Annotated in this window: 39 protein-coding genes (1 of these 39 running past the window's edge); 31 read left to right on the top strand and 8 right to left on the bottom strand. The window is 51.9% G+C overall.

Translation table 11 applies throughout. The features are described 5' to 3' along the window. From cyoB to BTA51_RS26660, 8 genes are all read left to right on the top strand, one after another. Window positions 1-568 carry the 3' end of a cytochrome o ubiquinol oxidase subunit I gene (gene cyoB, locus BTA51_RS26695; protein ID WP_094712137.1) on the top strand. It extends 1418 nt beyond the left edge of the window, so the window shows 568 of its 1986 coding nt (coding positions 1419-1986); its start codon lies beyond the left edge, outside the window; the stop codon is at window positions 566-568. Further along, window positions 565-1206: a cytochrome o ubiquinol oxidase subunit III gene (gene cyoC, locus BTA51_RS26690; RefSeq protein ID WP_094712136.1), complete on the top strand. Its 642-nt coding sequence runs from the start codon at window positions 565-567 to the stop codon at window positions 1204-1206. Before cyoB ends, cyoC begins: the two co-directional genes overlap by 4 nt. Further along, a complete protein-coding gene (gene cyoD, locus BTA51_RS26685; RefSeq protein WP_094712135.1) occupies window positions 1203-1553 on the top strand; it encodes a cytochrome o ubiquinol oxidase subunit IV in 351 nt (116 codons plus the stop codon). Before cyoC ends, cyoD begins: the two co-directional genes overlap by 4 nt. Window positions 1554-1564: 11 nt before the next feature. Beyond that, entirely contained in the window at window positions 1565-2452 is an 888-nt protein-coding gene (cyoE, locus tag BTA51_RS26680; RefSeq protein WP_094712155.1) for a heme o synthase, read from the top strand. Window positions 2453-3032: 580 nt separating this feature from the next. Then, window positions 3033-4811 (top strand): thiamine pyrophosphate-binding protein, encoded by a 1779-nt coding sequence (locus BTA51_RS26675; RefSeq protein ID WP_094712134.1) that lies wholly within the window; start codon window positions 3033-3035, stop codon window positions 4809-4811. Continuing rightward, window positions 4789-5619 (top strand): citryl-CoA lyase, encoded by an 831-nt coding sequence (locus BTA51_RS26670; RefSeq protein WP_094712133.1) that lies wholly within the window; start codon window positions 4789-4791, stop codon window positions 5617-5619. Before BTA51_RS26675 ends, BTA51_RS26670 begins: the two co-directional genes overlap by 23 nt. After that, complete coding sequence (locus BTA51_RS26665) at window positions 5616-6407, top strand: citrate/2-methylcitrate synthase (protein WP_094712132.1); 792 nt, start codon at window positions 5616-5618, stop codon at window positions 6405-6407. The genes BTA51_RS26670 and BTA51_RS26665 overlap by 4 nt, the downstream gene beginning before the upstream one ends. A 31-nt stretch (window positions 6408-6438) precedes the next feature. Next, window positions 6439-7236 (top strand): SDR family oxidoreductase, encoded by a 798-nt coding sequence (locus BTA51_RS26660; RefSeq protein ID WP_094712131.1) that lies wholly within the window; start codon window positions 6439-6441, stop codon window positions 7234-7236. Window positions 7237-7325: 89 nt separating this feature from the next. Here BTA51_RS26660 and BTA51_RS26655 read toward each other — a convergent pair whose 3' ends face one another. The 4 genes from BTA51_RS26655 to BTA51_RS26640 all read right to left on the bottom strand — a co-directional run bounded on the left by BTA51_RS26655 (window position 7326) and on the right by BTA51_RS26640 (window position 13620). Further along, window positions 7326-9470 carry a TonB-dependent siderophore receptor gene (locus BTA51_RS26655; RefSeq protein WP_246841207.1) on the bottom strand — a complete coding sequence of 715 codons (2145 nt, stop codon included), beginning with the start codon at window positions 9468-9470 and terminating at the stop codon, window positions 7326-7328. A gap of 91 nt (window positions 9471-9561) precedes the next feature. Further along, window positions 9562-11280 carry a GGDEF domain-containing response regulator gene (locus BTA51_RS26650; protein WP_094712129.1) on the bottom strand — a complete coding sequence of 573 codons (1719 nt, stop codon included), beginning with the start codon at window positions 11278-11280 and terminating at the stop codon, window positions 9562-9564. Window positions 11281-11631: 351 nt separating this feature from the next. Then, window positions 11632-13065, bottom strand: a complete 1434-nt coding sequence (locus BTA51_RS26645) for an ATP-binding protein (protein ID WP_094712128.1) — start codon at window positions 13063-13065, stop codon at window positions 11632-11634. Between the two features lie 15 nt (window positions 13066-13080). After that, a complete protein-coding gene (locus BTA51_RS26640; protein ID WP_246841206.1) occupies window positions 13081-13620 on the bottom strand; it encodes a YfiR family protein in 540 nt (179 codons plus the stop codon). A gap of 714 nt (window positions 13621-14334) precedes the next feature. Here BTA51_RS26640 and BTA51_RS26635 point away from each other — a divergent pair. Next, window positions 14335-15636 carry a hypothetical protein gene (locus tag BTA51_RS26635; protein ID WP_141215687.1) on the top strand — a complete coding sequence of 434 codons (1302 nt, stop codon included), beginning with the start codon at window positions 14335-14337 and terminating at the stop codon, window positions 15634-15636. A 96-nt stretch (window positions 15637-15732) separates the two neighbouring features. On the opposite strand, the gene BTA51_RS26630 is transcribed toward BTA51_RS26635, so the two are convergent. Together BTA51_RS26630 and BTA51_RS26625 are read right to left on the bottom strand one after the other, a co-directional pair. Continuing rightward, complete coding sequence (locus BTA51_RS26630) at window positions 15733-16443, bottom strand: CARDB domain-containing protein (protein WP_094712125.1); 711 nt, start codon at window positions 16441-16443, stop codon at window positions 15733-15735. Between the two features lie 284 nt (window positions 16444-16727). Continuing rightward, window positions 16728-17438, bottom strand: a complete 711-nt coding sequence (locus tag BTA51_RS26625; protein WP_094712124.1) for an ABC transporter substrate-binding protein — start codon at window positions 17436-17438, stop codon at window positions 16728-16730. A 622-nt stretch (window positions 17439-18060) separates the two neighbouring features. On the opposite strand from BTA51_RS26625, the gene BTA51_RS26620 reads away from it, so the two are divergent. The 22 genes from BTA51_RS26620 to BTA51_RS26520 all read left to right on the top strand — a co-directional run bounded on the left by BTA51_RS26620 (window position 18061) and on the right by BTA51_RS26520 (window position 54871). Further along, the gene (locus BTA51_RS26620; RefSeq protein WP_094712123.1) at window positions 18061-18651 is read left to right on the top strand and encodes a DUF4255 domain-containing protein; all 591 of its coding nucleotides are present in this window, start codon (window positions 18061-18063) and stop codon (window positions 18649-18651) included. Next, complete coding sequence (locus BTA51_RS26615; RefSeq protein WP_094712122.1) at window positions 18648-19427, top strand: hypothetical protein; 780 nt, start codon at window positions 18648-18650, stop codon at window positions 19425-19427. The genes BTA51_RS26620 and BTA51_RS26615 overlap by 4 nt, the downstream gene beginning before the upstream one ends. Window positions 19428-19448: 21 nt before the next feature. After that, on the top strand, window positions 19449-21608 hold the full coding sequence (locus BTA51_RS26610) for a phage tail sheath subtilisin-like domain-containing protein (RefSeq protein ID WP_094712121.1): 2160 nt from the start codon (window positions 19449-19451) through the stop codon (window positions 21606-21608). A 15-nt stretch (window positions 21609-21623) separates the two neighbouring features. Next, window positions 21624-22082 (top strand): phage tail protein, encoded by a 459-nt coding sequence (locus BTA51_RS26605; protein ID WP_094712120.1) that lies wholly within the window; start codon window positions 21624-21626, stop codon window positions 22080-22082. A gap of 84 nt (window positions 22083-22166) precedes the next feature. Further along, window positions 22167-23666, top strand: a complete 1500-nt coding sequence (locus BTA51_RS26600) for a hypothetical protein (RefSeq protein ID WP_094712119.1) — start codon at window positions 22167-22169, stop codon at window positions 23664-23666. Beyond that, window positions 23659-24198, top strand: a complete 540-nt coding sequence (locus tag BTA51_RS26595) for a phage tail protein (protein ID WP_094712154.1) — start codon at window positions 23659-23661, stop codon at window positions 24196-24198. Before BTA51_RS26600 ends, BTA51_RS26595 begins: the two co-directional genes overlap by 8 nt. Further along, entirely contained in the window at window positions 24195-25478 is a 1284-nt protein-coding gene (locus tag BTA51_RS26590) for a hypothetical protein (RefSeq protein WP_210404933.1), read from the top strand. Before BTA51_RS26595 ends, BTA51_RS26590 begins: the two co-directional genes overlap by 4 nt. Before the next feature lie 17 nt (window positions 25479-25495). After that, window positions 25496-25663: a hypothetical protein gene (locus BTA51_RS30305; protein ID WP_168188308.1), complete on the top strand. Its 168-nt coding sequence runs from the start codon at window positions 25496-25498 to the stop codon at window positions 25661-25663. A gap of 65 nt (window positions 25664-25728) precedes the next feature. Continuing rightward, window positions 25729-26781 carry a phage late control D family protein gene (locus tag BTA51_RS26585; RefSeq protein WP_094712118.1) on the top strand — a complete coding sequence of 351 codons (1053 nt, stop codon included), beginning with the start codon at window positions 25729-25731 and terminating at the stop codon, window positions 26779-26781. Further along, on the top strand, window positions 26778-27419 hold the full coding sequence (locus tag BTA51_RS26580; RefSeq protein WP_094712117.1) for a phage baseplate assembly protein V: 642 nt from the start codon (window positions 26778-26780) through the stop codon (window positions 27417-27419). Before BTA51_RS26585 ends, BTA51_RS26580 begins: the two co-directional genes overlap by 4 nt. Before the next feature lie 137 nt (window positions 27420-27556). Next, window positions 27557-29206, top strand: coding sequence for a hypothetical protein (locus tag BTA51_RS26575; RefSeq protein WP_094712116.1), 1650 nt, complete (start codon window positions 27557-27559; stop codon window positions 29204-29206). 7 nt (window positions 29207-29213) lie between these two features. Next, entirely contained in the window at window positions 29214-29609 is a 396-nt protein-coding gene (locus tag BTA51_RS26570; protein ID WP_094712115.1) for a GPW/gp25 family protein, read from the top strand. Between the two features lie 17 nt (window positions 29610-29626). Continuing rightward, the gene (locus BTA51_RS26565) at window positions 29627-31798 is read left to right on the top strand and encodes a baseplate J/gp47 family protein (protein ID WP_094712114.1); all 2172 of its coding nucleotides are present in this window, start codon (window positions 29627-29629) and stop codon (window positions 31796-31798) included. Beyond that, entirely contained in the window at window positions 31798-34152 is a 2355-nt protein-coding gene (locus BTA51_RS26560) for a phage tail protein (RefSeq protein WP_094712113.1), read from the top strand. The genes BTA51_RS26565 and BTA51_RS26560 overlap by 1 nt, the downstream gene beginning before the upstream one ends. Window positions 34153-34164: 12 nt before the next feature. Next, window positions 34165-35073, top strand: a complete 909-nt coding sequence (locus BTA51_RS26555) for a hypothetical protein (protein ID WP_094712112.1) — start codon at window positions 34165-34167, stop codon at window positions 35071-35073. Window positions 35074-35088: 15 nt separating this feature from the next. Continuing rightward, the gene (locus tag BTA51_RS26550; protein ID WP_094712111.1) at window positions 35089-36852 is read left to right on the top strand and encodes a hypothetical protein; all 1764 of its coding nucleotides are present in this window, start codon (window positions 35089-35091) and stop codon (window positions 36850-36852) included. Between the two features lie 70 nt (window positions 36853-36922). Then, window positions 36923-40708, top strand: a complete 3786-nt coding sequence (locus tag BTA51_RS26545) for a hypothetical protein (RefSeq protein ID WP_094712110.1) — start codon at window positions 36923-36925, stop codon at window positions 40706-40708. 5 nt (window positions 40709-40713) lie between these two features. Then, entirely contained in the window at window positions 40714-42339 is a 1626-nt protein-coding gene (locus BTA51_RS26540) for a hypothetical protein (protein WP_094712109.1), read from the top strand. Then, on the top strand, window positions 42339-44351 hold the full coding sequence (locus BTA51_RS26535; protein WP_168188307.1) for an ATP-binding protein: 2013 nt from the start codon (window positions 42339-42341) through the stop codon (window positions 44349-44351). The genes BTA51_RS26540 and BTA51_RS26535 overlap by 1 nt, the downstream gene beginning before the upstream one ends. 2 nt (window positions 44352-44353) lie before the next feature. Then, entirely contained in the window at window positions 44354-45304 is a 951-nt protein-coding gene (locus tag BTA51_RS26530; protein ID WP_094712107.1) for a hypothetical protein, read from the top strand. Between the two features lie 16 nt (window positions 45305-45320). After that, on the top strand, window positions 45321-54227 hold the full coding sequence (locus BTA51_RS26525) for a hypothetical protein (RefSeq protein WP_141215686.1): 8907 nt from the start codon (window positions 45321-45323) through the stop codon (window positions 54225-54227). 5 nt (window positions 54228-54232) lie between these two features. Beyond that, window positions 54233-54871 carry a hypothetical protein gene (locus tag BTA51_RS26520; protein WP_141215685.1) on the top strand — a complete coding sequence of 213 codons (639 nt, stop codon included), beginning with the start codon at window positions 54233-54235 and terminating at the stop codon, window positions 54869-54871. A gap of 447 nt (window positions 54872-55318) precedes the next feature. On the opposite strand, the gene BTA51_RS26515 is transcribed toward BTA51_RS26520, so the two are convergent. After that, complete coding sequence (locus tag BTA51_RS26515; protein WP_094712104.1) at window positions 55319-56257, bottom strand: carbon-nitrogen hydrolase family protein; 939 nt, start codon at window positions 56255-56257, stop codon at window positions 55319-55321. A 12-nt stretch (window positions 56258-56269) separates the two neighbouring features. Then, window positions 56270-56707 (bottom strand): GFA family protein, encoded by a 438-nt coding sequence (locus tag BTA51_RS26510; protein ID WP_094712103.1) that lies wholly within the window; start codon window positions 56705-56707, stop codon window positions 56270-56272. Between the last annotated feature and the right edge of the window lie 964 nt (window positions 56708-57671).

Below are 57671 nucleotides of genomic sequence, written 5' to 3'. Positions count from 1 at the left end.
ATATGTCTTGGGCTTCCTGGGCATGACCCGCCGCCTCAATCATACCAATAACCCTGACTGGAATATCTGGCTGTATATTGCCTGCATCGGCGCTTTTATCATCATGATCGGCATCGTGTTGCAGTTCATTCAGCTGTATCTGGCTTTCCGTGACCGGGAACAAAACCGTGATCTTACTGGTGATCCCTGGAACGGACATACCTTGGAATGGTCTACAGCGTCTCCCCCTCAGTTCTACAACTTTGCCGAGTTGCCGGACGTGCATGATATCGATGCATTTACCGATATGAAGGAAAAGGGAATCGCCTACAGCAGGCCCCATCGCTACGAGCCGATTCACATGCCCAGGAATACCGCTGCCGGTGTGTTGATCGCCGCTGCGATCACTGCATTCGGCTTTGCTGCCGTTTGGCACATTGGGTGGTTGGCTTTGGCAGGGCTTGTAGGGTCTGTTGCTTTTCTGATCCAGCGCGCCTACGACAACGATGTGGACTACTACGTTCAGCCTGATGAAATTGCACAGGTTGAATCCCAGCACATAAACAAGGTTGAGGAGGCCACCGCATGAGTACCTTGACTAGAGCCGAGTTTTTGGCCGACGAAGCCCACCGCCAGGTGGAAGGCCAGGAGCACGAACATCACCATGATACCGGTGAGAACACCATTTTCGGCTTCTGGATCTACCTGATGACCGACTGCTTGTTGTTCGCTTCGGTTTTTGCCACCTACGCAGTGCTCTATATGAACACCGCAGGAGGTGTTTCCGGTAAAGATATTTTCGACCTGAAATACGTCGGAGTGGAAACCGCTGCACTGCTGTTCAGTAGTATCACTTATGGCTTTGCAATGATATCCGCCTATCGGCAAAATCGCCCGGCTACCATGTCCTGGTTGCTGGTGACCTTTGCCCTTGGAGCCATCTTCATCGGTATGGAAATCAACGAATTCCATCATTTGATTTTGGAAGGTAACGGTCCCAACCGCAGCGCCTTCCTGTCTTCATTCTTTGCCCTGGTGGGCATGCACGGTCTTCACGTAACCGCAGGTTTGATCTGGATGGTTGTCATGATGCTGGAGGTCCTGAAACGAGGCTTAGGGCAGCAAACGGTCACTCGTCTGAATTGCCTGAGCCTGTTCTGGCACTTCCTGGATATTGTCTGGGTCTGTGTATTTACCGTTGTATATCTGATGGGGGTGGCCTCATGAATGCGCATTCCTCACCTTCTCCACATTCGTCTCATTCACATGAAGTGGATCATGGCAGTGTAAAATCCTATCTTGTGGGATTTGCTCTTTCTGTTGCTCTTACCATTATCCCCTTCTGGGCCGTCATGAGCGGGCATCTGGCAAAATCCACCACGATTCCGTTAATCGTGTTGATGGCGATCGTCCAGGTGGTGGTGCATCTCAAGTATTTTCTGCACCTTAACTTTTCGAAGTCAGGAAGGGCTAACACCTTTGCCTTTCTGTTCACTGCATTGATCATTGTTATGGTCGTGGGACTGTCAGTGTGGATTATCTACAGTGCCAACAACATGATGATGTCCATGTGAGCTTGATCCTCATGATCAGACGTTATCTCAAGGTTACTAAGCCAGGCATCATTGCCGGCAACTTAATCTCCGTTGCGGGGGGCTTCTTTTTAGCTGCCCGTGGCGAGATTGATTGGCCGCTATTCATGGCTACAGTGATCGGGCTGTCCCTGGTGGTCGCATCCGGTTGCGCAATCAATAACTGCATAGATCGAGATATCGACGCCAGAATGCAGCGTACCCGTAACCGGGTAACGGTAACCGGAGAAATGTCCCCACTCGCGGCTATGTGCCACGGCTTGCTTCTGGGAGCTATGGGGTTTGCTTTGCTGACGGTATACACCAATGCCGTCAGTGTTGCCTTTGCCGCTCTGGGCTATGGAGTTTATGTCGGGCTCTATAGCTTGTACATGAAACGCCGCTCTGTGTACGGCACCATGGTTGGCGCTCTGTCCGGTGCCGTTCCTCCGGTAGTCGGCTACTGTGCCGTCACCGGGCAATGCGATGCCGGCGCTCTCATTCTCCTGGTAATGTTCTGTCTCTGGCAGATGCCCCATTCTTATGCGATTGCGATCTTCCGCTTCCATGACTATGAATCCGCCAATATCCCAGTATTGCCGGTGGCCAAGGGAATCACCAAAGCCAAACGACATATCGTCCTGTACATCGCCGTATTTAGCCTTGTCACCATTCTACTGCCCTTGAGTGGTTACACCGGTGCGGCCTTTATGGTGGTGGCGTGCGCTACCAGCCTTTGGTGGCTGGCCATGGCGCTGAGGGGATATCGTCAGGGAATAGATATTTCAGGATGGGCCCGACAGGTGTTTGCCTTTTCTATTGTGACCATCACCCTGCTCAGCATAGCGATGGCACTTGATTTCAGCGCAGCTCCGCCGGAGTTACTGGTCGTCAGTTTGTGACTCCTTCTGGCAATACCGGTGACATCTAACCGGCAGACCTGCGTTTCTATGCCCCGCCCCTAATAGCGGGGCTTTTTTTGTATTTACATCCTATTTAACAATTTATGACTTTAATGCTGGGGTACCGATCTTCTTATTACGTCATTTGGAACTAAGATAAGTAAAATTTTCCAAGCGACTAACGCCCCACATTAGTGCAAATCGCCCCCAAAGAAGTGAACTCTATTGTTACCAGTAATAACTGATTTTTCAAAAATAGAAGTGTTTTGCAATCTTTGACACCCCTTCTCGTTTCACCGAAATCCAAGGCCCACCTATCTTTTAGAGCATTTTTTAACCACACATATGACCTAGGTCTCATTATGCATCTTGCCTAGGCTGGGCCGGTGAGGTTAGCCTGAGAAAGTTTGGGTGGGAACCAGGAGGTGTAGTAGGGTAGTACGTAGGCCATATGGCCTATATTGTTGAAATTTAAAAGGATTTTTCAAGAATTAACAATTGCCGTCTTCCATTGGCGACGACAAACGTCACAATAGCCCACCTTTCATACGATGTATCTAAACTATGGGGTTCAGAGGTTATGATTGAAAACGGCGATTTAATTCTTCGTTATCTCGAAAGACTCGGCGTCAGGTATGTATTTGGAGTTCCTGGCGGAAGTATTGAACCTCTTTATAATGCGCTGGCAAGGAGTGAGCGGCGTGGAGGTATCAGGGCGGTCCTCGCGCGCCATGAAACCGGCGCTGCCTTTATGGCGGATGGCTATGCCCGAGCAACAGGCAATCTCGGTGTCTGCATTTCCACTTCAGGCCCTGGTGCCACCAATCTTCTTACCGGCGTAGCTAACGCTTACGCTGACGGTATTCCGCTGCTGGTAATTACCGCCCAACCTTCGATAGAACGTTTTGGCCTTGGTGCTTTCCAGGAAGGTTCCTGTACCGGCATTAATACCGTCAGCATTTTCGATAGCTGCACCCGTTATAATACACTCGTATCCCACGCGGCCCAGTTGGAACACAAGCTGGTAATGGCCATCGGCTATGCACTCAGCAACCAAGCCGGGCCGGTTCACTTGAGCGTTCCATTGGACATCATGCGCGCGAAGGTCAATGACAATTCGCGCAGCCTCAATATGCGTGCCTTCATCAACCATGAAGTTGCCCCCAGTTCAGATGGGCTCCATCTGATACTCAAAGACCTGGCCTACGTTAAAAAAGCGACCATCGTTATCGGCGAGGGTGCAGCTGGCGCAGTGGATGAACTGTTGATGCTGGCGGAATCCAGAAATTTCCTGATTGTGACCACTCCAATGGGTAAAGGTCTGGTTTCTGAATATCACCCACTTTACCGCGGCGTATTCGGCCTCGGCGGTCATGAAAGCGCCAAGGAAGCGCTCTCCCCTGAGAATGCTGAGCGTGTCATCGCTATCGGTACGGCCCTGGATGAGATCACCACAGGTGGATGGGACCCGGAAGCCGTTTTTTCTAACCGTCTGGTACATCTATCCGGAAATCCGGACCATTTGAGCCGGTCCATTCTATCCAGAATTACTCTTCTTGGATCTCCCAGGCTGATGATTCGACCATTTAGTAAGTATCTGGAGCTGGGGAACAAGAACAAACGTCCGAAAGACAAGACCGGTGCTGACGGTTTTCCAGTACATGTGAAGTACGCGAATAAAGATGTTTGCTTTGAAAATACCTCCCCGGTGAAGCCTCAGGCATTATTTTTTAAGTTAAGCCAGCTCTGTCCGCCTAAAATCCCCGTATTAATGGATACCGGCAACAGTTTCCTTTGGGGTATCCATTACTGGCAGACCAAAAATCTGCGCACCGATAAGAATAAGCTGTTCCACATCGGCATGGGATTCGCGTCAATGGGCTGGGCAATAGGCGCAGCAGTAGGTATGGCCTTCGCAGACCGGGAACGACCGGTAATATGCATTACCGGTGATGGAAGCGTGCTGATGAGCGGCCAGGAAATGACTGTTGCCATGGAACACCAGCTAAGTATTGTTTTTGTCATCCTCAATGACAGCCATCTGGGCATGATCAAACATGGTCAGCGCCTCGGTGGCGCGGAAAGCATTGGTCATGAGCTACCTCATGTCAACTTTGCACAAATGGCAAACGCCATGGGAATCCGCGGCAAGCAGATTCACTCCCTGAACGATCTGGACGAAGAAGAAATCGCGTTTGAGCTGCGTACTCCTGGCCCATTCGTTCTTGACGTCCTGGTTGACAGCAACGAAGTCCCACCAATGAAAATGCGGACAAAAGTTCTGGCCGGCAGCAGCGGAACCCCGAAACTTTCAGAAGACATCATTGAGGTGAAAAATGAGCAACTCATTCGGTTATAAGACCAAAATCTGGTTCGAAGAGCCGGAGGCTGATAACCCTTTCGCCGCCAAAAACTGTTATTGCCATGGTTACGATGTTTACGGAGACATTCTTTCCAAGGCAACATGGTTCGAATACCTGTTTCTGCTGTTCAAAGGCGAAAAACCAACCGCCAAGCAGGCCAATCTACTGGAAACCTTGGCTATTGCGCTGACCAATCTAGGCCCTAGAGAACCTAGCATCAGAGCGGCGATGAACGGTGGTGTGGGTGGCGCGACCCATGCGGCGTCCCTGATGAGCGCTCTTTCCGTTGGCGCCGGGCAATGCGGAGGCGCTCACGAAGTCTATATTCTGATGTCCTTATGGGACACATGTGGGACCGACCTGGAGCTGTGGCTGCAAAAACTCCCAGATCCAGTCGAAGATAAGCGTGAAGATATCTGGAAACCCATGGAACACGCGCCGGGATTCGACCCTAACGGAGTATCCTGCCCTACTCCTGTAGTGCAAACTCTATCCGCTCTAACCAAATACGATGAAAGCGGCTGTTTGCACTTCCTACAGGAAACCCGTAAGCCGCTGGAAGCCACCACCGGTATACCTCTATCCATGACGGGGGTATCCGCCGCCGCATTCCATGCTCTGGGGTTTGACGCGCATGCAGCCACAATGCTGTATCTAATGTTACGCCTGCCAGGGGCTGCAGCTCATGCTATTGAGCAGCGACACCTTGGGTGGCGAGCATTCCCGTTCTACGGAGAGCATATTCATTTAACTAACGATCCAGGAAAAACCGAATTACCCAACGAGGAGGAGCTCGGCTTATGAGCATTCAGGACTTGATGTTACAGGAAAAAAGTCATGTCACTTCGATGGGAAAAGCCTTCTTATGTGAACGCGTTGTTATGCGCGGTAAGGATCTACATCTGGAACTGGGTGATTTGGATTGGTTTTCCCTGTATCTCTACTCGATAACAGGCAAACGCTACAGTGAAGAACAATTGAAAATGCTGAACTATATATGGGTCTGTACCAGCTATCCCGATCCTAGCATTTGGCCGAATCATGTGACCGAACTAGCAGCAAATTCGCGCAGCACTCCTTCACTGTCCTTGATGAGCGGATTATCTATTTCCGAAGCATCCATCTATGGAAGAAGGCCGGACCGACGTGCTATAGATTTTCTTATTAATACCCGCAAGGCCGTCGATAGCGGTGGAAAACTAGAAGACCTAATTAATGAGTCTCTAAAAAAGTACCGGATTATTTATGGTTATGGTAGACCACTGGCTCGAATTGACGAAAGGGTCCTTCATATTGTTAAAAAGGCAAAATCACTAGGCTTTGATTCGGGAGAGCACTTTCAATTAGCACTCGATATCTACAAATATGTTAAACAGCACAAGCGACAGACTGTGAACGTAGCTGCGCTGGCTGCTGCGATCGGTGCCGATTTCGGGATGTCACCGGAAGAGTATCAGCTATACCTCACACCCTGTTTTATTGCTGGAATGGTTCCATGCTATTTGGACGGCATGGAAAAACCGGAAGGTAGCGTTTTTCCCATGCGATGCCAATCCATCGAATACTCAGGCCCGCACAAGCGGAGCTGGTAATCTATCTTCAATAAACTACTAAGGTCTGACGATGAACGACAGCTCAACAGAGAACAAAACAGTTCTGATAACCGGCGCCTCTTCAGGCATTGGGGCCGCCTTTGCTAGGGTCTTCGCAAGCAACAATTTTGATACGGTTCTTGTCGCCCGAAGAAAGGACCGGCTTGATTCACTAGCGAGTGAACTCTCTCGCAGCTATGGGAATAAAAACACCATTCTTTCTGCAGACTTGAATACTCCAGATGCTGTCGAGTCAATATACAATCGCCTGAATGAAATGAATATTTCGATAGACGCCCTTGTCAACAATGCGGGCTATGCTCTTCCTAAGCCCTTTATGGCAGGAACATGGGAGGAGCATTCTTCTATGATTAACTTGCTAGTAACAGTTCCTACAGAGCTATGCCATAGATTCGCTCCTGGGATGAAGGAACGTGGAGAAGGCTGGATCATTAATGTCTCTTCTATCGCTGCATTCGCTCCTGAATTTCCTGGAAGCCTATATAATGCTGCCAAGTCCTTTGTACTCCATATGACAGAGGCTTTGGATCTTGAACTGAGACCGTCAAACATTAAATGCTTATCCCTTTGTCCGGGTCTGACCTCAAGCGAATTCCACGAGACCATGGGGGTAAAAGAATTTCTCAGCTACATTCCTAAATGGCGATGGATGGACTCCGATACAGTCGCGAAGCAAGGCTTTGATGCTGTTATGAAAGGTGAGCACATTTATATAAACGGTAGAGTTAATCGAGCATTGGTGAACGCATTTAAGGTAATGCCCAATAAGGTCAAGTATTTTATAGGTAAAAAGCAAATAATCCTTTAATGTCCTTTGCATTTATCGCATAGATGGGTTGGCCCAGAGGATCTGGCGCAGGATTACTTTCGGGCCCCCATATCTTTCCTTGTATCAATCTAAAAGTTGTATGCGATTTCCCCATAAATATTTCTTCCGGGTAGTGGCAAATCTCCGGGAATAGCCGCAGCAGGTCCGGGGCTTGGCTCAAATCCATCTTTATCAAACAAATTGCGAATAGATAGAGATAGATCTAATCCAGGCACAAAATTTCGGCGCTTCACGGCAAGATCAACCGTAGCATAGCTGCTAACCGGATCACGCTCATCACCATCAATTCGCTCTTGTTTTCCAATCCAGTTGATTTGCGTTGTGAGGAAGAAATCCTTACTAAAGTCGTATCCCAATTTTCCGTATATTTGGTGATTTGGGGCATCACCGACATCAGTATTAGTGTCTTCGTCTGTAGACCTTTGATATGCATAGTTTCCAGAAGCGGTTAAAGACTCGTTAAACCTATAGCTGGCTTCAATTTCGAATCCCCTCCCTTTTCTTTTCCCAGCATTTTCAGCTTTATTATCAACAAATTGAATAAAGTCATGGATCTGGTAATAAAAAATATTTCCGCTCAAACTCAAATCATTGTTTGGCTGATAGCTGACTGCAAACTCGTAACTGTCAATTGTCTCTGGATCCAAGTTTGGATTACCAAGAGATACAGGGTTTGAAATTGCAAACAATTCCAAGAAGGAAGGAGCTCGAAAAGCTCTTCCATATAACAATTTGGTTGTAACTGTATCTGTAGTCGCCCAAACAAGAGCCACCCTCGGATTGCTAGTATCACCAAAGTCCGAATAGTGGTCGTATCTCAGCCCTGAAGTCAGCAGCCAATTCTCTGAAAACTGCCATTCATCCTGAACAAACACAAAGTGGCTGGTTCTATCTTTTTCAGGCAACCAGACCTCATCTTTATCTGCAAATTCCTCGAAGCCCCCAGGGTTGGGAACTAAATTTCCATCTGGATCCTGCAGAAAATTCTTAAGCTCTGTAGTTTCAAATACATCACCCCAGAAATAACCTAGGCCTGCCCTGACAATATGTTGATCAAACCCTTTGAATATTGAAGAAACTTGTACCCGGACATGCTCCTCCTTATATCCAGGTTCCGCCAACACTCTATCGGGAAACGCCCCTCCAAAAGTTGTCGGAAATATTACAGAAGTTGATGTTGGATCCTGCTCTCCGAAGAAGTAGCTTATTTGCGATGATATTTCCCAATCTTTAAACCAGTCTTTATTCGTATGCAATAGCTCAATAAGCGCCCGATTACTCTTATACTCTCCTTCTGGGTCAAGAGCCTGAGCAACTCCAGCGCCAGTTTGTACATGATACCGCCCTTGATAACCGGCTCTGAGATTGAACTCTTTATATTTCACATCCAGATGAGCTTCGGCCTGCTGTCGCCCAAGGTTTACTTCCCCCGGAGCGTGAGAGTCGTTAAGGCCAGATAGCGTATCAAATGCTGATTGCTGGTCTTCCTCGATAGTGCCGTCCTGCCCCTTGGTATCTGTGTACTCAAGGGTTACCCCTATCTCCAGGTCGCCGGACTTGGAGCCATGAGACACCCAACTGGAATATGTATCAAAGCTTCCAGCGCCTGCACCCACTTGGGTTCCTTCGATATCTCTTGCCGTCTTGGTAATTACGTTAATTACCCCTGCGAACGCATCTGCTCCATACAAGGCAGATCCAGGACCACGAATAACTTCTATTCGACTGATGGATTTCACCGGCATTCCTCCCCAGATCGTGTAGCGATTTCCAATTGCCAGTGTTGTCAAAGGAGTACCGTTGATAAGAAGTAGTGCCTGAGGGTTATAGGTAGAACCAGAAATTCCCCTAAAAGTGTATTTGGCAAAATAAGCTTGGAATGACTTATTTACATGCAGTCCTGGTACAGTTTCAAGCACATCGTCGAGTTCTGTAGCCCCCATTTTTTCTATGTCTTCAGCTGTAATAACAGTCGCTACTGCAGCCGCTTTATCCAATGGCGTGGGGGTTCCAGAGGCAATACTCGTGACCCTGATTTGGCCAAGCTCTTCCGGAGAAAGCTCCCAAAGTCCTTCATCAAAGAGATCATCTGCCCCATAGCAGGCAAGGGAGATGCTGCTCATTATGCTGGTGAAGATCAGTACCTTTTTCATAATAGAAGCTTTTTTATTATGGCCTAACGATATAGTTGGCGGACCAACGATAAGCAACATCCATATGCTTGCCTACCGGTCACGAGGCTTTAATAAAATAGAGTAGCAGCAGATAGAAAAATCTGCGAAAAAAAATCACATTTTCTTTTATTTACAGAGGTTTGGGCCTGGCAATCGCATATCCTTGCGCATAATCGATACCCATTTCCCTTAATCTCTGCTTGATATCATCATTTTCCACAAACTCAGCAATCGTCTTCAGTCCGACGGCATGACCGATTTTGTTACAGGCATCGACAATACTGATGTCGATAGGGTCATTCAGCATATTGCGGACAAAGCCCCCATCAATTTTCAGAAAATCCACTGGAATGGTTTTCAGATATGAAAAGGAACTCATACCACAGCCAAAATCATCCAAGGCAAATTTAAATCCTTCATCGCGGATCTCTCGAATAAATTCAACCGCATCAGAGAGATGGGCAATGGCTGCCGTTTCAGTTATTTCGAAGCAAATACGTTCAGGTTTAATTTTGTACTGGTTGAGAAGTTCCCGGATCTTGACGAAAAACTGGTCGTCACTCAATGAATTACCGGACAAGTTAACAAAAAAGGTACCTCTGTCCTGATAGCCTTTTCCGGAGTCCGCGAGATACTGAAATACCAGTTCGATCACTCTCAGATCAATCAGCGGCATCAGGTTATAACGCTCAGCTGCTGGAATAAAAGCGCCTGGCTGTACAACTTCATCACCATCCTTGAGTCGCAACAAAAATTCAGTATGCGGATCATCTGATGTCTCATCCGACAAGCAGGCCATTGGTTGATGGCACAAAAAGAGCTGATTCTGCTCTAACGCCATTCGCAAGCGGCTAGTCCATTGCATTTCACTATGCCGGCGCTGCATATCAGTGTCCTGGACCTGGTAGATCTGGACAGTATTTCTTCCCCGGTCCTTAGCGGCATAGCAGGCAATGTCAGCATGACTGAGAATTTCAGTGGCATTGGTATAGGCCTTGGTGATCTGAACGATGCCGATACTCAGGCTCACAACAAATGGCGTATTGTCCCAAACGAACTTAAAGCCTCGAACTTCTTCCTTTAGAGTTTCAGCCAGCTCAATCGCGTGCTGTTTGCCGCAACTCTCCAGAAGAATACCAAACTCATCGCCGCCCAAACGTGCCAGAGTATCACTCTCACGTATGTGGCGGGATAGAATCCGCGCAATCTGTTTGAGTAATTCATCCCCTGCAATATGGCCACAGGTATCGTTAATGATCTTGAACTGATCCAGATCCAGGTAGAGCAGCATGTGGACCAATCCACGTTCTTTACTGCTGACCAAAGCCGATCTCAGGCGCCGATCAAATTCTCTTCGGTTCACCAGATCCGTCAGACTGTCATGATAGGCCATATGATGCAGGGATTGCTCTGCCTGCTTACGGGCATAGCGAACACCGGCTTCCTTCAACTCACGCTGAATAGCGGGCAATAGCCGGGCCATGTTGTCCTTCATAATATAGTCGTGGGCTCCGGCCTTCATCGCGCGTACAGCGATATCTTCACCAATGGTGCCGGAAACGATGATAACGGGAGTATCGAGGCCTTCACTCTTGACGACTTCAAGAGCCTCTTCAGATGAAAAACCGGGCATATTGTGGTCAGTAATAACAATATCCCAGGATTGTTTAAGCGCCTGCCGCAGGGTTAATTCGGAGTCCACGCGCTGGTATTCGGGAATGATTCCTCCTTTTCGGAGTTCCCGAATCAAAAGGAATACGTCGTCTTCCGAATCGTCAACGACCAATACTCTTAGCTTGTCGGTAACTCTTTGTTCCTTCATCGCGGCTTGCATGTTGTATAACGACATATTTTTAGGTCTTATTCAGCGGATACCTGCTACACCTCGATGCTTGTATTGCCGATAGACTAACAAACCCACTGTTTCCAATCAGTGATAAAGCATCAAAAGTCCAATTAAGTCAGTCACCTATAAACTTAACTCTTTGTCCTGAATTGCGCCAGCACTAAGAATAAACTTTTTTATAACTCGCGGACCAATTAACCTTTTCTTTTGGGGCCTGATCAAATTACCTGCTTTCTTGAGTCTAGGCTCAAGAGGGGCTTTTATACAAATATTATTTAACCGGCACACACTTTAAAGGTGACATAACCTCCCATTTATAAACACCTTTTCTTCAACATTCAACGCAAAATTTGTCTATACATTCAATGTAAAATAGAACGTGCTTCCTTTGGAAGGTTCAGACTCTGCCCAGATCCGCCCTCGATGGCGGGTAATAATGCGATATACGGTGGCCAGCCCTATTCCACTACCCTCAAACTCTGCGGGCGTATGGAGTCTGTTGAACGCGACGAATAGCCGATCTGCATACTTCATATCAAAGCCGGCTCCGTCATCCTTCACAAAATAGACAGCCCCTTCCCTCTTTCCGATAACGCCGAACTCAATATGCGCATTGTCTTTCTTGGAGGAATACTTCCAGGCATTCTCCACCAAATTGGATAACGCAATATGTAGCAGCCTTCCATCCCCCTTGGCTTTAACGCTCGGCGCAATACTGAAAGTAACATTCCTATCCGGTTCGCTGGATTTGAGCTCCATGGCAATACTCTCCACCATGCCGCTCAAATCGACTTCCGTGCAATCCAGCTTATGTCGGGTAACCCGGGATAAGGTCAGCATACTATCTATTAACATACTCATCCGGCCGCTGGCGGACCTTATACGACCCAAGTACTCCATGGCCAGATCATCAAGTCTTTCGCCGCAATCTTCCAGAATGGCTTCACCGTACCCGTCTATGGCCCGAAGAGGTTGACGCAGATCGTGAGAGACAGAATAACTAAAGGCTTCAAGTTCCTGATTGGCCGCTTTTAACTCAGCCGTTCTGATTTCCACCTGACGCTCCAGACTTCCATAACTCTTCAGTATCTCTTTATTCTGGTACTCAATCGTTTCCAGCATGGCATTAAAGGATTTGGTCAGCTCTCCAATTTCGTCAAAGCTCTCAAGCTCAGCCCGGAGGCGATAGTTCTTGTCTTTGGCAATTCGAGTCGCAGTTTCCGAAAGGTGCAGCAGCGGCGTGGTAACGGTACGTTGCAGTATGGCGGAAATAATAAGAAGCCCAAGAACAGCTAACGCTGAAACAATGGTGGCGGTAGCTACATAATTTTGCAGGTGGCGCCGAAGTTCATCCAGGGTGGATTGAATATACAAACGGCCAATGACTTCCTCGTCCAGCACAATGTCCTGAACCGTATAGAAATAGTTATCCTTAAATACACCATTGGTAGTCACCGGTTTTTCAGGACAAACCGCTTCTCCTTCACGGGTAAAAGTGGCCAGAACACCATTATTCTCATCATAGATACAGGCAAGAGTGATCGACTCGCGTAACTTGAGACTGTTGATGTTATCCTTCAATTGAGCCACATCCCCAAACACCAGCGCCGCATTACTTCGGTCAGCCAGCATGTTTCCGATGACATTGAGCTCCTGATTAATTTGTTGCCTATAAGTCAGGTTCTCATACCAGATCAGGCTCGCACTCAATATAAGAATGCCGAAAACGCTGGTAATGAATGTCAGCAATATCAGTTTTGTTTTTATCGGTAATCTAGACCAAGTCATTTCACCACCTTAGCCTCATTGGTACACCTCCTGCGCCAGCTCAAGAAGCTTCGAGCTGATGGCGACCCCGGACTTTCTGGCACTGAGAAGATTTATTTCAAAGCGAATCACGTTCCCTACCTGAACAAACCCGATCATTCCTCCGTTTTTGGCAAAATCCTCTATATCGCTCACCGTCAAGGCGTGCTCCAATGCGGGGGTTGTCAGGATATTTTCAAATTCCTTGCGCTCAGAATCGCTGATGAATATCACCGTGCAGACTGGAGCAACAGTCATAGAATCAAATTTGAACAGCTTAATGGGCTTACCCTGGATGGTTTTGCCATTAATGGGATCAATCAGCTCCTGGAAAGGGTCTTTGCCGAGTATGCAGACATTAATCTCGCCAGCGCCTTCGACGGATTCATTCTTCCAGGAAACAAATTTAATGAAGTTATAGAGATAAGCCGCCTTTATTTCGTATTCCGAACGGGCATAAGCATTCCCCCCGGAAATGAAAAGCATCAGGATCAGAACGATTGTCGTTATCCAGCTTGGTCTTTTTCGGAAGATCATCTACTGGTTATCACCAAGGTTTCCCAACCATCTACTCACGAATAAAGATATTAATCCATTCAGTCAGTTATAATTTTTTTTGAATGTCACCTGGAGAATAGACAATTGCGGCAGACTTCGACAGGCCAATCAATAAAAAAGGTTGCAATGTTTACCTTAAATGGCATTCATCAAGAACTCACAAAGGCAATACAGTGTTTGCACGCGCTATTCTGAATCACCTCGCCGCTCACTTCAATATGATATGTCGTCGTGTTTGAGAGCAATCGGATATTTCTTGGTAAGGGCTCAGTTTACTCCCCCTCATTACCGTGAAGCACTTTTAACACCTGATAAATGAGTAACTGTAGTTTTTCATTCAAACACAACCTTAATCTCATAAGATTTCGTGAGCACAGCTCTGAGACAAGACTAACGACGCTATTAATCCCCCACTTCAACTGGCCCATTTTTCATGCAGAGATCAAGCCGTTTAGAGGTATACTATTTTTGCCCTCAGATCTGAACCGCTGATATCCAAAGGCCCTTCATAGACTATCGACACGTAAACACCAATCCTTTCCAAGCTACTCACAATAATTTATACCGCAACAGCTTTTCACTTTATATTGACAGCCTATCTCATTATGATTAATTAACGATGTGCTCGTCAGGAAATTATGGATTGGACCGCCAATGCAGACCAATCATATTGTTCATAATGGAAGGGAAACTATGCAAACCAAACATCCTCTGATATCTCTGCTTCTAGTCAGCACACTGATAACAGCCTGTCATCACAAAGACAATGACGATAAGCAATCATCGTCGGGAAATGAGACGGATAACACTGCATCGGCGACCTTTGTCGATAACGCTGTTTCGGGACTGCAATATTTATGCTCAAGTTCAAATCAAAAGAAAGTCACCGACGACCAAGGTATGCTTGAGTGCAACAAAAACGATACCGTCACATTTTATGTTGGAAGCATTGAGCTTGGTATGACTGTCATTACAGACTCCACCGTATTTATCACTCCTGCTACTTTGATTGGTCAGAATACAGATGAGAATACCGCTGGAGTATTGAACATGGGGAGATTTCTGATAAGCCTGGATTCCGATCAGGATGTATCCAATGGGATATCAATTGCCACTGACTCCCTTATCGATACTAGCGTGAACGTTGATTTCAATCAAAGCGTCGAGGATTTCGCTAACTCCATTGATACAGTCCTGACCGAACTCACCCAGAACCTTGAAAATGGTCCTTTCCCATTAGTTAAAGAAGATGATGCCCATGATCATCTTCGCGTTGGGCTCTACCTTCGTAACGCAGGGGTTTATGAAGGACTGGTCAACTATGGTGATGCTGATAGAAAAGTCACATTGCTGGTTTCCCGGCGAGGACATGTTCAAGGCACAAATAAAACCCTGGCGGGAAAATATGCGCATTCGGGGCTTAATGAACAACAAAACCTTAGTTCGCTTGGTAGTACAGATTTCTTAAGAGTTGATGGTTCAACCGGTGCAACCAAGGTGTTAAACGCTCATTTTTCTGATGGCGTGCTAACAGGAAGCTCCGCTCAAGAAAATGATCAAAGTAATATTATTCTGCTTGAGGCAAAACGAATTGTAGCCTTTGATTCGGTATATGATCAGGCAGTCGTTGATCGTTTTAATGGGTATATGCCAATCGATATTGATCTCGGCCAAATAGGACAATTCAGATTTTTCAATAATTCTGAGGACCTGCAAGGTATACCCTATATAGCCATGGTCAATGGAGCCCCCTCTTCTTCAGACCCTGAAAAAGATATATCAACTCCGCACTGGATTTATATTTTCGGTGAGATAGTAAGTGCAAAAAACAATCAAATTCGGTTAGTTGCACTTTCGCTCAATGGATATTTTGTTGATATGACGTTTGACTTGTCCGGTCAAGAGCCCTCAATGATTGCAAATTGGAGCCATGTTTATGAGGGTAAAAAGGGCATTTCAACAAGTTTCCAAACAAATAATTGGAATACTAGGTAGCTCATAAGACAGCGTTAATATAGATCTTGACAGCCAATTCAAAATGGCCAGCGGCGCTATTTCTAGCGCCGCTTTTTATTGGATAGTTCGTGGATTTCATCCTTGTTTCTTATAGACAGCAGTGTTGTTACTCTCATCGCACTCATCAATCTTCTGGGAATAATCCACCGTAAAATGCAACTCTGCGTCCGGATCAAAGACCCAATAACCAAGACGGAATGTCACCCCGATAGATGCACCTGGAGCCAGAACACCTACCGGCTGAATATCAACAGCCCCAGTCCCAGGGTCAAACACACGAGCGTCTGTAGCTGCCAATGTACTGGTACTTCCCGCATTAGTAACCACAATCTTAATGACGGATTCACCTGTGGTTGCATCCCAAACAGGGTCATATACCTTCCGTATTATCAGATCAGGCCCTGAACAAGCATTAACACAAAGACAATGATACCGTTCACTCACCAAAACCTGTTGATTTGGGGTGCCTATAAAGCAGGCTGTCTTATCATCAAACTGATTCCCATATAGCCAGGCATCGATATCTGCCGGCGATGGAACATCCAACTTATTGGATTTGCACACATAGGTTCGCTTGATTCCATCATAAGGAGCCAACTCACTCTCGGCCCGCCCTCCAGTCCAGGCACGGCAGGTTTTTGGGCAGGTTAAAGGCCCGCTTAGACCATAATAGTTAGGATACCAGCCAACCTTATAGCTGGTTGAGACTCCGTCCTGAATCGGATCGGCGAAGGCGTGGGAAAATGCGAGCAAGAGTACTAAAAACAAATAGCGTTGAAGCATCATGGCGTCCCTCCATCTTTCCTGAAGTACTAAGAACATCCTGTCCGGGCTGTTTGGGTTCCCTGCCCGGTCTAGTAGTGATAGCGCGAGGTCGGTGACTTTGCAATGGAAATAAGCCCCAAGGAACTTATTAGCTTAAAACGTTGAACAGTTACACCTTTAAGTAATAAATATTCAGATTTCTCGATCTGTGATCAATTCCAGAGCTGCTACTCTGCCAACTTCATCGCTTTGTGAGGATCAGGCGTCACACTTTCAGCGTCTGAGAGTTTTGATAGCTTTAAGAATCAAGGCGCCTTTCTAATTTCACTTAATACCTTGTTTCGGTGACTACTAATCACTCCCGCCTCTTCCATCTCCCTTAATACCTCGGTGAGAGGTTCGAGCAAGTGAAGGTTCTTCTTATGAAGGTAATGGTAGCTATGGATAACTTCCAACGGCGGTTCTATAGAGACGATATTGTCGAAACCTAAATCGTCTATGATCTTCAGACCATTTAATAGTCCATCAATTGCGATATCCGTTCTTCCGGCATCCAGCATTCTCAAGGCATTTTCGACTGTATTGGAGGGCTCTATACGAGTAGGAGGTAATAAATTATCCTCGATGACCTTAACGCCACGGTTATACCCGACTTTATAGGGGGTCAGGCTCTCCCAACCAGTAATGACAATACTGTTTTCCTTCCTTGAAAAAGCGACTATATCTATCTCAGCGATGGCTACAGGCACTCTGATCAGGTTTTTATAAATTTCGTCCATACCCTTGACTCTGAATAGCTCACCATCGATCAAGCCACTGTCTGCCGTAAGAAGAGAGCGATATCCGGGCTGAGGAAGGACCTTCAGAGTATATCCCATGCGTTGGTATGCATCTGTCATGATGTCTACAGATATTTGTGTAATAGGATCATTGCCCTGGAAAGTGGAAAAAGTCACCTCTTGAGAATGCGAATACCCGCTTAACCCTATAACAAGCAACAGGATTGCCAATCTCATCTGTTTTTCACCATGTTTGCTTCTGAGACTTTTTGTATGCCTAAAAGTCTAAGATATTCACGGAACAACGCCAGAATTTCCTCTATCTATCAGCATAAAAGAAAAACCTGAGAAGCTTTATTTTGGGAACTTAGAGAAAGTCTTGGCTAGTCAGTTCATCAAACTGATGAGTATTATCGCTCTAACTGACATAGTATCAATTAATCTGTATCCCCAGAAGATATTGCTATAACACGGTACTAGTAGAAATATGGGGTGGTACCTTTCCTACCAACAAAGTCTATTTAAAAAAAGAGCTATCAGAATTCAGAAATATTTCCTTATCGCCGTTCATCACTGCCCAACGCCAATAGATACGCATTTATGAGAAACAGTGAATGATTGTCCACTAATTTAGGGCATTAAATAATTTTCCAAAAAGCCCTTGTCGGTATTCAAACTTTGTATTAGTGTGAAATGTAGTTGAACACGAAACAGTCAATGCGCCAGCGTGGGACGCGGTGTGTTTGTTGTCTTTTGTTTGCCTTCCTTATTCGCGCTGTAGCGGGCATCCGAAGTAAACACGTTCGAGCAAGCATTTTCTAAAAATAATAATGTCTAGCTTGTTGCCAAGGGATGTGTCATGGCTTCGTATAAGGGTGTGCAAGGCGCACTAGCGGCCCTTGAAAACTTTTTTAAAAGCCGGTTACCTGCCGAATTAAGTGCAGGTCCTACCAATGCCAGTGTAAAACTATTAGGCAGCCAGGATATTGCCTCAAAATTGAGCGGCAATTTACTGGGCATCTACCTTCACCGGATCACCATCGATGATCACGGCCGCACACGCTTTTTCAAACCCCAGGGCCCCGGAAACAATCAAGGTCCCAGACCGGAATTACCGGTTAATCTCCATTTCCTACTGATAGCCAACGCCACCAGCGCCACTATAGAAGCTGATCTCATGGCCTGGGCCATGGTGGAAATTGCCAACCATGGCCAAATCGACATTTCCCACGTGCAGGACATTGACGACGAGTGGGGTCAAATGGAGTTGTTGAATGTCACCCCTGCTGAAATGAGCACTGAAGACCTGATGCGCATCTGGGATGTCTTTGAATCCTCCTATACATCCACCATGGCATACACAGCAAAAACCGTTCGCCTGCGACTGAACCCGCAACGGCTTGAAGGCGAAGACGTTAAATCACGTGTGTTTCCAACGGGGCGCTTATGAAGATCCAGGTGCTCGAGACCAATGTCCTACATGCCTCCGATGTCATTTACTGGCTGGACGGCAGTACCCATACGGATACAACCCAGATGCACCGGGTTGCTCATTCCCTGTCCATAGAGTTCAGCACTTATCCAAAAGATTTGAAGGTAATTCAGTCCGCCGGTAAAACCGGTCTGTTACGAAAACCAACCCAGGATATTGTCGATGGTCGTGCCACTGAGGCCCAGCGCACGTTTGTGGCAGGGTCTCCATACGCCCTAGAAGGTCAGGTAACAGATCCAAAAGGGTTTTATAACGCCAGAACATTTTCCTTAACCGCCGGTGCTGCCGACGGCCACGGCATTGTACTCTACCCGACTCCTATCGGTAGTCGGGTCAACAAGACAGGCGCCCTTTTTGCCTCATTACGCTGGAGTGGTGATGGAAGCCCGGTACCTTGGGCCATCGCCACCCTGACGATCACCATACCGGGAGTGCCGCAGCCACAGATTTATAAAGGACAGGCGGATTATCGTGGCGAACTGGTTATTCCCTGGCCCAAAGTCCCCCCGCTATCTGCAGGCCAGGACCATTACGATGCCACCCTTGCGGTAACGGCTCTACAGAGTGCCACGGAGGATACTCCCATAGACCCGTCCACCCTGATAGCCGCAGAGCTGGAAAGTACCACCAGCGAAAATTCGTTTTCCGACCCCATCGGGTTACAGGTTGTCCCCGGTGAGATGTTAATCGTCCGATCCGCCAGTAAGGATCACTTAACCGTTCAACCGAGTTGACCCATGTGAAAGGAGAATATCATGCCTGAATACCTAGCACCGGGTGTGTATGTAGAGGAAGTCAGTTTCCGTTCCAAGTCGATCGAAGGTGTGGGCACCAGTGTCGCAGGCATGGTGGGTCCAACCCGATTCGGTCCGATTCGCGGCAGGCCAGAAGTGGTGACCAGCTTCAATGAATTCCGGCGAATGTTTGGCGATGTTGAAGACCTCACCTTTGGCGGAACCGACCAACTAAATTACACCGCCATGGCGGCTAAAGCCTTTTTCGATGAAGGTGGCAAACAGCTGTTCGTGTCCCGCGCAACCAACTATGCCTCTCCAACGGCGGGTTATGGTTCAGCCACGGATTCCAACAATGATGTCACCTTCCAAGCCCGCTTTCCGGGTTCGATGGGTAATTTCACTCTGGAGGTGGAATGGCAGGACAGCGAAAACCTGTTACTTTCAGTGGCAACAAGTGCCCCGGCCGAGGGCGACATCGTTTACCTAGATGCAACAGGGTTAAACGCTGAAGCCATTGCCGCCGATGGACTTGATGGAGCGCGTTTTCCGATGGATATTCGCTGCATTGCGCAAAGGGTTGGCACCCATTTCCAAATATTGAATAACCTTGCACAAATTGATGCCAATGATGGTACCGAAATGGCAGCCACTGATCTCGCCGATAGTGGAAATCATCTGGTTCTTGCCGAGATGACTATCGGAGGCGCCACCGTCAGCTACACCCGGGTGACCGCCAAGAATCCCACCAGCGGCGCCCTGACCGATGGTACTGCTGCAGTTCTAACATTAAGCGAGGAAACCGATCTCTCGGATTTTCACGTGGGAGACCATTGGGGAACTCTGACCACTCTTTACGGCACACTAAATGCCGCGGGCACTATCTTCACCGTTGATGGCAGCGGTCTGAATCAGGGAGTTGGAACTGCGATTCCACTTTATCTGTCCGCACTCGGAGCTGCCCCCTCCTCGGTTCGTGCGGTCATGGCACAGCGGATGTTTTCCCTTTCAGTCCATAACGGTGGAAAGGATGCGCCGGTTATCTATAACTATGGCCCTATCAACACCGGACACACAGGAAAAGGAACACTCGCAGATGTCATTAATCCGACCCCGGAGAAACGCCTTGATCAGCTGACCAGTCCTATTGGTGTGGAATTCGACGCCAGCATTTCTGCCGGAGACGTGTTGTTGGCCCTCTACGATATGTTTGATTCCTCAGCAATGTCACCTGTCGATCCGCTGGACCTGGATGGCCCCCGCTACCTGATTACCATGACTGGAGGCAACGACGGCTCCGCGCCTGTAGCCATTCATTATGCCGGAGTCACCGACGAGGTTAGCGGTAGTACCGGTTTCGCCGCATTGGAGGATATTGAAGACGTATCCATCGTCGCAGTACCCGCAGCCGCTGCAGACTCCACCAACCATCAGGCCATTGTCACTGAAATGCGTAAGCACTGCCGCAAGATGCGTTACCGAGTCGGAATCGTCGATGCGCGCAAAGGCATGGCATTGTCAGAAGCCCGTAACTTTGGCGCCCTGTTTGATGATTCCCGCCTGGCCATGTACTACCCCTGGGTGGAAGTGTCTGATCCACGTGGCAAAGTTAACAGCATCGCCCTCCCACCTTCCGGATTTATTGCCGGAGTTTATGCCAATACCGATGTGCAACGTGGTGTCCACAAGCCACCGGCCAACGAGCCGATTTATTCTGCGCTGCGCTTTGCCCAGGATATCAACCGATTCCAACAGGAACTGCTGAACCCGGCCGGCATTAACTGTCTACGTACACTGACAAGTGGTGGCAATCGTGTCTGGGGTGGCAGAACCCTGTCGACAGATCCGGAATGGAAATACGTTAATGTCAGGCGCTACTTCCTTTATCTGGAACGGTCGATCGAAAAATCCACTCAGTGGGTCGTATTCGAGCCAAATAACGAACGGCTCTGGGACAACGTGCGGCTGACCATCGAAAGCTTCCTCTACAACGAATGGGCCAACGGTCGCCTTCTGGGAACCGACAAGACCGCCTATTTCGTGCGCTGTGACCGCAGCACCATGACCCAGAACGATATCGATAACGGCCGCCTGGTGTGTGAAATCGGGGTGGCTGCCGTCAAGCCGGCCGAGTTCGTCATTTTCCGTATTGGCCAGAAAACCGCTGACAGCAACGGGTAACAGGAGAATCACACCATGGCTCAGTTTCGAGAAACCCCATACAGCGTCTTCAACTACCTGGTGGACCTGAACGACGGCACAGAAGGTGACGTTGCCGGCGGCTTTTCCGAGGTCTCCGGCCTCAATGCCGAAGTGACTATCGCAGAATACCGCCGCGGCAATGCGCAAACCAACTATGTCACCAAGATCCCGGCGATCAATAAGGCCGGTGATGTCACGCTGAAGAGAGGCGTTGTCGGCGCCAGCAATATCAGCGCCTGGCTGGACGAGGTTCGTGCGGGAGCGATCAGCAAGAAAGACGTCACTATCAAACTCAAAAGCGAGGACCCTACAAGCTCAACCGCAGTGGTTACCTGGAAGCTCAAAAACGCCATGCCGATCAAATGGACCGGCCCCACACTGACCGCCAAGGGAGGCAGTGATGTTGCCATTGAGGAGTTGGTGTTGGCGGTAGAGTACATCGAGCAGGTCTGACAGCCCGGAACATTCGGTACAGGGCTGAGGGAACCTCGAGATAATTCGATGAATGAGAGATGAAAGGTGTATGAGAGGTAAGGTATGCAGGAACTGCTTGCTGCTCGCGTCACGCTGACACCCCAGGCGTTACAACCACGACCGGCTGCCCTGGAGGTAGCCATGCTCGGCCATTGCCCTGGCCGGGTAAGGTTGGAACGTCTCCTGGCCATGCCACAGGTACTGGCTGAAATGCGCGCATCCGGCTATGCCAGTCACGTCGACCAATTGCAGGCAGGAACTGCCGATACCTTTCTCCAGTCATTACATCACTTGCCGCTGCCTTTGCGCAGCAGCGCGGAGTTTCATGACATATTTCCCGATGCCCACGCCAATCCGACTCAGTACCGCAGTATCCTGGCAGGTAACCGAGCCTGGTTATCACCCTGCGTAGACGACTTCTTTGCTAACGGAGGAGTCAAGCTTTGGTTGGTCAAGGTACCGGAGTCCGAGAGCCAGTCCGGATTCTTTCCTGCGGAAAATACCCAGGTTCACGATGTCCTGACATTACGGGGGCTGGCCACTCTGTTGATCATCAACAGCGTCGGCAGCATTGCTTTTCCGGATCTGGAGCGGTTGCAGGTTCCCGCCAAACTGCCGGATATTCCCCGGGTGAGGTTGGATAATCCTGATCCGCAGTTTGTCCCCTGCACTGATTCCCTAGACGATGATCATCGGGAACGGCGCAACGATGATGAAATTCCCGAAGCACCAGACCCTCTGCTTTTCTCGACCGTACTGCAGCAGTTGCTGCGAACAACCGGCCAGTACCGTCCGGACTGGCAATTACTGCTTTCAATGCCCCTGGCCTATTCCGAGGCATTGGATACGCCAAGACTGGATCCCGCGGCAGTACAAGTTCTTAACTCTCTGAAGCAAACGGAGCAGGCTCACCGTTTACGCCAACTGCAGTTGATATTTCCTTACCTGCGGGGTCCGGCCTTTTCTTTGCGCAGTGCAGTGGGGGCCATCGCCGGACAACAGGCCAACCGCGCACAGCGTATCGGGGTCTGGGCATCCATCGCAGACCAGCCACTTCAGGTAGCCGCCCGCCCCTATCCGTCGCTATCAGTTTCCGAAACCGTGGCGTTTCGGGATAAACCAGGACTCAGTGTCATTCGATTCTGCCGCAACCAGCTGCGTTTAGATGATGAGCGACTGACGGTACCGGCTCTACCAGCGGCGGATATTAAAACCACCGTCAATGACAGTCGCTATGACGGATATCGCTCAGCAGAAATTCAACGTTTTTTCGGTTACCTGCAGCGGGCATTGCGCTCACTGGGAGAGCAACTGGTATTTAATGTGGATTACCGTGACCCTCGCCCGCGCCTGTTAATGGATCGCTTCTTCCGGAACCTTCATCAACGGGGGGCTCTGCGTGGAATATTGCCGGAAGATGCATTTCAGATCCGTCAGATACCGGCAAACGAAGGCGTTATGTTGTTTGAGATCGAAATCGCACCCGCCTTACCCATAGAACGTCTGCGCCTGACGTTCAGCAATGTCGACGGATATTGGAATGGAGGGCTGTACCTTGGCTGAATTCGTCCCCTTCCGATTTCGGGTTCACCTTTATCAGAGTGACAACAATCACCTCCTGTGCAGCGGCTCTTTCAGTGAAGTAACTGGTTTTGAACTCACCATGGAACCCAAGACCCTCGCTGAAGGCGGACGAAACTGGGGTGAGCTGCAGCGTATCGGTGTCACCAAGTTTGCGCCCATGGTGCTGAAACGGGGCGTGACCAGTGTCAATGATCTCTGGTCCTGGTTTGATGCCACCACTCGCGGTGCCAATTACGGTTACCGCCTGCATGGCGAAATCGAGGTGCTCGGCAATCCCACCCTGAACCAGGGAAACAATGCTGAGTCGGGACAGGTTCAAACCGAAGAACAGGTAGTCATGACCTGGCGGCTACACGGTGTATTGCCTACCAAATTTAAAGGACCGGACCTCAACTCAACAGCCAACCAGGTGGCGATCGAAGAAGTTCATCTGGTTCATGAGGGGCTGGAATTGCAAAGAACCGCTCCAGCCCAATCCAACGATAACAGCTCAGGAGGACAACCCACATGACCACTCCTGAACGGGGCAAACTGATCCCGGTAACCGGAAATAATGACACCCCGCAGAATGACGAAGCCATCGACGTTCAGTTCAATCCGACCACACTGAAGGTCAGCCTTTCCAATACATTGAAGGAAAACCAGCGAAACGGTAACAGCCGTGCCGCGCAGTTTGTCGACAAGAGTTCTTCCAGTTTGACTGTTGAACTCATTTTCGACACCACTTTTGTGGACAACTCCAGCGATCAGGGAACCGGCTCCTCGGACAGCGCCTCTTCAAACTCCGGAAGTTCGCCCTCCAGCGGCGGCTCATCATCCCAGGGTTCCAGTGCAAACCAAATTCAACAGGGGTCGGATGTCCGCAACCTCACCAAAAAAATTGCTGAAACCTTTCTGAAACCCCGAGCCGGCTCCAATAACCGGAAAAAAGCACCGCGTCGCTGTCTGTTTCAATGGGGGAGTTTTGAGTTCATTGGACTCGTCGAAAGCTACGAGGAAACCCTCGACTTTTTTTCCAAAGAAGGGCGACCTCTGCGGGCCACTCTGTCCCTTAAACTGAAGGAAGACCGGTTTCAGTTCCGGCAACGTACCGAAGGGGTCGCCGCGGCCCAAACTGACGATCCACCCACATTAAGCCCCACCGGAAATGCCGACAGCGCCGCAGATAACAATGCTGACAGCAATGGTGCCGGAGATCAGCCTCCCGGTGAGGGTGCAACCAATCCAGCTAATGAGGCCGCAGGCCAATCCGCCAGCCCAGTGCCGGGCAATAGCGACGGCAAAGGGAGTAGCTGGCGGGACAATGCCATGTTCAATGGTTGTGAAAATCCACGCCTGCCCAGTGGCTCAATGTTAGCCCTGCCAAGTGCTTCTCTATCAGCCTCGGTCAACATAAAAGCCAGCGCATCCGCAGGCGTTGGTGCCTCTTTTTCGGCAGGCGCCGGTGTCAGTTCCGGATTTTCAGCAGGTGCCAGTGCTGGTGTGTCCGCCAGTGCGGGAGCATCTGTCCAGTCCGGTGTATCCGCTTCGGCCAGTTCCGTAGCCCAGGTAAGGGTCACTCCCGCATTCAATTTCGGCGCTTCTTCCAGTCTGGGTACCGGCATTGAAGGAGCATTTAACGCCACCGGTGAATTGAACCAGCAACTGAACGCCACCGGTGTCATTAACGGTTCGACGCCACTCAGGGTATCCAGCAGTGACCAGCCGGTTAATGCCAGTTATCAGAAACGCTGGCAATACAGCCACCAGGAATCCCTACCGCCGGCCGCCCCTGGTGTCGGCTTCGATTGAAGGAGGGGACTTGAGATATGCCGGTATTTATTAATGAAGTTGTCACAGATATTCAGGAACCCGTGGTTGAAGCAATGGAAGAACAACCAAGTGCACATCAGCAGCCACTCTCTGTGGCCGAAATTGAATTGGGGGAAACCCTCGATCGCATTCGTCAAAGACAAGAACGTTTACAAATAGATTAAGGATGTATAGGTGACATTGAGGGTGTACAGATGGCGTTGATGGAAAGCAGGTGGAATAGCCGGGTATGACAGAAGAAGCCTTTGTCAGTTCACGTCCCAACTTCAAAGTGGGAGGCGAGCTTCGGGAAGATCTTCACGAAGCCCTTACTGGTATGGTCATCAACCTACCATTAAGTGGCTGCGGGCATGCAGAGCTGACATTGAGCAATTGGGGACGGCCACAAGGTGAAGACGATCCCGATTTCACATTAGCCGACTTGCAACTGGGTGATGAGATAGAAATTCTCATGGGAGAGGATGAGGAAACCAGGATCTTCATTGGCGATATTACCGCCATTGAAGAGCAATATGGAGAAGGTGCCCCCACACTGGCGCTGCTGCTCCAGGATCGCCTGCATAAGTTGGCTCGGATGCGTGACAGCCGGGCATTCGAGGATATGAGTCCCAATGATGTGGTCAATACCTTGGCCAGTGAAGCCGGTCTGACTGCCGACGTAAACGTATCCGACATCAGCAGCCACTGGCATCAACTCAATGAAAGCCATCTTGCCTTCTTAATGCGCCTGCTGTCCCGTTTCGATATCGCCCTTAGACTCAATGGCGACCAGTTACGCGCCAAGCCGGAAGAGGAAGACCCCGATCCCATATCGCTGGATGCAGACGATAACGCGCTGAAGATCCGCCTGCTAGTAGATCTCAACCACCAGCCAACGGCCACAACTGTCTCCGGTTACAACGTTGCCGATGACGAAGCAACAACCTTTGAAGCCAATTCCCTTGATCCTGCCCCTGAAGGTACGGCCGCCGCCAGGGCGCTCAGCCAATTAAGCTGGGACGGAACGGAGGTTGTCCCACATCCGTTCGCCCGCAGTAATGCGGAAGCCGAAGCCTACGCCCGTGCCCATTTCCATCGTCAGGCCAAGCGCTTTGTACAGGGTTCGGTAGTCTGTCAGGGAGAAGCAGCCCTGCACAGTGGACGCGAGGTGGAGCTGACGGGTATTTCACCTCGTCTGGCAGGCCGCTACCAGGTCGTTCACTGTGTCCACCGCTTTGACAATCAGGGGGGGTTTGAAACCCATTTGAAAGTAAACCGAGCCGACTGGAGTCCAGACCAATGAATGTCCATACCCTGGGACAACTCAACAGCCTGCAGCTGGCGCGTGTCACCGACAATGCCGATCCGGATCAGCGGGGTCGCATCAAAGTACAGCTGCAAACCGCCCAGGTTGAACTGTGGGCCAGTGTGGTGGCGCCTTCGGCCGGCAATAACTATGGAGCCAGTTTTATACCCCGTAACGACGAAATTGTGGTGGTCGGCTTTCTGAATCCCGACACCCCATTGGTACTAGGCAGTATCTGGTGTGGCAACGGTAGCGTTCCCGAAGATATCAATGCACAGGAAGATCAATATGTGATCCGCACCCCTGCCGGCACAGTGGTGGAATTTGATGACAATGAGGGCCCCAAAGTCGAAATGCGTACCCGCTCGGGTTACCGGGTCACGGTGACCGAAGAAAACGGCGGTGAGGTACAGATAGAGAGAGGCTCCCAGATAGTTACCCTGACCTCCTCTTCGATCGATATCAATTCCAGTGGACCGGTCAACATCAACGCCTCTCAGGTCAGCGTATCCGCCAGCATGGTACAGGTGGATGCCGGCATGTCGCGCTTCAGTGGCGTAGTACAGGCCGATACGGTGATTGCGACCTCGGTCGTGGGTACAACCTATACGCCGGGAGCAGGCAATATCTGGTAAGAGCTGAAAACGCAGGCCGCACAAAGGTTAGGAAACACAAAAGGCAAAGACACAAGAAAATAGACAATAAACGGCACGACAACAGTCATGAGACGAAGAATAGAGAACTATAACGGTACCTCCATGGAGCTTCTCCAATGAATATGATGCAGACACTGCATAACGTTCGGCTTAAGGCGCCTTTCTTTGCGAAAGATCGCCATAGTGCCCTGTTGCGTTATCTTGATCCGGACTTCGTCAACCGTTTCAGACAAGACATCCAGCAGCGACGTTTTTCCCAGGCGACATTTGGCGATTGGATCGAAGAGGAAAAACACAGCCGCCATGATACCAAGCCGGTACTCAGGCTTCCCTCCCACCGGGCCTTTCATCTGGTGTGCTGCGAGGTGGTATGTGAGCGCTTTGGCCTACCCGCACTGGACCCGGCGAGGATTACCAGTGCGGGTTTTGTTATACGGCGCCGCCAGAACGGTATCGAACAGGCATGGATGCTGGAAGAAGGAGAAGCCCTGGGCTGGCAAAGCGCTGCGGCGGAGCTACGTGACCCGGATCTGGACCGGCGTCTGTGCCGCAATGGAGTGCTTCATGCCCGCAACGACAAGCCCGCCTACAGCGGAGAGGAGATTCACCCACTGCATGTATTGAATTCACGGGACTCTGACGGTAAACGCCATACATTGCTGTTCGGTTACCTTCCTCTGGGTGGATTCTATTACGAACGGCAGGCTGAATCAGCGATTGACACTCAATCAATGAATGAAGCCAAAGACTACATGGCCCGCTCACTCCCCTGGCCTTTTGGATACCGCGAGGGTAAAAACCAGAGTTGGCGGACAATCCACAATACTCCGGTGCAGACCGGTGTTCCCAGTAAGGCCATGTTCGAGCTATTGCGTCTGTGGGTCACGCGCTACCATCTTGGCAAAACCGATGTCGCCGAAAATGCGGTATTGGAAGCCATAGCCGATCATCTGGATTTCATTGATGAAAGCAAGATACCTGCAATACTCAGGCGCGCCGGCTATGGGCCTGTCCAGGCTCAACAATACAAAGCCTATCGCAAATACAGTCTGCTGCATTATCTCAAATCCTGTTACCAGAAAGGGGGCGACAATCCGTTGGTGGCCTGGGTGATCCGACAGGAGGAAAAACTGGCGGTCAATCCATCAGCCAGCCTCGATGCTTTACCCAACTCCAGTGGTTCCGGCACTCTCAACCTGAGTTTAAAAATGGTTGCCAGCGACGCCCAGGAAATCCGCCATGCGCTTAACCAACGCTTCACCACACAGACCCTGGCGAAAACCAAAGAAATCCCCCTGCCCAAATTCGGGCAGGAAAAAGAAGATGTCTTTGAAGTTATCCCTTTTGTTCGTTCGCTGAATGATGCGGGAAAGGAACAGATTCAGTGGGCCGACCCTGAAGCCAGATCCTTTCAGTTCAGGGTAGCAGCACCATTTGATCCGGAAGCCAGCCGCCCCTCCCTCATCCAGATGCCCAGCCTGCGCGATCTCAAGCGTGGTCTGGCTAAGGGCGCCAGCATCCTGACTCCGGGCGATACCTTTGACATGATCAACGGCCTCAACACCAAGGAAGGTGTAGGCCCCGATCTGGTCAAGAACAACAGTAATTCCGGACTTGGCATTCAGTGGATCTGCAGCTTTAGCCTGCCGGTCATCACCCTGGTGGCGATGATACTGCTCATGATCATGATCGTTCTGTTGAACATTGTGTTCTTCTGGCTGCCGTGGGTTCGTATCTGCCTTCCATTTCCCAAGATAGGTAAGTGAGGCCGTTATGCCGATACCCATGCCCAACATTCAAAGCTGGCCTCTCAACGGCGTCGACGAAGACGGCAGGATAAGGTGGTCCCGTGCTGATACCAGTGTCCGCGAAAGCCTGCTGAATATTCTGTTGACCCGACCGGGAGAGCGCCTGCAGCGACCGGATTTTGGTGCCGGTTTATTAAATTTTGTGCATCAGCCAAATAACGAAACGACGCGCAACCTTATTGCCGGAGTCGTACGGAAATCGATACAGCTCTGGGAAAGCCGGATTTTCGTGGACAGTGTCGAGGTCATGCCCAGTCCCACTCACTTGGCAGATGTTCACATCACGATTCGCTACCGCATGAAACACCTGAACCAGCCCGCTGAGTTGGGTCTAACCCTCAACCTGGGCGCCGTACGGTGACACAAGGAGAATAGAAGATGCCGTTACCCGTCCCGAATCTGGATGATCGACGCTTCGACGACCTGGTCGCCGAGTCTAAGGCACGGCTTGCAGCGCATTTGCCCGAACTGACCCAAGTGTCTCCTGGGGATCCGGTTCACACGGTTATCGATTTGTTTTCCTGGCTGACCGAAACCATTTTATACCGGGCTAATCTGATACCTGAGCGTCAACGCCGGATCTTCCTAAACCTGCTGCAAATACCCTTGAGACCAGCCATCCCAGCCAAAGGTGTTGTCTGTATCGACGCCGGTCCCACCAGCATCCAGTTACCGTCATTGGTCAAGGACGGCACCCAACTGCGCGCAGGCCAGCAGCCGGTAACTGTTTTAGGTGAAATCCAGCCTACCCCTCTGACACTGCAGGTGTTGATCAAACAAGCATTGTCGACAGACGATCTTGAAGCACTGGGCATGACCCTGAATGACCTTCACGAGCAGTACGGCCTGCGTAAAGGCGAAACGCCCAAGCCCTATCAACCCAAACGTCTGATCGTCGGTCAGGACATTATCAACCTTACCCCCAGTCTGGATAAATCTGTCTATCTGGCCGCCATTGCCCCCAAACAATTGGAGGGCCAGCTTGGGTTACTGCGCGACAACCTGGCTGGAATCCGCCTGAATGTCGCCCTCGCCCCGGCTGACAATGTGGAAGGTGATGCGGTGACAGAAACCAGCGCCAGAGCTCTGGTTTGGGAACTGATCAGTCTCGCCAATGACGGCAGTGTTCGTCATCTCCCATTGGAACAGCTCTCAGATACCTCTCTTGGCGGACGCCAGGTCGGTGTCGTCAGATTGCAACTGCCCAAGAATAGTGCGCTGTTTAGAGATTTTGCCAATGCCGACCCGATGTTTGACGGCACCAAAGCCTATCCACCGGCACTGGACGACGCAATCGAAGCTCAGCGGGTGGCCTTCTGGATAAGAATGCGTTCCCCGGATGAACCGGACCTGCAGCTGGGCTATATCGGGCTCAATGGTATCGACGTTGTTGCCCAGGGAATGCGCACTGATCGTATGGTTGGCCTGGGAAGCGGGCACCCGGATCAGGTCGTCGCCCTTCCGGATGCCCACGTGGACACCAACACCCTGGCCCTTGATGTGGAAGATCGCGGCACCTGGGTCCGCTGGCAGGCAGTGGACCAACTGGCCAATCAGGGTGGCGAAGCGCGGGTTTTCAGATTGAATCGGGAAACCGGCCTGGTGTATTTCGGCGATGGTCAGCGATCCGGAATGCGACCCCCGGTCGGCGCGGGTATCCGTATTGCTTCCTACCGCTACGGCGGTGGCACTACGGGGAATCTTCCCGCCGGGACCATTAAGGAAATCGTCAACGGACAGTCCCGACATAAACTGCGCCACGAGTGGCCGCTAAAGGGCGGTGTTAATGCTGAAACCGTAGAAGAAGCCGAACGCCGTATCCCTACATTCCTGACCCATCGTAACCGGGCAGTCACGGCTGAAGACTTTCAGTTGATCACTCGCCACAACCCGATTAACCCGGTAGCCAGAGCAGAAGTCATCCCCGGCTTTATACCCGGCGCCACACTGGATGCAGCAAACTACCAGGTTCCCGGAGCCGTCAGCCTGTTCGTACTTCCCCCCGCAGAGCGGGTGCTGGGCAATACCCCCAAACCCACCAAAGGACTGTTAAAGGACGTATTTGAATATGTCTCTGCCCGCACCCTGGTGGGAACAGAGCTCTATGTTTTGAGTCCGATGTTTATCCCCGTAGCGGTCAGCCTGGTCATCCAGGTGCTCGACGCCAAGACCGAGCAAACCACTATTCAGGCGGTCAAGCAGGCCATGGTCGATTATCTCTGGTTGCTGGCCCCCGGGGGTGCCCAGGGGCGTGGCTGGGCTATGGGAAAAACGGTCAGGGCCAATGAACTACTGACCCAGGCTGCCCGAGTTGCGGGTGTGCTTTCGGTTAATCCTGTCGCCTTGTTTGCAGAAAAAGATGGGGAATGGAAAAGGGTCAGCGCCAGTGAAGGACTCCTTTTAGAGCCCTACCAGTTGCCGGACTTACAAGGAGTCGGAGTGGTCATTGGTCAGGTTGGCGATACGCCTGCCCTACCCGGCGGACTAAAAGGTGGCGATGGCTCCAGTGACAATGGGGTTGCCGTGCCCGTTATTCCGGAAGTGTGCTGATGGATACCAATAACACCCGCTATTTTCTGTTCCGCCAAGCCGAGGAGTTTGAACAAGGCTCCAGTCGGCTGTTGTGGCACGGCAAACACCAGGCGTTGATGCTTGCCCAGAACCAGACTTTGCGATTACCGGAGGTTGATTTCGGCTCCGCCCTGACAGCTTGGGAAAACGCAACTCCATTACTGGCAGATCAGTTCGGCCAGATTGCCCGCTTTACCGTTGATCGTACAGCTATAGAGTTTAACAGTGGCAGGGGCTATCTACCGCTCCTTGATGGTGAGCTGAACCCGGTGGTAGCCCCGGCAGGCGAGTTTACGGATGCTTTTCTTAGTGGTCGTGGCCGTCTTGTTGCCGGTTATAGTAACGGCTCTGACCAACACGGTGTATTGGTTTTTGACCTGGCACGCCGCTGGCAAAGCGATTGTACCGTCGATCAACCAGCTGTCCGCGTCTGGCTCGACCCGGAGCAAAGAGCCTGGAGTGTTGGAGAATCCAGCCTCGCACTGTGTATGGGTGAGCCGCTCCCGCTACCCTACGCTCCCAAGGGAGAGCGCTTTGAGCCGGATATTATCAATCCCAATTCTCTGCAACAGCAATGGAGCATTCCACTACCAGCAGGTTGGTCTGCACTGGCCGTATCAGGGGACCAGCATTATCTCTACCTGTTGGTACACGATAGTGCCGGCGCCCAACGCATAGGCAAGCGCCCTCTTAACGAAATAGCCAACCGACCTTTTGAATGGTTTGAGTTGGCCGGCAACGTTCCATTCTCCATCGATTTGATGAAGATCGATGAAAATCGCCTGGCATTACTGGCCCCTAAAGAACCCACTGATACGGATTTTATCCGCCGGGACTGTCCGGTGGTCCAGTTAAAGGCCGCTGAAGGCTCAGAATTAGGCCAGGCAGTGAGGATAAACGAACGCTATCCCATGCTGTCCCAGGCAGTACCACGGTTTTGTTCCTGTGCTGATGGCCAGGTCCGCTATCAGGCAGACCCCGACCCCGACTACCCCGGTTTCGATGAACGTCCCCGGGAGCTGCATGCTTTAAGGCAACCGCACTACCACCTGGAAGCCAGTGCACTGCTACAACAGGTTCTGGATTCCGGAACTCCCGAAACTTTGTGGCACAGGCTTTATCTGGATGCCTATATCCCATCCGGGTGTTCCATTCAGATTTCAGCCCGGGTATTCGAAACGCCAGAGCAGCGCGGCGGTGCTGAAATCATCGATCAACCGTCACCTGTCTGGAATGGCTTACCGTCCGAATTAGCCTACCAACAACCGTTTTCCGGCTATGCGCCAAACGAGCGCGGAGTGTTCGAAATTCTATTGCAACGGGAAGGCGGCGCGGTACGTCAGCTACGGGGCCGCTACCTGCAACTGCAAGTGCACTTCCATGGAAATGGCAAACAAAGCCCAGCCCTGTATGCCATCCGCGCCTACTATCCACGGTTTTCCTATCAGGAGGCCTACCTTCCGGAACTGTATCGGCAGGAATTGTCGGTAGATCCGACAGACTCCGAAAACCGGGCCAATGGCGCTGATATCCGGGAACGCCTGCTGGCCTCGTTTGAAGGTATGTTAACCCCTATTGAAGGACGCATTGCCGCCAGCGAGCAATTGCTGCATCCCATAGCCGGGCCGATTGACCAGTTGCATTGGCTGAGTGAATCACTCGGCGCTCCCCTGCCAGTTCATTGGCCCGAGGCGCGGCAACGTCGCTGGGTTCGCCAGGCCACTCTGATACAGGCGTTTAAGGGAACCCTGCAAGGTCTGCGTCTGGCATTGGACATCGCCAGCGACGGCGGTGTCGAGAGAGGCGAAGTCGTTGTTGTCGAGAATTTTCGCTTGCGGCGGACACTCGCCACCATCCTTGGACGCAACATGGATGACCGCGATCACCCACTGACTCTGGGTACCGGTATGAGCGGCAACAGTATTGTCGGCGACAGCCTGATTTTATCGGATATCAATGCCAAAGAGTTTTTTGCCCTGTTTGCGCCGGAACTGGGAGACGAAGATGAAAGAGCCGCCGCGGCTCGCTTCTTCAAGGAATATGCACATCGCATCAGTGTGATTCTTAACGGTGCCGGGCGGGATAAACGAACGGTCATCGCTGAATGCCTGCTGCAACAGATGCCTGCTCATCTGCAGTGGCAATTGATAGAGACCGACAGACCTTTTGTTCTGGGGACATCTCCGTTGCTGCGGGTGGATACCTTTATTGAAGTGGAACCCGGCCCCAGCCCGGTTGAACTGAATTCGACTCAAATCGGTCTTGAAGACGTGCTGATAAACCCGGCCGCCTTCTCACCCAGAGATATCAATGCCCAGCCATCGACAGCATAAGGAGAAGGCTGAATGACACACTATGATGATTTGCCCACCCTGGAACAGGATGACGATCTGGCGGAGCCCCTGCGGCGGGTAGCCTATGAAGCCGGCATGATGCTCGGACTTGAAGCCACCCGGGATGAACAGGCTTATCACCGCCGACGGCTCACCCGGCACCAGTACTGGATGCATGGATATGGCACCGTTGCTGGTCTGCATGTACGTATCGAACCGGATAACCATGAAAACGATACAGATTCGGTATCGGTTCGCATTCATGTCACTCCCGGTATTGCGGTTGATGGTCTAGGGCGGGAGGTATTGGTCCACGAGACCTATTGCATTGATTTGCGGCAATGGCTGGATGCCAAAAGTGAAGCAGAGCTCGCCGAAGGATTCGCCCTGGCGGACAACCTTCTCTGGCTTAAAGTCACTATCCGCCATAGAGACTGTCCTGTGGCCCGTCAACCCGTGCTAACCAGCAAACTGAATCTTAGCACCGACCCGGTTCAACCGAGTCGCACGGCTGACAGTGTCTATCTTGAGTTGATTCCTGAATTACCGCCCGCTTCAGCTGATACTCGCTTTGCGCCCTGGGGCAGCCATACCCCGGTTAGCGATGCCGATCCCCCCCTGACGGACGAGGAACAGACGTACCTGACAGAACTTGAAGCCGTAAATGAATCTGCGGCACAGCGTCTCCAACTGCAGGCGAGACTTTTACGGGCACTCGACGCCCATGGAGTGTCCACCGACAACCTCTCCGATCAGTTGGAGAAAGGAGCTCGGTTACTACTGGCCCGAATCAGTATAGACACCTCAGATTTAACCAACATCATCGTAAATCCGGAACGTATCGGGGTGAACAACCTGGTGCGTCCCTTCCTGATCACTGCCAGCCAGCTTGCCTGGCTTCAGGATCAACCCACGCCCTAATCCGGAGGAGCCACAATGAGCGATATCACCTTTCAGCCTCTTGGCGATCCTCTGGCAGCCGGGGAACGCCTGGAGAACATTGCGGACATTGATCCGCGCATGACCCGTACTCACTATTTTGATGGCCGCCTGCTAACGGCAGAAGACCTGGAACGAGACCAGATTTATCTCGACCAGCGCCTGCGGGAAGTCGGTAAAGTTCTGGGTCACGGTATTCTGCGCGGCCTCGATATCAGCTATGACAAATTTAACGGACTATTAACCGTTAATCCCGGTCAGGCGATCACTCCGGCTGGGCGGGTGCTTCACCTGGGCAGCTCTTTGCTGGTGGATCTAGGTGACAGAGCCCTGATCAGCCAGATGAATAGCGGCAAGTACCGTCGTTTCAATCGCGCCTTATTCGCCGTGGTGCTGCGCTATGTTGAGGTCGCCACCGACATTGCCGAGGTATTTCCCACCGATCTGGCTTCAAAACGCGGAGCGGACTATGCATTGGTCACCGAGTCGGTTCAATTGGGGCTGGTGCAGCTTCCCACAGGACTTGCCCAACTGGACTCACTGCATGTCCGGGCGGGGTTGATACGCGAGCTACTGGGCAATTCGGAAGCAGAATCCTTCATCCCCGAGGACGGCATCGCCCTGGGGATTCTGGCCATTCAAAACGATACACCGCAGTGGCTTGACTCTCAGCTACTTCGTCATCCGCTACGCGCCGAAATATGTCCCGGTGATCTTCAGCGTGATTTATCGCGTCAGTATGAAGCACTGATGGTGGACATACTGGCCGCACGAAGCGCCGGTAGCCTGAATAACAATTTTGCTGCCCGTGATTATGTCGACCTGATGCCACCGGCCGGTTCCCTGCCCAAGGATTCGGTAGACCCGGTCAACGGCTATCAACGCTTTTTCCCTGACTATTTTGATGTGCATATTGCCCCGATTCGGGAAGCGGAACTTGCCTTGATTAAAGCCGAATCCATGGCACTGCCGAATATTGATCTGGCACGGGGGGACGATGCGGATGTGGTGATCCTGGTGCCACTGAGCAATCAAGTGTACGGCCATTTCGCGCGCCAATTGGAACGGGATTACAACCCGACCACAAGGGACCTCCCCCAACTGGATCTGCTAAGGCTGAAGCTTTATCCCACACGGCCGGTGCATCAGATCGACACGGATGCCACTGTCTGGCAAGCCATATGGGACCAATTCGAGGGTGAAACCCTGGTGTACGTGCGGCGCCCGGTGCGCGCAGCAGAAACCAGTGTCAGCGGCATCATCCTGGCATTGGGTATCGAACCGCCTCCTCCACCACCGAGCGACGGTGGGGATACACCACCCGATGACGGCGGAGGCGGCGACACACCACCCGGTGATACGGGCGGGACTGGTGACGGGGTCATCATCGAGGATGAAGATACCGTATTCCTGCGATTCCTGAATTTCAAACTTCTCGCCCAAGTCCGGCCGCCGACCACCAATGATGGAAATATTGCGGTGGAACAGTTGCTCGACGCTTTTGGTGAAGACGCCCGCACCGTGAGACTGGTCAATGATCTCCTGCTGCGTATCGAGCGCCACTATGATCCCGTGGTTTGGCAAACGTTACGGCTGGGCGCCGGAACCGGAGCACTGGAAAAAGTCCTCGATCAGTTGATGCAGATCGACCCATCCGCTGTGGCAACCGGAAAGACGATTGTGAATATGGCCGGCTCATTCGATATGCCCAGAGAGCTGCAAAACCAATGGGTGGATTTGGTGAACAAATTGAATTCATAAGCGTTGCTGATCTGTTGATCCTGTGGCTTTGGCCACCTGCCGCTTTGTGATGGTATACAGGAGAAGGAACATGGCATTTATCGCCCTACATCGCCCGATAGCCAGCGATTCCAAGCTGGAGCGGTTACATCTTTTCCCGGGACGTCACTTGGGAGAAGAGGAGTTTGACCGTCGGCAGGCCTATGCGGATGCCAGACTTGAGCCCCTTCTGGGAACCCACTCCACCGGAATCATTTATGGCCTGACCCTGGAAACACGAGCCTCCGGCAGTCTGGCCGACAGTGAGAGCTTTATTGTTACCCCGGGATTGGCAGTCACTGCAAAAGGACAGACACTCTCCACGGCTCGCCCCCTAAGGGCCAACTGGCAGGCCATGGTCGACGATTACCTGACTCGCACGGCCACCACAGACGCAACAGGTGTCTACTATCTGATACTGCGGCAAAGTCAGCACACCATCGACAGCCCCACGGTTGAACCCTGCCAGCGGGCCGAATTCGACCCCACGCGGGACTCACGACTGGTCACGGTCACCACAGTGGAATTCAAACGCATTGCCGTGGCCTCCAGTCTGGTAACTACAACACCAGCCGCCCAGCTGCAAAACTGGATCGCCTCCGAGCGGGTTGACGGCACCTTTCTACAGGGATTCCAGCAATCGGTGCCCCTGGCCATGGTGGCTGTCAGCACAACAGATGATGTTCATACCATTGAGTGGGTATCGGTTGCCGCGGGTCGTTATGAAGCAGTGCCGTACGCTGGTTACCATACATTGATGAATCAGGTTCATGCGGCCTTCCGGGATATCATGCGCGCCTTTTCCCTGCCAGCCAACTCAGATCCACTGGACACATTCCTGGACGCCAATCTGAAACTGGATTTCCTGCCGGCGGCGGGCCAATTGCCGCTTAAATGGCTACAGCAGCCGGATTCTGTTACGCCCAACATCCCGTGGTTCCCCAGCCATCTCAGCATTGATATGGTTCCGGTACCCACCGATACAGTCAGGGATCTTGTAGCCCGCCATCTGCCCAGACGAGTGATCGACTTACGACAACCGGCAGGTGATCGTATTCGACTGTTGTTGGCCATCGATGAGTCAAACTTTCGGCCGGACCTCCTCAATATCCCACCAATCGATGCCAAACTCGCCAGCGACATCTACCGCTTCTACATGAGAGCCTATAACGCCTGGCGGCGCTGGCGTATACAGTTCGACTATCTTTATTACGTGTTGCCGTCCGGAGAAGCGCCCCTACCTGCCCCCAATACCGAGGTAGAGCACGCAGTGCTTGATCCGGAACAATTCAAACAGATGGACCTGCCAAAACCAGCGCTTCCGCCTTTGACTCCAACGGATTTATTCAACAATGTGCGCTCACGTGCATTGGAGGAATTGCTTGGTCCCGGCGACACTATTGCCCCCTATCCCTACAGTTTGAGTAATCCTGAAGCACCGGAATTTTATACCGGCTGGCTGGTGAATGTTGACGGTACCCTTGTGCCGCCCCCGATCCCCACGCCAGAGCAGGATGGACTGGTGATTCAATACGCCGTCGCCCTGGTTGATCTGGAAGAAATTGAAAACCAGATCCGGGCCATCCGCACCCGTCTGGAGAAAACCCGGGATCTGGTGCTGTTGGAACGCCAGCAATTGGACACACAAACGGTCTCGCTGGCCTCCCTTGCTGGGGGTGTTGCCGGCGACGGCAACGGACTACAGGTGGCCAGGTGGCTTCCTTATGCCAGTCTGAACACCAATATGGTTCCCCAAGAGGTCATTTATCAGGCTTCTGGCGGAACAGCCTCTGCCGCCCCAACAACCACAGAAGGTGGTACATCCGGAGGGACGGAATCCGGTACTGGCGAGGCCACCAGCGGAACCCTAAGCTTGAATGCCAACGCGCTGTTGCTGGAAGCCAATTTTGCCGATAGCTATTCCGCCCTATCCTACTCCAGTACTCAACCCTCCGCGTCCTATTCCATTTACGACAGCGGTTCGAGCAAGGCCAACTACAGTCAGAAGATTTTCAGCCAGAACCTGCTGAGTTCAGCCCTGAATACCAGTGCCAAAACCTCAAAATCCTTCTTGAGCTTCAAGCCGCAGACTTATTCCGCGTTTGAACTCGGCATTAACAAAAAGCGTCTGGACTTACTGGCGAATCTAAGCAAGAGCCCGATCAGCAAACCCGCCTACCAGCCCAAGGAGTTCCGCTTCGGTGTGCTCGACCATATCAGCCCCGAAGTAAACGAATATCAAAAGGCCTACTACGGCATGCAGGATCTGCTGGCGACCCTTGCAGATTTGTTCGACCCCACTGATGCCAATGCTCTGAGAGCCAAACTTAAAAGCCTGATCTCCGGAAGCGGGCTGGTTGATCCGGCGATGCTGGAGTCCAATATCACCACAGAAGCCAATCGCATCCTCAATGAAGAACCGCTCCCTGACCCCAAACCAAGTTTCGATAAGGTTCGTGGCCTGGTGGCTAGTCAGTACCGCTACGATGCGCTATTTAAAGCCGGCAAGATACTGACCCAATGGATCGCGATCTGCGAGGCCCGCTACAACAACATTGAGCGTAAACTGCAGGGCAAGCTGCGGGAGCATACCCGCAAGCTGGCACAGATCGACAAACTCAGTGGACTCATTCGGGTCGCGCGCGAAACCCTGGAAAACCTCGATAGGGTTTTCGATGAACAGGTAGGTGATTTCGGTGTCGCCCAACGTTTGCTCGAGGAAGACTGGCGCTCCGTATACGACATCAACCAGGAGCGCTCGCGCATTTTGACCACTGCTGTCCAGGGTCTCTACTACGTACGCGAACGCAGCACACCAGTGACTAAAACGCTGGTTGATCCCCTGGAGATGCGGCATAAGAATCCAGACGATGTTGTACCCGGTTGCGATTGGCATACCGATGTAGAACTGCCGGACGAGCTCGATACCTTCTTTGATGCGGTAGTGGAATTACCGATGGATGACTGGGCCGTGCTCAAGCCGCTACAGCCTAAACTACCTCCTTTCCATCGCTTTGAATTTATCAATCAGGTCAGGACAGCGCGCTTCAAGTCACGTCCGAAGCGAATGTTCAGCTATAGCCAGACAGAAACTCTGCATGCCCGTCTGCTGACGGTACAGCAACAAACCCAGACCATCATGAATCAATGGTCCAATCGGGCACTTCCCGATGTTTACAAGAGTGCCTCCAGTACCCAGCGTACCGCAGCCAAAGTCATGTCGTTGGAGGACTTGTTGTCCCACGGACGGGGCCAGCTGCGCCAGCAGGCGCAACTGCTGCACGACCGTCTGGAACAATGTACCTACTGCCTGTTGGAAAAGCTGGCATTGCTGCCCGGCTCGTTGCGTCTGCAATGGGGACAGCTTGCCGAAGATGACCGTATCAAGGTTGATCAGGTCGCCTACTGGCCAGGGCTTGAAACCGCAGAGAAGGACGATTTCAAAGCCACCCGGACCTTATCTGAGTTGATCGCCTGGCTATTCAAGCAACTCAGCGATGATGCCGACGCCAATAGCAAAACGGCGCTCCGGAATCTGGTTCGTGCTGTACTGATTTACGCCTCGCTGGGAGACCCACAGGAAATTGTTCGCGGCAAAGTATTTTTACCGCCAAAACGGGCCAACCCAGGTGAAAGATTCCGCGTCAAACTCAATCGCCGCCTGGTTCAGGGCGCTCAGTTAAAACTTCTGGATGAACGCCAGCAAGTTGCGGCAGAACTGACAGTTGAAGACGATGATAACGATAGTACTGAGGTGCGAATTGTGAATATGGTAATTCCCAATATTGCAATTACCAGCCGCTTTGCCGTGGTCGGTAAGGGTCGTTCAGGAAAATAGTTCCCATGCGACCTTTCGATGCCACCACCATTGACCGATTGCGGATACGTGGGCACAGGCAACACTGTGACCAGATCCAGAGGGAACTGACACTGATGGATTGGCCCGAGCCCAGTGATCATGCCTGGGTCTTTGTTCGCTCTCTGCATATTCAGGCGCCGGCACACCGGGCAGTTGCAGCAGTCAAGTCAGGAGTCCGGCAGGTGGTTGCCCAGACAGGCAATTCAGATAATATCAAACGTTTCGCCACTCTGGATGAGCTGCTGGCCGCGTTGGTTTCAGACCTTTTAATGGGTACCGCCGGTCAACACTGGTACTGGCAGCGTTGGTCCCATCTGTTTAGCGGTAACCTTTCTTCAGCACTCAGAACGTTGTTGGCCGAATACATTGATCAGACCGCCGCAGTGATTGAAAGGCTACACTACAGCGGGCTACTGAAGCACTTCTGGCAAACACTGACCGATGCCGATGCTGAAGCCCTGTGCATTGAGCTGACCTATCAGGGAGGCTACCGGCTTCAGCAATTTCCGTATACAGACTTGCCTCCCCCTATCGATCTGACAGACATACCCTCCAGCCGATGTCAGGCGTGGCAGTACAGCCTCGCCGGGCTGCCTGCTCAAAGTGCCCGTCAGCAGTGGGTTTTCTGGCTGGTAGCACGCCAATTCTGGCCACTGGCTCTGGCACAGGCCCCCAAGGAAACATTGCAGGCCGTGTACCATTGGTGGCGTCGTCAGCAGTTTCCGGAAATAGATAAGACTGAAACACACCATCCCAATCAAGTACCGGGCACGACAAAGAACGCCTCCTGGCAAACTTCTCCCAAGCCCGCGGCTCAAGTAGAGTCATTCGCCAAGGACTCCATAACCCTCTCTGAAGCTGATAAGACCGCAGAAAAATTCAAGGAAGCCTCCCCGATACAGAATATCCCGTCCCCCCGGGAACAAAGCACCGAATCGGGGGACGCGCCAACCAACTTTTCCACGTTGGAGCCTGCCGATAATACGGAGACTCCACCAGCACAGCCTTTATCCCCTCAAGGTTATCCGGATACAAAAGCATCTTCAGACCAAACGGAGAAGGCGGAACCACAGTTCCACCAAACATGGTCGGTACAACCAAGTTCTTCTGCCTCAAAGCCTCTGCAAAATATTGAAATAGAGGGCATCAATACGCACCAGGGTGGCGTCCTCTATTTATTGAATGTCCTACGCCGCCCCGAGATGCAGTCGATACTTTCCGACTTTTGGTCCATCTACCCATCCGGCTGGTTCTGGCTGTTTCGCCTGGCAGAAATGCTTAATCTCGATCTGGAAGATCCACTTGCCCAATTGATCCTCGCCGAAATGGGAGTGGATAAGGAACACCCGTTATCTTCCCTGCCTGAGCTGCCGGAGGCAGAGCACTTAAAGGTAATACTGGCTCAATGGTATGACCCGGAAAGTTTGTGGAATCCGCAACTGCTCGATGTCTCCGCACGAATACAGGCCAGCCCCAGTCATATTGACCTCTTCGCTCCCATGAACCAGGTTCGTCTTGATGTCCGCCTCGCGGGATTGGACGTTAACCCGGGCTGGCTCCCATGGCTGGGCCGGGTCGTGCAGTTTCATTTTCAGGAGCAAGGCAGCTGATGTCCGCTACCCCGATTAAGCTATGGCAAAAAATGGCGGCTCTGGCGAGACTCTCTCTTGCACAGTTCTGGTGCCAGGCACTTCCCAAAGATAACGGCCTGCTTCAGTTGCTCAACGATGAAGCCAGACAACTGCTGAATATAGAAGACAACGTAAGCGCCCCCCAGCTGAAGGAACAACTTGAAAAATCCTGGCCACCTGATGGTCATGGGCCATTGGAACTCTTGATCAGAGATCACAATCTGCCAATGGAGGAAGTTCTTCTGCTCACATTGTTGGGAGAAGTGGAGCGTTCCCATCTGATTACCCTGGTTGTACATCAGCTACAAGCCCCTTCCCCACAACCTCATCCAACAGTGCATCTGGTGGAGTCCTGGCTACAGTCAATTTTTCCGGAGCAACCGCTGTCGCTGCTGGGATGGTTATATCATCCGCTGGTTGAAAAAGGATTGGTTGCATGGCTCGGAGAAGGCCCTTTGCCTCTCCGCCAACTAAGAACTTCAGCTCCCTTTTGGGCACTGATGACGGATCAGTTGGACTGTTGGCCGGGATGCTCGGAGCTGAAAGAAGAGTCCGTTGAGCTATTACCAGAACTTATTCGGCAACAGATCCCGGTTTTGGCCGAAATGCTGGATCAGGGGCACGCCAAAGGTCTCATCATCAGAGGGTTCCCTGGTAGTGGACGACATATCCTAACCTCGGCCATTGCCGCCCAGATGGGTTTAAAACCTTTAACAGTACCTGACTCCCTATGGCAGGAAACACCAGCTCTAGTGGCTTCTGCACGCTATGCCGGTTGGCTGCCGATACTTTCCCCGAAACTGGGTCCGGGTGAAGTTATTCACCGAGAAATGTCGGAGCCTTCCCATCCGATCGTGTTTCATGTTGGCTCCGATGGAGCGATTGACCAGCCGGGGCTTACCGAGCTGGTCATGCCGCTACCGGATTTCCGGCAAAGGCTATCTTTATGGCAATCAGCGCTGGAGAAGAATTCACACCCCATAAAACCTGGTGTTGCTGAACGGGCCGCTGCCGCCTTGGTGAGTGGCCCCATCATTGGGCAACTTGCCGGCAAAGCGCGGCTCATCGCCGAGCGTAATCAGGCTCCGCTTGGGTCTGATCATATTGTGGAAGCGCGCGTTCAATTGGGTTCTGAACGCCTGCGACTACTGGCGCAACCGGACACCCGTCTGGTACCAAGAGACGCCATCGTATTACCTCCCCTGGTAGAAAGTGAACTGGAGCGTCTGCTGGCACGGGCTGAGCAACGCGAGCTGTTGTGGCAGGGCCTCGGCGCCACGCTGAAGCAGACCCAAACCGCTGGGGTTCGTGCCCTCTTTGTTGGAGAAAGTGGCACCGGAAAAACCCTGGCGGCCAATTTCATCGCCACCCGCCTGGGGGCACCACTCTATCGCGTCGACCTTTCCGCTGTTATGAACAAATATGTGGGCGAAAGCGAAAAGAACTTATCAGCAGTCCTGGACATGGCTGCCGCCAACGATGTGGTCCTGCTTTTTGACGAATCCGATTCCCTTTTCGGCAAACGTACAGAAGGCAAGGAAACCGGCGAGCGCTTTGCCAATATGCTGACTCATTTTCTGCTTACCCGAATCGAAAACCACCCCGGCATTGTTCTCCTGACATCCAACAACCGGGAGCGTATCGACCCGGCCTTTACCCGTCGCCTGGACCTGATTATTGAGTTTCCTATCCCCGGATTCGAGGAGCGCCAGCAACTCTGGCAAAGTCATCTGGGGTCTCGGGGTCCCGGAGATGAGGTTTATCGACTGTTAGCCGGCTACTGCGATTTCACTGGCGGCCAGTTGCGCAACGTCGTTCTCGCTGCGGCGACCCATGCCGGTAGCGGACCGATCGCAGCAAATGACCTGTTGGTAGGGCTTAACGCCGAATACCGTAAATTGGGGCGTGAGTTGCCCGGCAAGCTTAATCAGTTGATGCATTTGAACTCAACAATTTCCGAAACACCACTGACCTCCCCTCAGGACACCTGACGATGGAAGACTATGCAATTGGTCAATCTCTGCTGATCAAACCGGATTTCACCCTTCAACAAATTAGAGAAACCCTGCAGCGGCTGGGCTGGCAATCCACTGGTGAGGCGGCCGACAGTCCCTTGCTTAAGGGCGAACCCGAGTTTGCCAGCTGGACCTGGCATGGCAGAAAACCCATTCTGATATACAGCTTCAACCCAGTCGCCAGGCTCAGGGTGCTCGATGTGGCAACCCTACCGCCGACGCTAAGGGGACACCTGGTACAACATCTTCCCATGTTGAGCGAAACCGACGTTAATGATCTCCTGTTTGATTCATTACCCCGTAACCGATTACTAGGTCTCTGGGCACTGCAGGAAACTGAGCGGCTGGACCTCATCCCCCAGACCCATCGCCTTGCTCACGATCCGGATCACCAGGTTGCAGCACTGGCTGCCCAGGTGGGGAAAAGACTCGAAAGCGCGCGGGATTCCCGTGAGTCTTTGATTCTCTCACTGGTACAGTTAGCCGACGTGGCTGTGCCGCTTATCGAGCAGCTCAACAATCCGGTGGGTACGGTACATCTCAAACCAACAAGAGAGGAGCTGATCAAATTATTCGACCCTTCCCTGGCCGACGCGATGATAAGGGAAGTGGAGCAGGCTTATTTCCGTCCCCCCGTGGCCGACCCCGGTCCTGATTACACCGAGCTTAAAGTCACGGCGGCCAATGCTGGCCTGCTGCGCTGGTCCAATGAGTTCAGTGACAAATTTGCCCAGGGTTACCGCAATGTCTCAGGCTGGATGCAACCCCAGTGGATCTGGCTCAGCTGGCGCTGGCTGAATGCACAGGGCGGTGCCGTTCAATATGACGGTCTGGTTTGGGTGGAGACCCGATGGGTTTGGCTGCCGAAAGCCTATCGAATGGTTTCAGGGGCAATTCAATTCGCTGATGCGCCGGCCACCTTGCAGTAGGCGTTGAGACTCTGCCATGACCGAGCCAACCCAGCGCTCTCGACAGGACGAGGATACCCGTCGTCGCAGTCGTCCACCGGATAGGGACCAATCCAGCAGCGATCCATGGTCATCTCCGGACCAGTATCCCATGTGTTCCGTGCCACAATACATGAGTCTGCCGGAACCGATGACAAGCTACGACCCCAATGCCGGCGTGAGTGATCAGGATATGTCTCTGACTTCTGCCGACCAGAGTCAGTTGGATGCGCAAACACCTCAATCGGATGTTTCCACTCCCGGGTCCGGACCGGACCAGAGTGGACAGCCGGCGCCAGATGAAGGCACCGCAGGTGAAGACGGACAACAAATGTCATCTGGAGACGCACCAGAGGGGGGAACCTATGATGAAACCCTGCAACAGTGCATTCCTGACGATGCTCAGCAGTCCGTATCGGGAGACTCCGAGGCCGAACCCGCCGGTGATACGGTGCAGCCAACGGAACAACGACAACCGATTTCCAAGAAGCCGGCGCTTCCCGTGGAACTTATTGCCCGTACCGGTACCATCCGGGCTCCCCGGGTACCACCCCCGCCAGCCAGCGCCCTAAAGCGACGCACCCAGATACAGCGTCAGACAGGCGATACGCCGGAAATGCACCAGGCTAAAATCCAGGTTGCTGTGCTGAGAGTGGTAGATGCCGCACGCGACGGACAGCGACAAATTGTCTGGCGCATTGGCAATCTGGCGCGCGACACCCGCAAATCCTTTGATGAAATCGCCCGCGAAATAATGGCCTTTGCCGGCGGCTGTATTGCCCGTGTAAGGGCTGCAGTGGCCCAGGCCAAAACGGATCTGACCACTGCCGTTGATCTGCAACTTAACCATCTTTCAGAAGCCCACACATTAACCGGCGAAGAGCTGCAAACCAGCAAGACTGAGGCTCAGGATCAGGTCATGTACCAGTTGATGGAACCGGGCTCGGAATTGGAACAGGCCAATATTCGCTTGCAGGAGGAGTTTGCCCCTTACCTAACTACGGCCAAAAACAATATCCGCAACATCGAACAAAACGGTGCAGCCTTCGCTCTAGACCCTCCTCCCGGCACGGAAGCCCTACAGGAGACTCAAGGCGACCCTCCCAGAACCTCTGATCCGGCCAATGGCCCACAACAGACAATGCCCCAGGCTAAGACGGATTTGGATAATGAAGTCGCCCAAAAACGTGATCGAGACGAACTGGGTACCTGGTACGCCCACCGCATCACTCCGGTTTTAAACAGTCTCTACAACACCACACGTGGCCAACTTGAGGAGTCTCTGGGCAATCAGGCTGATGCGCTTGATAGCTACAAATCTGAGTTTTCCCGTGCGGCAATGAGTCTTTCCACTCCCCTGTCGGAGTCCTTTCGTAGCCGCGAAGGGCAAGCTCAGCAATGTACAGAGGACCAGGTATATGATGCACGCCATACACTAGCCATCAGTCTGGGGGAACACGGAGACACCCTCATCAATAAATTTGACGGCGTCATCTCTTACCTGGACGAAGAGCTGGAGCCCAAGCTGGTAGAGGGCCTGCAGAAGGCTGGCAGTCAGGCCGCTAAAGCTTTCCGCGACCAGGGCGAAGTCAGCGAACGGATGATGAACAATACCGCTGCCACGTTAGCTATGGCCTATCCGGAACTGATCGTCCGGGTCGCGGAAATGCTACCGGAAGGACAATTCCTCAATGAAAGAGAACTGGCACCGCGCCTGAAGGCCGCCTGGGAGAGTTCCCGCCGCCTGCCGGATCAGCAATACGCACAAATGGTCGAACAGTCAGAAATGACCATCGCTCAGGCACGTGAATCGGCCAAAAACCAGATGGCCAGTCTGGGTGAAACTGCAGAGAAAAGCCTGCAGCAGGTATCCGATACGGTGGTGGCCACCAAATTCGATTTTGAAACTTTCGGTTTCCAGGTGACGGGACGCATGCGCGACGGCGGCATGACGGCTATTACCGGTGCCCGGGATTATGCCCTGAGAATGGCTGAGCGCATCCTTTCCACAAGTGACGAGGAAAACGGAGCCCTGGCCAGACTGATACGCAATTTTGTCGGCAGCCTGAATCAGAGTATCGGCGGCGCCGGCCGTAACTATTTCCAGGGCGTCGACAGTTTCAAGACCCGCATGAATGACCCCGGCGAAGGTATTTTCATGCAAATAGAGACGGAATGTGACGAATACCTCAACCCAAAAGCACAGGAGTTGGATGAAGAATTAACAAAACCCGATCCAGACGTCACTACCGGTCTGGTTATCCTGAATGTCGCCACTTTGGGGGCAACGACCGGCCTGACCGCAGGCTACCTTATTTACTCGGACGCTGACGACGATGAAATTTTTGCTGTCCTCGGCGACCTCCAATGGCCATCCCAACCGGCATTGAAGTTCTTTTTCGAAAGCTCTGATCATGCCAATAAGGGGGACCTGTTCAATCGCTTTGACGAGTGTCTCAGTGAGGATGCTGCCGAGCGCGCCAGGGGCCTCTTTTCAAGCTCCGCTTCCGACCGGTTTAATGCTCGCCGGGCTTCCATCCAGGATTCCTTGACCCTGTTTGGACTGGACGCAGATGCCCGACGGGCACTGAGCCAGGGACTGGATGAAACTGAGCGCACCGCTGCCGGCGATGATGCTATTGACGCCCTCGTCGCCGAAATCAATGACAGCTGGGTAACCTGGTTCCAGCGCGATACCCAAACCCGCATGGACGAAGGTTATCTGCGTGGTGATATGGGAATGGTGCTGTCGGCCCGCTTGGAGCAGGATCTGGCCAATGCTCGCAGTAGAGGCAGCGACGAAATCTTCCAGTCGGTACAACGTATTGAGCAGATGGCCAGGGAAGAGCTACAACGCGGTCAATCCAGGTATCTGGAAGTGGACCCTGCTGCCATCCAGTCGTTGACCGACCAGGCTATCATGGATTTTGCCGAACGCCATCGCCCGCCTGATCAGCAAAATGGTGAGGACCTCAGTCTTACTGACGCGCGGCGAATCTATCTCGATCGGGCACTGGCTGACCGCTACGTTCATACCGGAGACACCGTACAGCAGGTGCCGGTGGATCAACGGGTGAAGGATTACGCCGAGGCCGCTATCAATGGAGGCTGGCAATCACAAGATACCCTGGCCGCCAGCCAAGCCTATGAAATGTCGCGGGCGGAGCAATCTACCTTTAGGCCTTCCGAAACCGATACCAATCGAGTCACCCGGGCATTTGCAGATCCGGAGCTTGCCAATATCGAACGTGAGATCCAAGAGCATCCCGAACGTGCGGATCAGCTTCGGCCTCGCCTTGAGGAACTCCGTCAACGTCATGAAGAACGCATGGCCAGAGTCGCCAAGCGACTCGATCCGACCCTTACCGATGAAGACCTGCAAAGAGCTGGTGGTGCCGTGGCCTACATGGCACAACGTACGGCACGGATGTTCTCCGGTGGCGAGGATTATCGTACCGACCGCCCCTCTGGCGAACGCCGCTCCCACGCCCAGGAAGATGCCCAGTACGGTTATGAGCTGATCAGCCAGGGCCGCGCCAGCCTGACCGCCGGTATTCGTATGGCGACCCGTGGCGGAGGTACCAACGAAGACCTGCTGCGGATGACCTATCAAAACCGCAGCAAAACCGAGGTTGATCAGGCCCGGGCAGACTGGCAAAGCCGCTATAACGAAAACCTGGATGAATACCTGGGTATTCAACATCGCTCACCAGAGGAAGAAGCCCGTATTCAGGGAGATCCGGTTTATGGCTGGTTACAGGGAGGTGAGGTTTCAGGTGATCTGGCCAATGAAATCCAGATTCTGGCCCGGGGCAATCCGGAGAGTGATCAGGATCGTATCGAACTCGCCATTCTCAGGTATCAGCAACAACGCCGACGCGGCACCGGTGGGCTGGCACGCTGGACCATGTCAGGCACTGACGAAGCCCAGACCATCGACAGCCACTATCAGGGCATGGGGCAGATGTTGCTCGACGAAGCCCGTCGTCGCCGTGACCTGAGAATGCAGGACCCCAATTATACCGGGGACGAAATTCCCCTGCCCGAACGTCCTGAGGATGTCTTCACCCACGATGGCAGGATCAGTCCTCTAATTGCCGGCCTCATTTTTGTTCCAGGGCCAAATCGGGGCGGCCGCAGCACGCCTCCCATATTTACCGGCGACCGGGCGTTGATTCTCGACCGTTCCCGCCAGGTCGGTCTGGCCGGTGACCGCTACAAGTCGGAGCTGGATCGGCAGGAAGGCCTGATGCTGGCAGGTATTACAGCTCTGGCAATAGCGGCGACGGTAATCCTGATGGCTTTCGGTGTGGGCTTTGTACTAGCCAGTATTATCGTGGCTTTAGGCTCCGGCCTGCTGACCATGGCGGTTAAGAGCGGCATGCGGGGAGAGCGTTACGGTTGGGAAGAAGCAGCCGTCGATGCGGCCAGTACAGCCATTGAGGTCGCCGCCGCCGGTGCCGGCGGAGCCATTGCAAAAGGTATGGGACCCGCAGCTCAGATAACCGGCGCTTTATCAAAAGTGGGCGCCGCATTGGAAGGTACTTTCGGCCAGTTCGGTGGCCTGATTGCTCGAGAGGCTCTCGTGGGTAGCGTCAGCATGGCTGCCAACACGGCGCTGCAGGATGACACCTACAAGGATGGGCCCGGCGCCGCTTTTGGGCGAATCCTGCTGGGTGGCGTTAAAGGTGGAGCCATATCCGCCGTGAGCGCCGGCATCTCTGAAAGCCTGGGCAACCGGATTAACAGCCGGCTGGTAAAGGGCCTTGACAATATCGACGATATTACCCGGCTCTCGCGACTCGGCCGAGCTTTAGGACCATCCGGTCGCAACATCATCAAGGAAGGCATTGCCGAGGGACTTGGGGGGCTTGCCGGGGAAGCTACGGGCATACTGATCGAGGTTTCTTCCGGTACCTATAAAGGTGGCCTTAAGGACGCCCTTAAACGTATGGGTCAGGCCGGACTCAAAGATATGGTTAGTGCCGCCGGTCGTGCAGGCGCATCGGCCATTCCGCGACAGCGATATAACGATCTGATGGCAGCAGCGAGACGTTCCAGTGAACTAACGGACAGCGACCTCAATGCCCTGCGCGCCGCCGCCAAAGCTGCAGGCGAAGATCCGCCGTCTATTGAAGATATGCGGCGCCAGATCGATCAGGACCGCCACATGCTCAATCAATTACCCGATGATGTACGCCGGTATGCGGAATCAATGGATAGCAACGCATTACGGCAACTGGTGACGATGATGCAGTCCGGCCAACTGGCCGGCAGTAGCGATAACAGAAGACAATTGCTTGAACGTATTGGCCAGTCAAACCCTGAAATCAGCAGTGATGATCTGCTGAAATCCATAGAAGCCAACAGCCAAAGAGTACGATTGGACGATACCGGCGACGTTGACGCGCAACACCAGATGCGGGAACGGATGATACAACAGCTGCCTGAGCCGGTTCGCAATGTCCTCAAAGATATTCCCATGCAAGGCCTTGAACACCTGCCCGACGCTCAACTCCCAAAACTGGCTGAGGCCATGGCGCGGGGCAGACTGACCGCAGAAGAAACAGACTCCTTCCTAAGGGCGGCACGGGAGAGCAACCCGGAACTCGATGCCGTTACCTTTTTGAAAAACCTCAACAGTGCAGTACAAAGTGCCCGGCTCGCACAAGAAGCCCATACTCGCATCCTGCAGAAACAACGTTCTGAAGTATTACGGGATGTTCCTGACGCTGATGCTGCGCTCTTTTCACGCTTCAGCGACGAGCAGATTGCTATCCTGCGCAGCGCCATGAGCGAGGGTGAAGCCCCCAGCAGCCATCGTTTGAACGAGCTGTTTGAAGCCGCTCTGAAAATCGACCCCACTATCGACCGGGCCAGTTTCGAAGCCAGCATAAAACAGTCTGTCGATAACGCCCACTCGCGCCGGCAGGAAGAGGCTGTACATCAACGCCAGCAACGCGAAAAAATGATGGAGAACGTCCCGGAATCCCTACGCGGTATCCTGTCTGTTCTCCCGGATGCCGCGCTGTTGGAATTCCGCATACGTCAGATGGACGGAGAGCTGTCACCGGCAAATCGCCAGAAACTCATTGATCAGGCCATGGCACAAGACCCTTCACTGGACCTGAAGCGTTTTAACAAAGCCTTGGACGATGCCATGGAGCACGGCCAGTCCATCCAGCGCAGCGCTGAAGATACCCAACAGATGCGCAATGAGCTGATGGCCCTGGTACCGCCCGATCAGCGTCATTTGCTCAACGACGTTCCCATTCTGGTGATGAGTGACGCAGAATTTAGACATTATGCCCAGTCGGATTCGGGCAATGCTGTCACCGTCATTCTCGGCGGAAAGCCCGTGGTGATTATACGCGAGGGAGCCAGCCCCAAAGTTCTGCGGGAGGAAGGCATCCACGCCATGCAAGCCCAGGACCCGCGCTGGGCAAAACACATCGGCTCTCTGGACGAAGGTCACTTACAACGCTGGGAAGATCTGCCTGTGGATGTCCAGGTGGCGTTGTATCGCAACAAGCTGGATCTGGAGATCGACGCCCACGACCGCATGATCGAACAACTGGGTGAACGCCTGCGTTTATCAGAGGACCCCGCGGAACAGAAGCGGCTTCATATGGAGTTGGAACTCGCGCAACGTACTCTCCTGAATCTACAGAAGCGTATGGCGGAGGTCGATCAATTGACTCCTTTGGTGCGCATGCAGATCCAGGCCGGGCTTCTACCCCGTCCCCAATACCTCGACCAGCCGGCCAGGATGTTTAATAAGGCCGACCTGAAAACCGCCGTGGCCACCAGTGGAACAGAAGCGACCCGAACCAAATATGAAAAAATGGTTGAGTCGCTAAGCGATAGCGAGGCCACAAAACTGCTGGATCTTGATCTGGGAGAAGCAGACTTGAGATCTGTTCTCAACAGACATAAGGACCCGGACAAACGCAGTAAATTTATTGATCAGCTTCATAGCATCAGTACCACTCTCAAGGCACAGGGGGATACCGAAACCTTTGGCAATCTCTTAAAACGTTCCGATCTGACCGATCTTGCCCCGATCATCACCCGCTGTATCAGTCAGACCAGTAATGATCAGTTGGCAGCCACTTTGATCAGCTCTATCGCTAACCTTTCAGCGAATCATCTGGATACCGCCAGGAAGCTGGAAGCCTTCATGGAAGCTGCGAAAGCCACTCCAAACGCCATGCCGAAGCTGGAAAAGGCGCTATTACATCCGGATTATATGATAAGACTGCTACGTTCCAGTGATGATCCTGGCGTTGCACACCAAAGAATTCTCGACCTGGCCGAACTGAAAAACAGATTACCCATGGACGACCGGGCGGACATTCTCAAGCGTCTTTCCGAACGAAATGATTTTGAGGCATTGCTGTCGCCATTAGCCAAGACGGCGCAGCTACTCGAAAATGAAAGTTCCGTTCGATTGATCGCCGATGCGATCGCAAGCAGGAAGGATAATGTTGCTGATAGCGCCGAGACCCTTTATAAAATTCTTTCCACGGCATCAGATGCTCAAATCCGTCAATTTGAAACTTCCGGATTAGCCGCCAACCATATTAATAAAGTTCTACGATCCAGCCTGAATCTTGATATGAAAGCGGCAAGGCTCCACGACCTGGCAGCCATTGCCACTAATCTGCCCCGTGGCATCAGAAAACTGGACGCACTCAATAAATTGCTGGAGCTATCCGACTACGGTGAACTTGTACCGCGTATAAAACAAATGGCTGAGAGTCTGGGCGACTCCGCCCTCACCGCTCGCCTGATCGATGCTGTCGCCTCTCAGGATAGCTCTCGGGCCGCAACGCTGGATGCACTGACCAGGCTTATTCCTGCCGCAGATGCCGCCCAACTTCAGGATATTACAAAGCATCTGTTGAACACGGTGGATGCCAAAACCCGCATCGAGACCGCTCAAAAGATTTCACAGTTGGCCGCTGGCACTCCAGGTCCCAGTGCGGTGCAGCTCATCATTCGGCTTAGTGCGGACAGTGATTTTATCGCCAAGGTTTCCCTACTCCATGAATGCAGGAATTCTTTTGATGATGGCCTGATGCAGACTGCATTGAGTGCCATTCTGACACGCCCGGGCTCAGAGGCGGATTTGATCAACAAGTTTGTACATCTTGCCAACAATCTGACATCGTTCCAGAAGCAGTTTATTCAAAGCTCCGGTATCGATGCCGATCTGATCCTGCGCGTCATGGATCTTGGAGGTTCTGACCTCAATAAGACTCTCAGCCTGTTGAACGATCTTACCGATACTTTGAGCCGTATCAGTGCGACCAACCGCCCGGCAGAAATCAACCGCCTTAAAGCCAGTGGCTCATTTGGTGATGACCTTGATCTCTTTATCAAGACCCATCTGGGAACGACCCGTTCACGAGATGATTTACTGCTCAACGGAAAAATTCCCGGTCTTAATGAAGGCTTCAGTAAATGGTTTGACAGCTTGTCTCTAGCAGAACTTCGACTGCTGATTGCTGACAGAAAACTTTATGACTCCATCGCAGACCGCATCCGAAACGGCGGCGCTAAACACGAGTGGCTGATGGTCTGTGAGATGGAGCGGATAAAGGCCTGGAACGTTTCGATGGAGGAGGTTCATCGGTTTACTTCAGAAACCGAAAAACTAAAATGGACCATACCGGACGACCTTGGCCACGAACATTCCGGAGCACGGGGCGGCCACACAGAAATTGTGGGTGGCGAGAAACAATCCGGTAAAGGGTCCGGTACTCTTCACCGAGAACTACGTGCTATCATCCAAGCCAGTCACAATGTTGACGAATTCAATACCAAGCTGCTTGAACTCCTGGATCGTTGGAAAATCGATAGAAGCCTGCTACCCACTCAACTGCCGGAAGCGAAACCCTGACAATTATGAATCAAGTACTTTTAAAAGAATGGCAATCGTTTTGTAAGTCCCCCACCCGCTCTGGAGCCGGTGACTACTACTCGTTCTTTATGGATCCGATTTCCCCGGAAGAGCTTGAGCAGATATTTGAATACGTGGAACAGGGCGACCTCTTAAAGCCAAGGTTAGCCCGTCTCAAAGGGATATGGGGCCGGTCTGAACCACTCCGTGGAATGGACCGGAAGCCGGGAGTTGAGAAACTGCTGTCACAAACACTGGCGGAAAAAAGCAGGCTTCTGCAAATGATTTCCGCCAGACAATTGGTCAATATTCTCAATAACGTGTCCTTCAAGTGGGTCTCCCAGGCTGAGTATTCTTCCGTCAGGGACAGTGACGCCTCCTGGGTCAAAAATGAAGTGATGGTGATGTTGGGAGACATATTCAGGGAAGAGCTTGGTGATTACTCCCTGGTGATTTCCGCACTTATGGAAGCCACCTATGGAATGACGCGGGACTATGACATGGTCTGGTATCTGTTAAGCCCTCTGATGGATATAGATTATGACCCAGAGTCGGTTGTCTTACTCAGAGAAAATGGAATCGAGTATTTAATTACCGAAACAGAGGCTCTGATTCTTGATCATTCGGATGCGGCTCAATCCTGATATTTTTACCTATGGCTCACCGAGAAAGTGACAATATTTCAAGTGATTAAAAAACCATCATTCTCAATTGACAGCCACCACTATCAGGCGTAACTTTTGATGAGAGAACTGCTGCGGTGTAAAGAGCCTTCGGGCTCGCAGATACAAGGAACAACTAAGCATAAGCGTGTCCTGTAAAAGTCTGGAAACAAATCGACCAGAAGTGGTCAGACAACCCAAGTGGTGCTGACATTACACTTCGACAAAGCGTTGAAGCGTGAAAGGATTAGTATCTGCGGCATCGGCGGTAGGTTGGTGGGAGCTGTGAAATTATCAACATGATAATTTTGCGCCCACCAACGCTCTCCCCTCTTCTTTCCCAATTCCCACTATGCTGCTATTCCCTAACCAGGTTCTGTGCTCAGTTTGGAGTAGACAGCGAGTAAAGGATTTAAAGAATGCTGCTCCTCAATCTGTGAAAGTTGCCGGTGGAAGCGGTTTTCGATTCACTGACAACGAGAAAACATCCGGTCTGGAGTAATGTCCGCAGACATCCAGTGACCGCCGTGCCCGTCGTGCCACCTCCGCGTCAATCTCAGCATAGAGAATCTCTTTCTCCCGCAGTAATGGTCCGGCAATCACAGCGCCGCTTGGATTCACCACAACCGCTCCGCCGTCGTTAATCCACTCGTCAGGTTTGAAGATCTGGTCCCGCTCAGGGAAGCTTTCCGGCACGTCACACCCCTCCATAGCGGTGGCTGTTGAAATGACCCAACACCCTGCCTCACGAGCAATATGACGTAATGTGGTCAGCCATGTTTCGCCGCAGTCCCAAGTGGGATTCACGTATATCTCCAGGTTCTGGGCGTACAGAGCGCTACGTGCTAACGGCATATAGCTTTCCCAACAGATCAGGCTACCCAGGCGACCGGCTGGTGTATCGACCACCCTTAACCCACTTGCATCCCCCATTCCCCAAACCATACGCTCCGGGTTGGTAGGCATGAGTTTCCGATGGCGGTTAAGGATAGAGCCATCATTGCCGATCACCACAACAGTGTTGAACAAAGTGGTACCGGAATAATGGCTATCTATCTCGTGAACACCAATCACTATCGTCACACCATGTCTGGCTGCCGCTTTCTGCAAAGGTTCCAGATCGTTCCCTTCAAGGTCCACAGCGTTCTGACGCAGCCTGGCATGTATCTCACTTAACAGCCCCATATCTCCACCCGGGCGTAACCTCCAAACCCAGGTTGGGTAGCCAGATATATAGGCTTCCGGGAAAACCAACAATGAAGCGCCGGCACTGGCAGCTTCATCAATCGATTCAAGGGCTGCTTCAATGGTTTTGTGCCGATCAAGCAATACCGGAGGTTTCTGAATGACTGCAATTTTTGTAGTCATATAGGCCTCCGTTTATTCAGGCAGCAGAACACCGGATCCACCCAGTTCCGCGGGGACATCTTTCTGTTTTGGCAGACCGTCCTTTATTGGTAGAACAGTCTCTTGATAATGCACATGAAGGGCGGGCCTGAAATCCAATTGAGGAATCGTGGCAGCGTATACGTCGATCAACCCCATGGGAGGATGTTCGGTCAATATATGCCCACCACAAAGCTTGCACCATTTACGGAGGCTGTTCTGGGTTTTCTTGAAACCTTCGATATGCTCTTCCCCCTTGGTGATCTTCACAGCCTCCGGCTTCCACAGGGAAAACGCATTGACCGGCCCCGCAGACCATTTGCGGCAGGATTCACAATGACAGTAGCCCATCGCTGCCGGCTCCCCTGTCACAGTGAGCTCAACAGCACCGCAGAAACAGGTTCCGGTAAGAACATTCTCTTCATTCGACATAACATTCCCCCTTTGTGATCTGATTTCTCTCACGGGTGAAGCTCTTAACGGGGTACACCCGAAGAGATATGCCTTATCCCTCTATCTCATGTTGTAAATTCAATATCGGAATACTTTAAATTTAGCGCCAGCACCGCTTGTTCAGGTAAGAATTGGACAGATATCAATTGGCATCGCGTCCAGTTCTTCCCGCGCACTCACCATCCATCTAAAGAACTTATAGTCGATAAAACGGGAATGTCACAGGCGAATCAGGGTGAATTTCGACACTAAAGGATTGGTGAAAAGCACAACTGGTTGAATTGAAGAGATAAACTACGTGCTGCAAAGTATATTGCCGTGGGAGTATTTGCAGTGCCAGCACCGCTTCAATTACGACCCATACTCCCACTTACGAGATCGAATTGCTCATCCGCAAGATTGTCTGAATACATCCCCACATTTGAAGGCCCTCGCCTATCATAAACATACGAGTCCCCCCATGGATCGCTAATAGACTCGCCCTCAATCGTCACAACCCTGCCGCATCTTATACTCTCAGTCGCCGACTTTTGAACTGCCAAGAGGTTCATTGGGTACTCTCCATGCTCACGGTAGTAATTGTTTAAAATACCGGACAATTCAATCATCTCACAATTTACCCTCAGGACTTTATATGACTCAGACTCGTTATATTCATAAAAGAGAGTTGCTGACACTATGACCAACACCACTAGCATTAGTAGCACTAGGCTCAATTTCAAGAAGATTTTCATTGTAATTATCCAGATGGGGTATCCATAGCACGCAATTGCAAAACGACTCTCATAGATATATCCAGATGAAGATATCACTATGGGGTTCTACCCCGTGACTGCGGACACTTCTAAAAAGAGGCACAATGTGCCAAAGGAGTGTTTATGAGCAAACGCAAAAAATATAGTCCAGAGTTCAAGCGTGAAGCAATTGCTTTGACCAGACAACC

Source organism: Hahella sp. CCB-MM4, assembly GCF_002260525.1.
Lineage (GTDB): Bacteria > Pseudomonadota > Gammaproteobacteria > Pseudomonadales > Oleiphilaceae > Hahella.
The sequence above is the reverse complement of the archived record's forward strand: the minus strand, read 5'-3'. Positions and strand labels throughout refer to the sequence as shown.

What these genes read in the sequence shown, in the direction of transcription:
- BTA51_RS30305 (WP_168188308.1), top strand. Translation starts at nt 25,496, where the DNA reads ATGCCGGTATTTATTAATGAAGTTGTCACAGATATTCAGGAACCCGTG.
- BTA51_RS26510 (WP_094712103.1), bottom strand. Translation starts at nt 56,707, where the DNA reads ATGTCGAATGAAGAGAATGTTCTTACCGGAACCTGTTTCTGCGGTGCT.
- BTA51_RS26660 (WP_094712131.1), top strand. Translation starts at nt 6,439, where the DNA reads ATGAACGACAGCTCAACAGAGAACAAAACAGTTCTGATAACCGGCGCC.
- cyoE (WP_094712155.1), top strand. Translation starts at nt 1,565, where the DNA reads ATGATCAGACGTTATCTCAAGGTTACTAAGCCAGGCATCATTGCCGGC.
- cyoD (WP_094712135.1), top strand. Translation starts at nt 1,203, where the DNA reads ATGAATGCGCATTCCTCACCTTCTCCACATTCGTCTCATTCACATGAA.
- BTA51_RS26560 (WP_094712113.1), top strand. Translation starts at nt 31,798, where the DNA reads ATGGATACCAATAACACCCGCTATTTTCTGTTCCGCCAAGCCGAGGAG.
- BTA51_RS26540 (WP_094712109.1), top strand. Translation starts at nt 40,714, where the DNA reads ATGCGACCTTTCGATGCCACCACCATTGACCGATTGCGGATACGTGGG.
- BTA51_RS26575 (WP_094712116.1), top strand. Translation starts at nt 27,557, where the DNA reads ATGAATATGATGCAGACACTGCATAACGTTCGGCTTAAGGCGCCTTTC.
- BTA51_RS26635 (WP_141215687.1), top strand. Translation starts at nt 14,335, where the DNA reads ATGCAAACCAAACATCCTCTGATATCTCTGCTTCTAGTCAGCACACTG.
- BTA51_RS26570 (WP_094712115.1), top strand. Translation starts at nt 29,214, where the DNA reads ATGCCGATACCCATGCCCAACATTCAAAGCTGGCCTCTCAACGGCGTC.
- BTA51_RS26530 (WP_094712107.1), top strand. Translation starts at nt 44,354, where the DNA reads ATGGAAGACTATGCAATTGGTCAATCTCTGCTGATCAAACCGGATTTC.
- BTA51_RS26650 (WP_094712129.1), bottom strand. Translation starts at nt 11,280, where the DNA reads ATGTCGTTATACAACATGCAAGCCGCGATGAAGGAACAAAGAGTTACC.
- BTA51_RS26640 (WP_246841206.1), bottom strand. Translation starts at nt 13,620, where the DNA reads ATGATCTTCCGAAAAAGACCAAGCTGGATAACGACAATCGTTCTGATC.
- BTA51_RS26550 (WP_094712111.1), top strand. Translation starts at nt 35,089, where the DNA reads ATGAGCGATATCACCTTTCAGCCTCTTGGCGATCCTCTGGCAGCCGGG.
- BTA51_RS26655 (WP_246841207.1), bottom strand. Translation starts at nt 9,470, where the DNA reads ATGTTGCTTATCGTTGGTCCGCCAACTATATCGTTAGGCCATAATAAA.
- BTA51_RS26555 (WP_094712112.1), top strand. Translation starts at nt 34,165, where the DNA reads ATGACACACTATGATGATTTGCCCACCCTGGAACAGGATGACGATCTG.
- BTA51_RS26525 (WP_141215686.1), top strand. Translation starts at nt 45,321, where the DNA reads ATGACCGAGCCAACCCAGCGCTCTCGACAGGACGAGGATACCCGTCGT.
- cyoC (WP_094712136.1), top strand. Translation starts at nt 565, where the DNA reads ATGAGTACCTTGACTAGAGCCGAGTTTTTGGCCGACGAAGCCCACCGC.
- BTA51_RS26515 (WP_094712104.1), bottom strand. Translation starts at nt 56,257, where the DNA reads ATGACTACAAAAATTGCAGTCATTCAGAAACCTCCGGTATTGCTTGAT.
- BTA51_RS26615 (WP_094712122.1), top strand. Translation starts at nt 18,648, where the DNA reads ATGAAGATCCAGGTGCTCGAGACCAATGTCCTACATGCCTCCGATGTC.
- BTA51_RS26535 (WP_168188307.1), top strand. Translation starts at nt 42,339, where the DNA reads ATGTCCGCTACCCCGATTAAGCTATGGCAAAAAATGGCGGCTCTGGCG.
- BTA51_RS26675 (WP_094712134.1), top strand. Translation starts at nt 3,033, where the DNA reads ATGATTGAAAACGGCGATTTAATTCTTCGTTATCTCGAAAGACTCGGC.
- BTA51_RS26625 (WP_094712124.1), bottom strand. Translation starts at nt 17,438, where the DNA reads ATGAGATTGGCAATCCTGTTGCTTGTTATAGGGTTAAGCGGGTATTCG.
- BTA51_RS26630 (WP_094712125.1), bottom strand. Translation starts at nt 16,443, where the DNA reads ATGATGCTTCAACGCTATTTGTTTTTAGTACTCTTGCTCGCATTTTCC.
- BTA51_RS26605 (WP_094712120.1), top strand. Translation starts at nt 21,624, where the DNA reads ATGGCTCAGTTTCGAGAAACCCCATACAGCGTCTTCAACTACCTGGTG.
- BTA51_RS26585 (WP_094712118.1), top strand. Translation starts at nt 25,729, where the DNA reads ATGACAGAAGAAGCCTTTGTCAGTTCACGTCCCAACTTCAAAGTGGGA.
- BTA51_RS26620 (WP_094712123.1), top strand. Translation starts at nt 18,061, where the DNA reads ATGGCTTCGTATAAGGGTGTGCAAGGCGCACTAGCGGCCCTTGAAAAC.
- BTA51_RS26645 (WP_094712128.1), bottom strand. Translation starts at nt 13,065, where the DNA reads ATGACTTGGTCTAGATTACCGATAAAAACAAAACTGATATTGCTGACA.
- BTA51_RS26610 (WP_094712121.1), top strand. Translation starts at nt 19,449, where the DNA reads ATGCCTGAATACCTAGCACCGGGTGTGTATGTAGAGGAAGTCAGTTTC.
- BTA51_RS26520 (WP_141215685.1), top strand. Translation starts at nt 54,233, where the DNA reads ATGAATCAAGTACTTTTAAAAGAATGGCAATCGTTTTGTAAGTCCCCC.
- BTA51_RS26600 (WP_094712119.1), top strand. Translation starts at nt 22,167, where the DNA reads ATGCAGGAACTGCTTGCTGCTCGCGTCACGCTGACACCCCAGGCGTTA.
- BTA51_RS26590 (WP_210404933.1), top strand. Translation starts at nt 24,195, where the DNA reads ATGACCACTCCTGAACGGGGCAAACTGATCCCGGTAACCGGAAATAAT.
- BTA51_RS26580 (WP_094712117.1), top strand. Translation starts at nt 26,778, where the DNA reads ATGAATGTCCATACCCTGGGACAACTCAACAGCCTGCAGCTGGCGCGT.
- BTA51_RS26670 (WP_094712133.1), top strand. Translation starts at nt 4,789, where the DNA reads ATGAGCAACTCATTCGGTTATAAGACCAAAATCTGGTTCGAAGAGCCG.
- BTA51_RS26545 (WP_094712110.1), top strand. Translation starts at nt 36,923, where the DNA reads ATGGCATTTATCGCCCTACATCGCCCGATAGCCAGCGATTCCAAGCTG.
- BTA51_RS26665 (WP_094712132.1), top strand. Translation starts at nt 5,616, where the DNA reads ATGAGCATTCAGGACTTGATGTTACAGGAAAAAAGTCATGTCACTTCG.
- BTA51_RS26565 (WP_094712114.1), top strand. Translation starts at nt 29,627, where the DNA reads ATGCCGTTACCCGTCCCGAATCTGGATGATCGACGCTTCGACGACCTG.